The organism is Candidatus Ornithobacterium hominis, from assembly GCF_900538215.1.
Classification (GTDB): domain Bacteria; phylum Bacteroidota; class Bacteroidia; order Flavobacteriales; family Weeksellaceae; genus Ornithobacterium; species Ornithobacterium hominis.
In genome coordinates, this window is sequence record NZ_UNSD01000002.1 from 57672 (window position 1) to 115342 (window position 57671).

54 protein-coding genes and 1 tRNA gene are annotated in these 57671 nt (G+C 35.5%); 24 read left to right on the forward strand and 31 right to left on the reverse strand.

Features of this window, described 5'->3' with window-relative positions:
• Positions 1-130 precede the first annotated feature (130 nt).
• Entirely contained in the window at positions 131-2173 is a 2043-nt protein-coding gene (locus D5J18_RS00515) for a transporter-like protein (RefSeq protein ID WP_119057070.1), read from the forward strand.
• Here D5J18_RS00515 and D5J18_RS00520 read toward each other — a convergent pair.
• Both D5J18_RS00520 and D5J18_RS00525 read right to left on the reverse strand, forming a co-directional pair.
• A complete protein-coding gene (locus tag D5J18_RS00520) occupies positions 2159-3358 on the reverse strand; it encodes a BaiN/RdsA family NAD(P)/FAD-dependent oxidoreductase (RefSeq protein ID WP_119057071.1) in 1200 nt (399 codons plus the stop codon). The genes D5J18_RS00515 and D5J18_RS00520 overlap by 15 nt on opposite strands.
• A gap of 9 nt (positions 3359-3367) precedes the next feature.
• On the reverse strand, positions 3368-3823 hold the full coding sequence (locus D5J18_RS00525; RefSeq protein ID WP_119057072.1) for a DUF6646 family protein: 456 nt from the start codon (positions 3821-3823) through the stop codon (positions 3368-3370).
• Between the two features lie 458 nt (positions 3824-4281).
• Between D5J18_RS00525 and D5J18_RS00530 the strand changes: the two genes are divergently transcribed.
• Positions 4282-4956 carry a hypothetical protein gene (locus D5J18_RS00530; protein ID WP_119057073.1) on the forward strand — a complete coding sequence of 225 codons (675 nt, stop codon included), beginning with the start codon at positions 4282-4284 and terminating at the stop codon, positions 4954-4956.
• A complete protein-coding gene (gene alr, locus D5J18_RS00535; RefSeq protein ID WP_119057074.1) occupies positions 4956-6068 on the forward strand; it encodes an alanine racemase in 1113 nt (370 codons plus the stop codon). Before D5J18_RS00530 ends, alr begins: the two co-directional genes overlap by 1 nt.
• A gap of 74 nt (positions 6069-6142) precedes the next feature.
• On the opposite strand, the gene D5J18_RS00540 is transcribed toward alr, so the two are convergent.
• A complete protein-coding gene (locus D5J18_RS00540) occupies positions 6143-7330 on the reverse strand; it encodes a sensor histidine kinase (protein ID WP_119057075.1) in 1188 nt (395 codons plus the stop codon).
• 174 nt (positions 7331-7504) lie between these two features.
• Between D5J18_RS00540 and D5J18_RS00545 the strand changes: the two genes are divergently transcribed.
• Both D5J18_RS00545 and D5J18_RS00550 read left to right on the forward strand, forming a co-directional pair.
• Positions 7505-8890, forward strand: a complete 1386-nt coding sequence (locus D5J18_RS00545) for a dipeptidase (RefSeq protein ID WP_119057076.1) — start codon at positions 7505-7507, stop codon at positions 8888-8890.
• 21 nt (positions 8891-8911) lie between these two features.
• Entirely contained in the window at positions 8912-10372 is a 1461-nt protein-coding gene (locus tag D5J18_RS00550) for an aminoacyl-histidine dipeptidase (RefSeq protein ID WP_119057077.1), read from the forward strand.
• Positions 10373-10434: 62 nt separating this feature from the next.
• Here the strand turns inward: D5J18_RS00550 and D5J18_RS00555 are convergent, their stop codons facing one another.
• The 5 genes from D5J18_RS00555 to pth all read right to left on the reverse strand — a co-directional run bounded on the left by D5J18_RS00555 (position 10435) and on the right by pth (position 14470).
• Positions 10435-11295, reverse strand: a complete 861-nt coding sequence (locus D5J18_RS00555) for a putative universal stress family protein (RefSeq protein WP_119057078.1) — start codon at positions 11293-11295, stop codon at positions 10435-10437.
• Between the two features lie 338 nt (positions 11296-11633).
• Complete coding sequence (gene recA / locus D5J18_RS00560; protein WP_119057079.1) at positions 11634-12659, reverse strand: recombinase RecA; 1026 nt, start codon at positions 12657-12659, stop codon at positions 11634-11636.
• 7 nt (positions 12660-12666) lie between these two features.
• Positions 12667-13125, reverse strand: coding sequence for a thioredoxin-dependent thiol peroxidase (bcp, locus tag D5J18_RS00565; RefSeq protein ID WP_260377138.1), 459 nt, complete (start codon positions 13123-13125; stop codon positions 12667-12669).
• 29 nt (positions 13126-13154) lie between these two features.
• Positions 13155-13907 (reverse strand): lysophospholipid acyltransferase family protein, encoded by a 753-nt coding sequence (locus tag D5J18_RS00570; protein WP_119057080.1) that lies wholly within the window; start codon positions 13905-13907, stop codon positions 13155-13157.
• On the reverse strand, positions 13904-14470 hold the full coding sequence (gene pth / locus D5J18_RS00575; RefSeq protein ID WP_119057081.1) for an aminoacyl-tRNA hydrolase: 567 nt from the start codon (positions 14468-14470) through the stop codon (positions 13904-13906). Before pth ends, D5J18_RS00570 begins: the two co-directional genes overlap by 4 nt.
• A 55-nt stretch (positions 14471-14525) precedes the next feature.
• Here pth and D5J18_RS00580 point away from each other — a divergent pair, with 55 nt between their 5' ends.
• Complete coding sequence (locus tag D5J18_RS00580) at positions 14526-15062, forward strand: TlpA family protein disulfide reductase (protein WP_119057082.1); 537 nt, start codon at positions 14526-14528, stop codon at positions 15060-15062.
• 6 nt (positions 15063-15068) lie between these two features.
• On the opposite strand, the gene hemE is transcribed toward D5J18_RS00580, so the two are convergent.
• The 7 genes from hemE to D5J18_RS00615 all read right to left on the reverse strand — a co-directional run bounded on the left by hemE (position 15069) and on the right by D5J18_RS00615 (position 23350).
• The gene (gene hemE, locus D5J18_RS00585) at positions 15069-16103 is read right to left on the reverse strand and encodes a uroporphyrinogen decarboxylase (RefSeq protein ID WP_119057083.1); all 1035 of its coding nucleotides are present in this window, start codon (positions 16101-16103) and stop codon (positions 15069-15071) included.
• Positions 16087-16758, reverse strand: coding sequence for a uroporphyrinogen-III synthase (locus D5J18_RS00590; protein WP_165844933.1), 672 nt, complete (start codon positions 16756-16758; stop codon positions 16087-16089). The genes hemE and D5J18_RS00590 overlap by 17 nt, the downstream gene beginning before the upstream one ends.
• A gap of 4 nt (positions 16759-16762) precedes the next feature.
• The gene (gene hemC / locus D5J18_RS00595; RefSeq protein WP_119057085.1) at positions 16763-17704 is read right to left on the reverse strand and encodes a hydroxymethylbilane synthase; all 942 of its coding nucleotides are present in this window, start codon (positions 17702-17704) and stop codon (positions 16763-16765) included.
• The gene (gene hemA, locus D5J18_RS00600) at positions 17701-18954 is read right to left on the reverse strand and encodes a glutamyl-tRNA reductase (protein ID WP_119057086.1); all 1254 of its coding nucleotides are present in this window, start codon (positions 18952-18954) and stop codon (positions 17701-17703) included. Before hemA ends, hemC begins: the two co-directional genes overlap by 4 nt.
• 55 nt (positions 18955-19009) lie before the next feature.
• Positions 19010-20536, reverse strand: a complete 1527-nt coding sequence (locus D5J18_RS00605; protein ID WP_119057087.1) for a sulfatase-like hydrolase/transferase — start codon at positions 20534-20536, stop codon at positions 19010-19012.
• 354 nt (positions 20537-20890) lie between these two features.
• Positions 20891-22537 carry a DUF4270 family protein gene (locus D5J18_RS00610; RefSeq protein ID WP_119057088.1) on the reverse strand — a complete coding sequence of 549 codons (1647 nt, stop codon included), beginning with the start codon at positions 22535-22537 and terminating at the stop codon, positions 20891-20893.
• A gap of 15 nt (positions 22538-22552) precedes the next feature.
• Positions 22553-23350, reverse strand: coding sequence for a glycogen/starch synthase (locus D5J18_RS00615; protein WP_119057089.1), 798 nt, complete (start codon positions 23348-23350; stop codon positions 22553-22555).
• 133 nt (positions 23351-23483) lie between these two features.
• Here D5J18_RS00615 and panC point away from each other — a divergent pair, with 133 nt between their 5' ends.
• From panC to D5J18_RS00670, 11 genes are all read left to right on the forward strand, one after another.
• Positions 23484-24326: a pantoate--beta-alanine ligase gene (gene panC / locus D5J18_RS00620; RefSeq protein ID WP_119057090.1), complete on the forward strand. Its 843-nt coding sequence runs from the start codon at positions 23484-23486 to the stop codon at positions 24324-24326.
• Positions 24327-24340: 14 nt separating this feature from the next.
• The gene (gene panD, locus D5J18_RS00625; protein ID WP_119057091.1) at positions 24341-24688 is read left to right on the forward strand and encodes an aspartate 1-decarboxylase; all 348 of its coding nucleotides are present in this window, start codon (positions 24341-24343) and stop codon (positions 24686-24688) included.
• Positions 24689-24694: 6 nt separating this feature from the next.
• A complete protein-coding gene (locus D5J18_RS00630; protein ID WP_119057092.1) occupies positions 24695-25672 on the forward strand; it encodes a lysylphosphatidylglycerol synthase transmembrane domain-containing protein in 978 nt (325 codons plus the stop codon).
• Positions 25673-25740: 68 nt separating this feature from the next.
• The gene (gltX, locus tag D5J18_RS00635; RefSeq protein ID WP_119057093.1) at positions 25741-27249 is read left to right on the forward strand and encodes a glutamate--tRNA ligase; all 1509 of its coding nucleotides are present in this window, start codon (positions 25741-25743) and stop codon (positions 27247-27249) included.
• Between the two features lie 65 nt (positions 27250-27314).
• Positions 27315-27707 (forward strand): DUF6973 domain-containing protein, encoded by a 393-nt coding sequence (locus D5J18_RS00640; RefSeq protein ID WP_119057094.1) that lies wholly within the window; start codon positions 27315-27317, stop codon positions 27705-27707.
• The gene (locus tag D5J18_RS00645; protein ID WP_185124676.1) at positions 27685-28608 is read left to right on the forward strand and encodes a 1-aminocyclopropane-1-carboxylate deaminase/D-cysteine desulfhydrase; all 924 of its coding nucleotides are present in this window, start codon (positions 27685-27687) and stop codon (positions 28606-28608) included. The genes D5J18_RS00640 and D5J18_RS00645 overlap by 23 nt, the downstream gene beginning before the upstream one ends.
• A complete protein-coding gene (locus D5J18_RS00650; RefSeq protein ID WP_119057095.1) occupies positions 28605-29651 on the forward strand; it encodes a glucosaminidase domain-containing protein in 1047 nt (348 codons plus the stop codon). The genes D5J18_RS00645 and D5J18_RS00650 overlap by 4 nt, the downstream gene beginning before the upstream one ends.
• Positions 29651-30931, forward strand: coding sequence for a glutamate-1-semialdehyde 2,1-aminomutase (gene hemL / locus D5J18_RS00655; protein WP_119057096.1), 1281 nt, complete (start codon positions 29651-29653; stop codon positions 30929-30931). The genes D5J18_RS00650 and hemL overlap by 1 nt, the downstream gene beginning before the upstream one ends.
• A 51-nt stretch (positions 30932-30982) precedes the next feature.
• Positions 30983-31056: transfer RNA gene (locus D5J18_RS00660), tRNA-Ala, on the forward strand.
• Positions 31057-31634: 578 nt separating this feature from the next.
• Entirely contained in the window at positions 31635-31844 is a 210-nt protein-coding gene (locus tag D5J18_RS00665; RefSeq protein WP_119057589.1) for a transcriptional regulator, read from the forward strand.
• Positions 31832-32107, forward strand: a complete 276-nt coding sequence (locus D5J18_RS00670; RefSeq protein WP_119057097.1) for a virulence protein — start codon at positions 31832-31834, stop codon at positions 32105-32107. Before D5J18_RS00665 ends, D5J18_RS00670 begins: the two co-directional genes overlap by 13 nt.
• Positions 32108-33299: 1192 nt before the next feature.
• Here D5J18_RS00670 and D5J18_RS00680 read toward each other — a convergent pair.
• Complete coding sequence (locus D5J18_RS00680; RefSeq protein ID WP_119057099.1) at positions 33300-33575, reverse strand: hypothetical protein; 276 nt, start codon at positions 33573-33575, stop codon at positions 33300-33302.
• A 458-nt stretch (positions 33576-34033) separates the two neighbouring features.
• Between D5J18_RS00680 and D5J18_RS00685 the strand changes: the two genes are divergently transcribed.
• Positions 34034-35164, forward strand: a complete 1131-nt coding sequence (locus D5J18_RS00685; protein ID WP_119057100.1) for a porin — start codon at positions 34034-34036, stop codon at positions 35162-35164.
• Between the two features lie 28 nt (positions 35165-35192).
• On the opposite strand, the gene murI is transcribed toward D5J18_RS00685, so the two are convergent.
• The 7 genes from murI to porX all read right to left on the reverse strand — a co-directional run bounded on the left by murI (position 35193) and on the right by porX (position 44107).
• The gene (gene murI / locus D5J18_RS00690) at positions 35193-35990 is read right to left on the reverse strand and encodes a glutamate racemase (protein ID WP_119057101.1); all 798 of its coding nucleotides are present in this window, start codon (positions 35988-35990) and stop codon (positions 35193-35195) included.
• Positions 35991-35999: 9 nt separating this feature from the next.
• Positions 36000-37121: a radical SAM family heme chaperone HemW gene (gene hemW, locus D5J18_RS00695; protein WP_311394696.1), complete on the reverse strand. Its 1122-nt coding sequence runs from the start codon at positions 37119-37121 to the stop codon at positions 36000-36002.
• 90 nt (positions 37122-37211) lie between these two features.
• Positions 37212-37859: an endonuclease III domain-containing protein gene (locus D5J18_RS00700; RefSeq protein ID WP_119057102.1), complete on the reverse strand. Its 648-nt coding sequence runs from the start codon at positions 37857-37859 to the stop codon at positions 37212-37214.
• A gap of 240 nt (positions 37860-38099) precedes the next feature.
• Positions 38100-40265 (reverse strand): PepSY domain-containing protein, encoded by a 2166-nt coding sequence (locus D5J18_RS00705; RefSeq protein ID WP_119057103.1) that lies wholly within the window; start codon positions 40263-40265, stop codon positions 38100-38102.
• Positions 40266-40268: 3 nt separating this feature from the next.
• On the reverse strand, positions 40269-40763 hold the full coding sequence (locus tag D5J18_RS00710) for a DUF2271 domain-containing protein (protein ID WP_119057104.1): 495 nt from the start codon (positions 40761-40763) through the stop codon (positions 40269-40271).
• A 3-nt stretch (positions 40764-40766) separates the two neighbouring features.
• Positions 40767-42245 (reverse strand): ankyrin repeat domain-containing protein, encoded by a 1479-nt coding sequence (locus D5J18_RS00715; protein WP_119057105.1) that lies wholly within the window; start codon positions 42243-42245, stop codon positions 40767-40769.
• Between the two features lie 320 nt (positions 42246-42565).
• The gene (porX, locus tag D5J18_RS00720; protein WP_119057106.1) at positions 42566-44107 is read right to left on the reverse strand and encodes a T9SS response regulator signal transducer PorX; all 1542 of its coding nucleotides are present in this window, start codon (positions 44105-44107) and stop codon (positions 42566-42568) included.
• A gap of 76 nt (positions 44108-44183) precedes the next feature.
• Between porX and D5J18_RS00725 the strand changes: the two genes are divergently transcribed.
• From D5J18_RS00725 to D5J18_RS00750, 6 genes are all read left to right on the forward strand, one after another.
• Positions 44184-45416 carry an HD domain-containing protein gene (locus D5J18_RS00725; RefSeq protein WP_260377295.1) on the forward strand — a complete coding sequence of 411 codons (1233 nt, stop codon included), beginning with the start codon at positions 44184-44186 and terminating at the stop codon, positions 45414-45416.
• A gap of 58 nt (positions 45417-45474) precedes the next feature.
• Positions 45475-46515 (forward strand): UDP-3-O-(3-hydroxymyristoyl)glucosamine N-acyltransferase, encoded by a 1041-nt coding sequence (lpxD, locus tag D5J18_RS00730; RefSeq protein ID WP_119057108.1) that lies wholly within the window; start codon positions 45475-45477, stop codon positions 46513-46515.
• A complete protein-coding gene (locus D5J18_RS00735) occupies positions 46505-47905 on the forward strand; it encodes a bifunctional UDP-3-O-[3-hydroxymyristoyl] N-acetylglucosamine deacetylase/3-hydroxyacyl-ACP dehydratase (RefSeq protein ID WP_119057109.1) in 1401 nt (466 codons plus the stop codon). Before lpxD ends, D5J18_RS00735 begins: the two co-directional genes overlap by 11 nt.
• Before the next feature lie 8 nt (positions 47906-47913).
• Entirely contained in the window at positions 47914-48702 is a 789-nt protein-coding gene (gene lpxA, locus D5J18_RS00740) for an acyl-ACP--UDP-N-acetylglucosamine O-acyltransferase (RefSeq protein ID WP_119057110.1), read from the forward strand.
• A gap of 11 nt (positions 48703-48713) precedes the next feature.
• A complete protein-coding gene (gene efp, locus D5J18_RS00745; RefSeq protein ID WP_119057111.1) occupies positions 48714-49280 on the forward strand; it encodes an elongation factor P in 567 nt (188 codons plus the stop codon).
• Between the two features lie 119 nt (positions 49281-49399).
• Positions 49400-50440 (forward strand): dipeptide epimerase, encoded by a 1041-nt coding sequence (locus tag D5J18_RS00750; RefSeq protein WP_245952898.1) that lies wholly within the window; start codon positions 49400-49402, stop codon positions 50438-50440.
• Positions 50441-50579: 139 nt separating this feature from the next.
• On the opposite strand, the gene D5J18_RS00755 is transcribed toward D5J18_RS00750, so the two are convergent.
• The 8 genes from D5J18_RS00755 to D5J18_RS00790 all read right to left on the reverse strand — a co-directional run bounded on the left by D5J18_RS00755 (position 50580) and on the right by D5J18_RS00790 (position 57561).
• Positions 50580-50837: a DUF6952 family protein gene (locus D5J18_RS00755; RefSeq protein WP_119057112.1), complete on the reverse strand. Its 258-nt coding sequence runs from the start codon at positions 50835-50837 to the stop codon at positions 50580-50582.
• On the reverse strand, positions 50818-51129 hold the full coding sequence (locus D5J18_RS00760) for a thioredoxin family protein (protein ID WP_119057113.1): 312 nt from the start codon (positions 51127-51129) through the stop codon (positions 50818-50820). Before D5J18_RS00760 ends, D5J18_RS00755 begins: the two co-directional genes overlap by 20 nt.
• Positions 51130-51185: 56 nt before the next feature.
• A complete protein-coding gene (locus D5J18_RS00765; protein ID WP_119057114.1) occupies positions 51186-51824 on the reverse strand; it encodes a peroxiredoxin in 639 nt (212 codons plus the stop codon).
• A gap of 113 nt (positions 51825-51937) precedes the next feature.
• Positions 51938-53827, reverse strand: coding sequence for a SulP family inorganic anion transporter (locus tag D5J18_RS00770; protein WP_119057115.1), 1890 nt, complete (start codon positions 53825-53827; stop codon positions 51938-51940).
• Positions 53828-53913: 86 nt separating this feature from the next.
• Positions 53914-54633, reverse strand: coding sequence for a sulfite exporter TauE/SafE family protein (locus D5J18_RS00775; RefSeq protein WP_119057116.1), 720 nt, complete (start codon positions 54631-54633; stop codon positions 53914-53916).
• Positions 54618-55067: a FixH family protein gene (locus tag D5J18_RS00780; protein ID WP_245952899.1), complete on the reverse strand. Its 450-nt coding sequence runs from the start codon at positions 55065-55067 to the stop codon at positions 54618-54620. Before D5J18_RS00780 ends, D5J18_RS00775 begins: the two co-directional genes overlap by 16 nt.
• Before the next feature lie 6 nt (positions 55068-55073).
• On the reverse strand, positions 55074-56516 hold the full coding sequence (ccoG, locus tag D5J18_RS00785; protein WP_119057117.1) for a cytochrome c oxidase accessory protein CcoG: 1443 nt from the start codon (positions 56514-56516) through the stop codon (positions 55074-55076).
• Positions 56517-56613: 97 nt separating this feature from the next.
• The gene (locus tag D5J18_RS00790; protein WP_119057118.1) at positions 56614-57561 is read right to left on the reverse strand and encodes a cbb3-type cytochrome c oxidase N-terminal domain-containing protein; all 948 of its coding nucleotides are present in this window, start codon (positions 57559-57561) and stop codon (positions 56614-56616) included.
• Between the last annotated feature and the right edge of the window lie 110 nt (positions 57562-57671).

Genomic DNA, 57671 nt, shown 5'->3' on the forward strand with positions numbered 1-57671 from the left:
CTGTTGCTGAACGGAAATCATTTTTTTTTAAGGCTTTTAATTTTTTAGAGTTTATTTGAATTTTATATTTAAAATTTTAAAACTTTTCTTCTACATAAATTAGTATCTTCGCAGCCGTTAGAAAAATCAAATGGCATCAAGAGAAAGTCAAAATTTAGAGTTAAAAAAAATCTTTCAAGCCTATTTTAATAAAGGTAAACTTTGGGAACATGATGAAAATCCCGTTCAAATTCTAGTCAATATCGTTGACTGCCTCAGAACTCCAGGTACTACGACTGCTTTTGACTTGACGGGACTTATTGCATTGCTGGAAGAAAATGAAGTTCTCAGGAATAATTTCATTGAATTCACTAATTCCCTATTTGCTCAAAATGATTTTGTTGATTTAATCACTGATACTGGAATGTTGCGTGACGAAAGTTTTTTCAAGGAATTTACATTACGCTTCTATAACTTGATTTTACCTTACCAAGGTAAAATTAATTCAACAAAATACATTCTCAGTCAAGTTTTTAATCATTCTGATGATTATCAATCAATTCTTTTGATTCCTTACGGTGACTTGTATCAACTTTTTAATTTATTGGAAGTCCCTAGCATCGATACTCAATTTTCTGAAAAAAGCTCTCTTTCTCAATTAATTTATGCTTTAAAAATTTTGACTCTACGCTTGTGTGGGAAAGCGATAGAGAGCGAAACGCTGCGAATGGTTCCTACCTACAATAATATTAATAGTCCTTTTTTAGCTTTTCACAATGAGCTGGAATCTATCAAAAAACATATTACCAAAAACCAGCAATTGGCTGATAGCAAAAGCCTTGATTACAAACAATTACACGTCCTTCTAAAGCAATGTGAAGAATATATTGATTTAGCTTACAAAAACAGTAATAATCTTGGCATTTCACTTTCTTTGAACAAAAATTTGGCTCGCATGCGGATGCAACTCATGCGAATCGAAGAACTCATTCCCCTTATTCATGGAGATACTCCGCAAGATGGGAGAAAAAATACAATTGATTTGTATCTCAAATTAATTCAATACAATGCTCAAAGAAAAAATTTAAAAAGCTTCATTAGTGAAACGACACAGCTTTTTGCGTACGAAATCACTTCTCAGACAGCAGAAACTGGGAAAAAGTACATCTCTGAACATTGGTATGATTATGGAAAAATGTTCTATAAGGCTGCCGGTGGTGGTGTGATTGTAGGCATTCTGTGTATTATCAAAGTTCTACTATCAAAACTAGATGTTAGCGACTTTGGCCAAGCAGTTCTGTACAGTTTAAATTACAGCCTTGGTTTTATCGCTATTTACCTGACGGGCATGTCTTTAGCCACGAAACAACCTGCTATGACGGCATCTACCGTAGCCTCTTTCCTGGAAGCTGACATGAGAAAAGAACCTCATATCAAAAATAAATATAACCAATTTGCTGCCTTTTTTGCTCGTTTGATTCGCACACAATTTGTCGCTTTTTTAGGCAATATTTTGCTAGCGTTCCTCGTCGCTTTAGTAGGAATATTTCTACTAGAAAAATATATGAATATTGAAATCGGGAAAGAAAAAGCAAATCTTCTCATTCACGATTTAAACCCGATTGAGTCTTTAGCTTTGCTTCATGCCGCTATTGCTGGGGTATATTTATTCATTTCTGGGCTCATCTCTGGGAATCGCTCCAATAGCGACAAGTATTATAATTTACCTCAGCGAATCAAAAACGGTATTTGGACTAAAAAAAGATTTGGACTCAAAAGAGCGGAAAAGATAAGTCGATTTTACGAACATTACTACCCTGGCTTGGTTTCCAACTTTTGGTTTGGTGTTTTTATGGGGACAACGGCATCAGTAGGTAAGTTTTTAGGTTTGAATCTAGACATTCGCCACATCACCTTCTCTTCTGGAAATTTTGCACTTGGCGCTTTCGGGAAAGATTTCATTTTGAGCTATTATCAAATTTTTTGGAGCCTTGCTGGGATTATTTTAATTGGGTTCATCAACTTTGCTGTAAGCTTCAACTTTTCTCTGTTTATCGCCTTTAAGGCAAAGAAAATTCCTGGCGGAGAATTAAGAAATATTATCTCTTCTATTATAAATTATTTCTTAAAAAAACCACTTGATTTTATTTTCCCTCCGATAAGGAAACAAGAAGATAACTCAGAGCCTATTTAGGTAAGTAGCCAAAACAGCTGCCTCGCTCCAGCAAGCTTGGAAATTGAAGCCGCCTGTTACCGCATCAATGTTTAAAACCTCTCCCAGCATAAATAAATTGGGAATCAATTTGCTCTGCATATTTTTGAAATCAATTTCCTTCAAATCCACACCACCCGCCGTCACAAACTCATCTTTGTTGGTAATTTTACCATCAATATCAAATTTTTTAAGGCTTAAAAAATCTGCTATAAGTTGCATTTCAGCATTACTCAAATCAGCATATTTTCTTTCTTGAGGAATTTCTAAAGCCTTTAAAAATTCTTTTCGAAATTTTTTAGTTAATTCAAATGGAAAATGATGTGTAAGCAATTGCTGCGGATGCTTTTTTTTAAAATTTTTTAAGCCTTGTAAAATTTCATCAGGGGATTTCCCTAAAAAATTAATTTGAATCTGAAATTGGTATTTTTTTTCTGCTAAAAATCGGGCCGCCCAAGCTGATAAGACTAAAATTGCTGGCCCACTAAATCCGCGATGCGTGAAGAGTAAATCACCCGCATTTCTGAACGAAGAATCTAAAATTTGAACCTCTGCATTTCTGAAGACCGTACCTGGTAATTCCTTCAAAAAGGCATCTCTACAGTTGAATGAAAATAATGACGGGACTGGCGCTACCACTGTGTGTCCCAAGGTTTTGAGCAATTCCCACATTTGTCGGCTGCTACCACTGGCTATCACCACTGCATCAAAAATTTCAGTGGCTTGAGTTGTTTCTAGCTTAAATCTTTGATTTTCAAATTTAATTGCCTTTACCGTTTCTTGCAGATGAACTTGTGTTTTTCTTTTTATATTTTCTTTAATTAACGTTTCTACAACATCTAGTGAATTATCTGAAATCGGAAAAACACGCCCATCTTCTTCTATCTTCAAAGGGACTTTTCGCGCTTCAAACCACTGCATGGTATCGCCACACATGAATTGATAAAATATACTTCTCAGTTCTCGGCTACCGCGAGGGTAAAACTCAGTCAAAATACTAGGGTCAAAACATGCGTGAGTTACGTTACAACGCCCTCCGCCAGAGGCTCTTACTTTCTGCAGAGGTACTGTTGCTTTTTCGTAAATATGAACCAAAAAAGAAGGTGCCAAGTTGGCTCCCAAAAAGAAGCCGCTGGCACCTCCCCCTATGATTGCAATTTTTTGCAAAATTTTTTCTTAGAAATTGAAAGTCAAACCTAAACTTCCGCGGTTTCCAACTTCTACATAAGCTCCCATGTTGTTGGTGAAGAAATAGCGAAAACCTAGGTGACCGCCAAAGCCAAAATCATTGCCCAATAGGCCCAAATCAATACCTGGGTATAAATCCATTTCTGACGGCATATCCAATAATGAACCTAAGTGTGCATTCGCTCTACCAAAGACGTAGAAGTTTGCATTTTTAGATTTAATCTTTCCATTATCGCCATGGAAGTAAAATTCAGCTCCTGCTCCTAATGAAAAATATTGGTGAATCCCATAATCAAACGTGCCTTGCAAACCAATCCCATTACCAAAGGCAGAAAAACCTACTTGTAATTTCTTGTCTCCATTCCCTTCAAATGCCTGTGCATTCATCTGTGATAAACCAAATAACATCAATAGCGCTACTGCTAAAACTTTTAAATTTTTCATATTTATTATTAATTATTATTTCTTCTTAATCTTTTGTTTGAAATGATTTTCTTTAAACAAAAGGCAAAGGTATTATTTTTTTTAATAAATTTATTCATTTTTAGATTACATTTTTTACGCTATGTCTAAAAATTAAACGCATAATTTTATCGTGATTAAAAAAAGAAAAGTTAATTAAACGGGTAGACAATACATAACTTGTGAACGCTATTTTTATAAAAAAAACTAAGCATTCATTTCTGCCCACAATTCAATAATATTAATTAATGTTAACGGTAATATTATTTGTTATATCTTCTTTTCTTCTAAAATAGTTCTTAAAACTAAATTTTCCGTCTCTCTTTTCTCAGTGAATTACTCAAAAGTATTCTGACTTGGTGTTAAAATTTAATGAGAATAATTTTCTTGTAATTGCAGAAGTTTAGTACTTTCGTCTTAGAAAAACAATCAAAACAAAAATGTCGAAATTTATTTTATTTTTTCTAAGCCTTATATTATTTTTTTCGTGTGAGAAGAAAGATAAAAAAATCAATGAAACTTCAATTGATTCCACTTCTTTAGAAATTCCACCTCCGCCGAATACTTATAGTGAATTTCCCAGTCCACAAGAGCGGTTAGAAAAATGGGTTGACTACTATAAATCTAAAGAAGCTGACTTTAAGCTAGAAAATTTCCAAAAAGTTGATACTTTTAAAGTATTCAATCAACCTGCGACTGCAATTCCTTCTTTTTCATCAAAATTTGACCAAAGATATCAAGCTTTTTTAACTTATAATGCTGATTCTAGCAAATATGTAGATATAGACAGCTACTTGCTTCGTTTTTCTGATAATGGAAAAGTCGATTACAATACCGACCAAGAAATTGTATTAGTCGATTTAAATCAAAAAAAAGCTCATCGAATTCTGTTTTACGGGCCAAGTTTTTGGGTAGAAGATGCTTTTTTCAAAAATGATTCTACTTTGATGTTGCTAGAAAATAATAACGACCGAGTACCTGGTTATCAGGAAATTAATCTCAATACTATGATTTCCACCGCTTACACTTACAAAGATACTTTGAGTTTTGATTCTAAATATTATTCTGACCGAGTCCATCAAATTTTAAACAAAAATCAAAAGATTATCCCATAATGTCTAAGCGCCTGAAACATCATGCGGTTTTGGAAATCAATTCTAAAGCCTTGAAAAATAATTTTATTTATTTAAAGTCGCTAGTCTCCCCCAGCACCAAAATCATGGCAATGGTGAAAGCCAACGCTTACGGGCTTGGCGCAGTGAAAGTCGCTCAGATTTTAAACGAGCTTGGTGTGGATTATCTCGGTGTTGCATATCCCGTTGAAGTCATAAAATTAAGGAAAAAAGGCATCCAAACACCCATCATGGTGATGAATGCCGACCAAGATTGCTATGCTCAGCTTATCAAATACAAGGCAGAACCTACAATCTTCAGCCTTGAAAAGCTAGAAAAACTTGGAGAGAAGATAAATATTTCCCCTTCCCTCTCAGCGTATTCCATTCATCTAGAAATCAATACGGGGATGAATCGCGTTGGCTTTTCACCAAACGATACTTCTGAAATTTTAAAGCTTTTAAAAAAATTCCCTCAGCTGAAGGTGCAAAGTATTTTCTCTCATTTTGCTGAGAGCGATAACTTGAGCGACAAAGCGTTTACTCAACATCAAATTAATGTTTTCAAAGAAACCACTGAGCTTTTAGTCAAAAGATTGAGTTACCGCCCACTATTGCATATTGCCAACTCCTCGGGCACCACCAACTTCCCAGAAGCTCATCTCGATATGGTGCGCATCGGTATCGGATTATACGGCTACTCCAATGAGCCTCTGCATCAGAAAGAACTTGAAGTTGTAGCTTCGCTCAAAACCTATATCTCACAAATTCATCATGTGGAAAAAGGTGAATCCGTCAGCTATGGTCGAAGTTTTATTGCAAAACGCAAAAGCCGAATTGCCACACTATCTATTGGCTATGCCGACGGAGTTCCACGAAATCTGAGCAATGGGAACTTCAGTGTCAAAATCAACGGTAAACTAGCGCCCATCGTCGGGCTTATTTGCATGGATATGCTCATGGTTGACGTCTCAGAGATTGATTGCCAAGTGGGTGAGGTCGCGACTCTCTTTGGCAAAAAACCCACTTTCCAAGAAATGGCTACTAGCGCAAACACCATTCCATATGAAATTCTGACGTCTATTTCTCCAAGGGTAAAAAGAATTTTCTTCTGATTTTTTTAGCCTTTGTTTAAATTTTACAAAATTAAAAGCAAATCATTTAAAAGATGAAAATACCTGTTTGAAAATTAATTTTTTACTTTGGGAAGTAAAACCTGGAATGTCGTTCCATTTTTGTCACTTTCCAAAACAAAAATTTGCCCTCTGTGGTAATCTTCCACTATTCTTTTAGCTAAAGATAAGCCCAAACCCCAACCTCTCTTTTTGGTTGTGAAACCAGGTTTGAATACATTTTTTCTATTCTGCTGTGGAATTCCTGGGCCATTATCTTGAATTAAAATTCTGACTTTATCTTCCTGCTCTTTCAAGATTAATTTAAGTTCACCTTCATTTTTCATGGCATCTACCGCATTTTTCACCAGATTCTCTATGACCCAGCCCAAAAGTTCTGCATTTATATCAGCATATATAACCGAAGATGAATGGGAAAAAGTAAACGCTACTTTGCTAGAAATCCTTTGCTTCAGGTATCTAAATATTTCCTCGCAGACTTTCACTAAATCTTGCTTTTTCAGCTCAGGTGCTGAACCAATTTTAGAAAAGCGTTCTGAGATTAAATTCAATCGGTGGACGTCTTTTTGCATTTCAATGAGGATGGATTTTTCCTTTAAACTTTCTAATTTGAGCAATTCAATCCAGCCTAGCAAAGATGATAGTGGCGTGCCAATCTGGTGGGCAGTCTCCTTTGCCATTCCTGCCCAGAGAAAGTTTCTCTTCTGAGCCTCTACCGTGCTAAAGTACCAAATGCTAAAAAGCATGAATACCAATAGAATGGAAATCAGCAAATAAGGATATGACTGAAGTTTAGATAGTAAAAATGATTTTTCGTAATAAATTTTTTGAGTACCAAAAGGCAAATTAACATCCAGTGGCTGATGATATTCTGCCATGCTTTTAATTTTTTGGGCTAAATATTTTGGGTTATTTCTCAAATTTTCTTCCTCTTGATCTAAATTTTTCTGAAAAGAAAACTCTCCCTTTTCATCAATCAAAATCAACGGAATCGACGTATTGTCTTGGGTAATCTTCAGCGCAAAAGCACGTGATTGGTCTGAAATCACCTTTTCTGAACTCAGCAATTCCAGTGCATTTTTGATGTTTTCTACCTTTTTTTTCTCATCTGCCCTTAGCGTATTGACCACATAATGAGATGCATATAATATGAATGCAAAGAATAAAAATATCATAGAAAAACCTAGCCAACTCTTCAAAGAATTGTTTCGGAAAAATTGTTTTTTTACAAACTTTTTTGGCATGCAGAGGTAAATTTAAGAAATAAAAGAAATTCAAATCATAAAATTTAAATAGGCTTTTAAATTTGAATTAAAATTCAGACTTTTCAAACAAAATTTTTTTAAGCCTTTAAAAATTCTTAATTTATGCTCAAAAGATTTTAAATTTATTGCCTTTAAAGGTTTAATTTCAAATTTATGGATAAAGTAAATACGTATATCAAAGAGCATCAACAGCGTTTTCTAGACGAATTATTTGAATTATTAAAGATTTCGAGCATCAGCGCAGACTCTCGCTATAAAGATGATATGCTGAAAACAGCAGATTTGACCAAAAAATTCTTAATACAAGCGGGGCTAGAAAATGTTGAAATTTGCTCTACAGAAGGGCATCCGATTGTGTATGGCGATAAAATCATTGACAAAAATTTACCTACTGTTTTAGTCTATGGCCACTACGACGTTCAACCTCCAGACCCGCTCGAACTTTGGGATTCAGAGCCTTTTAAGCCCGTCATTAAAGAGACGGAGATTCACCCCAATGGAGCTATCTTTGCTCGTGGAGCTTCTGATGACAAAGGGCAGTTTTTCATGCACGTGAAAGCCATCGAAGCTATGATAGAAAATGACTCCTTACCCTGTAATGTGAAATTCATGATCGAAGGTGAAGAAGAAATCGGCTCAGAGCATTTAGGTTCTTTCATCAAAGAAAATAAAGAGAAATTAGAAAATGATATTATTCTAATCTCTGATACTACATTAGCCGGGAAGGATATCCCGTCTATTTGTGTAGGCTTGAGAGGGCTGAGTTACGTAGAGATAGAAGTGGAAGGTGCTAACCGAGATATGCATAGCGGCATCTATGGTGGTGCTGTCCCCAACCCCATCAATGTCTTAAGCGATATGATTTCTGGCTTGATAGATGATAACGGGCATATCAATATCCCAGGATTTTATGATGATGTAGAAGAATTGACAGAGCAAGAAAGGCGAGAAATGGCTAAAATTCCATTTGATTTAGAAAAGTATAAAAAAGCAATTGGCATCAAAGATATTCAAGGTGAAAAAGGTTTTTCTACCAACGAACGAACTTCTATTCGCCCGACGCTAGATGTGAACGGCATTTGGGGCGGGTACACTGGCGAGGGAGCTAAAACGGTGATCCCCTCTAAGGCTTTTGCAAAAATCTCAATGCGTTTGGTTCCTCATCAAAATTCAGAAAAAATCTCAAAATTATTTAAATCTTATTTTGAGAAAATAGCGCCTAATTCTGTGCGTGTAAATTGCCAAATCCTTCACGGCGGCCAACCTTATGTTTTGCCTGTTACAAGCCCAGGGTATTTGGCAGCAAAAGAAGCCATGACAACGACTTTTAGCAAAGAGGCTTTGCCTTACAGGTCGGGTGGGAGCATTCCAATTGTGGCATTGTTTGAAGAAGTTTTAGAAAGCAAATCTGTCCTCATGGGGTTTGGCTTGAATTCTGATGTTATTCATTCACCCAATGAGAATTTTGGGGTTGATAACTTCTTCAAAGGAATTGAAACCATCCCTTATTTTTATAAATATTATTCAGAGAAATTTTAATTTTTTAAAAGCTTAAAAAATATGAATCAAGAAATTAGAAATCTTAAACCAAGAGCTTTGTGGAATTTTTTTGCTGACTTGAATGCAGTTCCTCGAGCTTCTAAAAAGGAAGAAAAAATCCGTCGTTTTATGGTGGATTTCGGGAAATCATTAAACCTAGAAACCTTGGAAGATGAAATAGGCAACGTCATCATCAAAAAACCAGCTTCTAAGGGAATGGAAAATCGCAAGACAGTGATTCTGCAATCGCATTTGGATATGGTTCATCAGAAAAATGATGACACCGATTTTGACTTTGATACGCAAGGAATTGAAATGGAAGTTGATGGCGATTGGGTCATGGCAAAGGGCACAACTTTGGGTGCAGACAATGGCTTGGGAGTTGCAAGCATCATGGCTATTTTGGCTTCTCAAGATATTGAGCATCCGCCAATCGAAGCGCTTTTCACCATAGATGAAGAAACGGGAATGACTGGTGCGCAGCAACTGGACGGGAGTCTACTCAATGGTAAAATTCTTCTTAATCTTGACACTGAAGATGATGATGAAATCGGGATTGGCTGTGCTGGCGGCGTAGATGTGACGGCTCACCGAACTTATGATTTAGAGAACATTGACGATGATGATTTCTACGGAATGAAAATTAGCGTGAAAGGATTGAAAGGTGGCCACAGTGGAATGGAAATTCATAAAGGCTTAGGAAATTCTAATAAAATTCTTGCTCGCTTGTTGACTTCAGTGGAATCTAAATTTAGAATTGCTGAGTTTGAAGGTGGGGGGTTACGAAATGCTATCCCGCGGGAAGCTTGGGCAAAAATTGTTGTGAAAAATGAAGATGTGGCAGAAATAGAGAGAGCTATAGAAGCTAAAGCTTGGGATATCAAAAAGGAGTTTAATGAAGTTGACCCTAAACTTCAAATCCTCATCGATGCAAAAGTAACTGCCCCAGATAAATCTTTGAGTGAAAAAGATACTGAAGATTTTTTAAGCCTTATTAAAAATTTACACAACGGTGTCTATAAAATGAGCGAAAACATGCCCGGCCTAGTAGAAGCATCTAATAATGTTGCTAAAATTGAACTGAAAGAGGGCAAGGCTGAAATTGAAAATTTGACGCGCAGCAGCATAGAATCAACAAAGGATGAAGTTTCTCAACTTCTAGAGGAAGCTTTTTCTAAGGCTGGTTTTACTACAGAATTGTCAGGCTCTTACCCAGGTTGGCAGCCAAATCCTAATTCTGAAATTTTAAAGCTTTTAGAAAATCTTTACCTTGAGATGTTCAGTCATAAGCCCAATGTTGTTGCCTGCCACGCAGGTTTAGAATGTGGGATTTTGGGTGAGAGAATTCCTGGTTTAGATATGATTTCATTTGGCCCGACGATACTTGGGGCTCATTCACCTGATGAGAAGGTAAGCATTTCTTCAACTCAAAAATTTTGGAAATATTTGCTCAATATTTTAGAAAAAATACCAAATAAGTAGATTTTTTAAAAAAAAAGAAGCCATTTCAATCTGTTTTAAAATGGCTTTTTTTTTAAGCTTTTTTATTCATTATCATACTTTTCGCTCAAAACCAGTAGCGGAGAAGTAAATGATTTTGAAAAATTATCAGCAAAACTATCACCTAAAAAGCTTTTTAAGAAATTGTCTTCTCGTTCTATCAAAACAACCATATCTGGATTGTTTTCTTTCGTAAATTCCAAATAACCATCAATAACTCTAGGGGATTGAATTTCTACGTAGCTGTACTCTCCTCTGAAAGAGGATAGTTTGGAGTCAAAAGTATCATGAAACAGCTGTTCGTTCATTCCTTCAGCTCCAGTATTGATGTGTATAAATTTAATTTCAGCTCCAAAAAATTCTGCAAATTTTAAAAATAATTCGAAATCTTTATCATTATCAAATGGCTTTAAATCTACTCCAAATAAAATTGTTTTTATATCCTTCGGCGTTTGGCCTTTGGGCAAAAACAAAACTGGCTCTTTTAAGCTATTAACGATATTAGAGGGATTTAATTCACTGTTTCTGAATACCTTATCAAAGAAGTTATCAGCTTTATAAGACAAAATAACAAAATCAATCTCATCTTTTTTATCATAAAGATGCAAAACATTGAGCAATGAACCTTTTTGTGAACACTTTTCAATCTGATAATCAGATGCATTACCAAACCTCTCTTTGATCAAGTTAGCTTCTTTCTTCAAATCCTCTTCGCTTATTTCACTTAGTCTTTCATCCATATTGTGTATTATACTCTGCCCAACCCGCGGTGTATCATACGCATTCAGAAGAGTTAATTTTGTAACACCTCCTTTTGGTAAGTGCTGAAAGAAAATATCTAAAAAAGAAAAAACAGTTTCACGGTTTTCTTGAGAAAAATCGGTAGGAATGACAAGATTAAACATAAGTCAAATTTTTTCTCTAAAACTAAGAAATTATTTGCAACAAAAAAACTACAAAAGTCAGTGTTTTTTTTGAAAACTTGTTGCAGAGTTGCATCTCACATGTCTAATTGAGCTTAACTATTTTTGAGTTTATCTTATAATGTTCAGATAAATACATTTTTCATTAAAAACTTTGAAATTTTGATTCTACTCAGGTAAAAAATCAATATAGCCGCCATTATTTTAATTGACTTCTTTGGTGATAAAATCATAGTATTTTGCTCTATAAAAAAGAAAATCCGTGAGATTTTTCACGGATTTATTTAATTTTCAACATTTTTTTTAAGGCTTAGATTTTTTTATTTCTGAGCAGTATCTTTTTCTTTTAGCTCTTCTTTGATTTTATTTTCGATTTCTTCAGCTAACTCTGGGTTGTCACCAATAATGGCTTTTACCGCATCTCGCCCTTGCCCTAGTCGAGAATCATTGTAAGAATACCATGAACCACTTTTTTGTATAATACCCAAATCCACTCCAATATCAAGAATTTCTCCATTTTTAGAAATTCCTGTACCATACATAATGTCAAATTCTGCCTTACGGAACGGTGGAGCCACTTTATTTTTTACTACTTTCACACGTGTTTGGTTTCCAGTAATTTCATTATCGCTATCTTTGATTTGCGTTGAACGACGAATATCTAAACGAACTGATGCATAGAATTTCAATGCATTACCACCCGTCGTCGTTTCGGGACTTCCAAACATTACGCCTATTTTTTCTCTCAATTGGTTGATGAAAATAGCCGTACATTTTGTTTTGTTGATAGAACCAGTTAACTTACGTAGCGCTTGTGACATTAGACGCGCTTGCAACCCCACTTTAGAGTCCCCCATTTCACCTTCGATTTCAGCTTTTGGCGTCAATGCCGCCACCGAGTCTATCACAATGATGTCAATTGCTCCCGAACGGATTAAATTATCAGCAATTTCCAAGGCTTGTTCTCCATTATCGGGTTGAGAAATAATTAAATTCTCCACATCAATCCCTAGATTTTGTGCATAATAGCGGTCAAAAGCATGTTCTGCATCGATGAAAGCCGCTATACCACCTGCTTTCTGAGCTTCTGCAATTGCGTGAAGCGTCAAAGTTGTCTTCCCTGAAGATTCCGGCCCATAAATTTCGATAATTCTTCCACGTGGGTAGCCACCAACGCCCAAAGCAATATCTAGCCCCAGTGAGCCCGAAGGAATCACCGCTATGTTTTCATCTATCGCATCATCACCCATGCGCATTACTGTTCCTTTGCCATAGGTTTTATCCATTTTATCCAGCACCAGCTGGAGCGCTTTTTTCTTTTCTGAATTGGTATCTTTTTCTGCCATTTCTTAATTATTGATTTAAAATTTGCTGTGCGTGTTCCTTAGTTTTCACGTTTTTAATAACTTCTTCTATGATGCCATTTTCATCCACTAGAAAGGTTGTACGGTGAATCCCTTCATATTCTTTCCCCATGAATTTTTTTGGCCCCCAAACACCAAAAGCTTGAATGATTTCTTTATTTTCATCTGCAATTAGCGGATACTGAAATTCATATTTATCACTAAAGTTTTTCTGTCGTTTCACTGAATCTGCACTCACTCCAATTATTTGATAACCAAACCTTTCTAATTCTTGTCGGTAGTCATTCAGGTTACAGGCTTCTTTGGTGCAACCTGGCGTGCTAGCTTTTGGGTAAAAGAAAATCACTAGTTTTTTACCTCGGAACTGCTCTAGCCTAATTTCCTTTCCGTTTTGGTCTATTCCTGCAGCATCAGGAATTTGATCGCCTTTTTCTAACATTTTCTGCATAAAGGTAAAGATAAAAATTTTTAAAGGCTTTAAAAATTTTTATTTTCCTCACAGATTTTCAGCTGCTGATATATCTGTTGATAAACATATTCTTTGTACTTTGGGATTTCTCTTTTCTCAAACTTCCCAGCTGGAATAATTTCACTCAAGAACACTTCTACTCGCCCCGGGCCACCTGTGAAGTAGCCATAAGGTAAGCGTTCCTTCATTCCACAAAAGCTAAATACCACCATGGGAATCTTCAAAATAGCACTCAATGCAAATGGCCCGTCTTTGAAATCGTCTAAAAAAACTTGAGAATTTGGCACTCCTCCTTCGGGGAAAATGCACACGGATTTTCCTTGCTTGATTTTTTCTAAAACTTTCCTAAAGACCAAAGCTCGACTTGCTGCATTCTGCCTGTCTACTGGAATATTCACTCTTTTATAAACTGGGCCAAAAATAGGGAGTTTAGAGAGTTCTGCTTTGCCTACAAAAACCAATGGTTGCTTTACAATGATGAGCATTAGCATAATGTCCATCAAAGAAGTATGATTAGCTACAATGATATAAGCTTGATTATGATCTAATTTTTCATGCGAATGAAGTCGATAGCTCAAACCTGAACCGTAAAAAATCAACTGTGCCCAAAGACGTAAAGCTTGAGCTAGGTATTTGGTGTCCTTCTCCCGAAAACTTAGAGGGAAAATAACAAAAGGAGCAAAAAATAAAGTGAAAAGAATGGTAATCAGTACAAACCAAACTCGCCAAAGAAAACTCAACGCACCGCTTATGATTTTCATTTCCCGTTAAATTGATTCATCGTATTTGCAAGCCCTGCAAAAATAAAGCTAAAACAGGTTTCAGCAGCGGTTTCCACACGCTCGTTTAATTTTAAATTTTCGTCATCACTCCATTCACCCAAAACATAGTCTATCTGTTGTCCTCGGCTAAATTCATCGCCAATTCCAAAGCGTAACTTCGGATATTTTGTTGTGTTCAGGACTTGCTGAATATGCTTTAAACCATTGTGTCCGCCATCGCTGCCCTTCCCTCGCAGTCGTAAAGTTCCGAAGGGCAAGTTCAAATCATCCGTTACTACCAATAAATTCTCTAGGCTGATGTTTTCTCTTTTCAACCAAAATTGAACAGCGTTTCCGCTCAAGTTCATAAAGGTATTTGGCTTGAGTAAAACAACGGGTCTTGCTTTGTATTTAAACTGCAAAATTTCGCCAAAATTCCCATTTTCAAAAGACGCACAGGCTTTTTCAGCCATTCGGTTCAAAATCAAAAAGCCAATATTATGACGTGTTTTTTCGTATTTCTGGCCTGGATTACCCAAGCCCACAATGAGGTATTTTTGCATAAGACAAATATAATTTTTGTATATCAATTTCTAAAGCCTTATTTTTATTTCATATATGAAAAATAAATTTTATACAAACTTGCTGGTTTTACTCTTAGCTCCTTTCTTATTTAGCGGATGCGGAAAAAAATCAGCTCAAGAGCCTGAAAATTTCAATCCTGAAACTTTAAATCAAGTTGTTTATGATACTCAAGAAAACGAATACTCGATAGGAGAGATCGTCAAAAATCAAGCTTCTTTCACCGTTTTAGAAGTTTGGGCAAGTTGGTGTGGAGATTGTGTGAAGTCTTTGCCCAAAGTAGAATATTTTCAAAAAAAATACCCTTATGTTAATTTTATTTTCCTCTCGGTAGATGACTCAGCAGAAGACTGGCAAAACGGTATTCAGAAGCACTTTGCTAACCATCACATCAATGGTGAACATTATTTCTTTAACACTGGCTGGGCGAAAGATTCCTCCAACGCCTTTATCAATTGGGCAAAATTGGATTGGATTCCACGCTATATCTTGCTAGACCAAAACGGGAAAGTACTGGTTTACAACGCACAAAATATTGACGATGAAATTTTTGAAAATTTTCTAAAGCCTTAGAAAAAATCAAGATTTACTCTTGTAATTGACTACAGCTTCTATAAAGGCTTGGGCATTTTCTAATGGGACATTAGGCAGAATACCATGCCCTAGATTTGCAACATATTTATAAACCCCAAAGTCATCAATCATTTCGGTCACCATTTGCTCAATGATTTCTGGTGAAGAGAACAATCGGCTTGGGTCAAAATTCCCTTGTAAAGTTTTCTTAAATCCAGTGAGTTCTCGAGCTAATTGTGGCGTTATTGTCCAGTCAACGCCTAGAGCTGAAGCATTGCTTTGTGACATTTTTTCTAAAGCAAACCAACAACCTTTGCCAAAAATAACGACTGGTGCCTCAGTGTATAATTCGTTAACAATTTGCTCGATGTATTGGTAAGAAAATTCTTGATAATCTTTGGGCGAAAGCATCCCTCCCCAGCTATCAAAAACCTGAACTGCATTACAACCCTGTGCTACTTTTTCTTTTAAATAATAAATTGTGGCGGTGGTAATTTTTTGCAATAACTGGTGTGCCGCTTCGGGTTGAGAGAAGGCAAAAGCCTTTGCTTTATCAAAATTTTTAGAACCCTGACCTTGAACGGCATAGCAAAAAATAGTCCAAGGGGAACCAGCAAAACCAATCAACGGAATCTCATCATTCAATCCCTTTTTTGTCAAATTAATTGCATCAAAAACGTATTGTAATTCATCATTCACATCGCCATCTCTGAGTTTTGCTACATCTTTTGCTGATTTCACAGGATTTTCTAACCATGGTCCTACGCCAGGTTTCATTTCAAAATTTAACCCCAAAGCTTGTGGCACAACTAGAATATCTGAAAACAGAATGGCTGCATCTATCGGGAATCGATGAAACGGCTGAAGCGTGATTTCACTCGCTAACTCTGGCGTTTGGCAACGTGTAAAAAAATCATATTTCTTTTTAAGCTCTATAAATTCAGGTAAATAACGTCCCGCTTGGCGCATCATCCATACAGGCGGACGCGAGACTTCTTCTCCCCTCAAAGCTTTTAAAAACAAATCATTTTTGATTACCATAATATTCTTCTATTTTTTTAAACAAACTGTCTGCATCAGGTTCTTTTGGAATCTCAACTTGTGTTATTCCTTTTTTTTCTAATGTCTGGGCGGTAGTTTTACCAATGGCAAAGATAACCGATTTTTTGGGAATTTTATTTTCTTTCAGAAAAGATTTCACCCCTGATGGACTAAAAAAAGCGTATGCATCATAATCTTGGTTCAATTTAATTGATTGACTAAAAGTATAATACGTTATAATTTCTTTGAGCTGAATGTGACTTTCTTGCAGAGCTTCAGCAATCGTTGGTTGGCGAATTTCACTACAAAAATAAATTATAGTCGATTTTGTAGTTATATTCTTTAGTAGCCACTGCGATAGGCTTTCCGCATCAGGCTGAGTCGTCACTAAACTATGTCCCGCATTAGACAACAATTGCGCAGAAGTTTTCCCGACGCAGTAAAAAGTGCCTGAGAGCGATAAAGGTAAAATATGCTTGGCTGCTATTTTGCTTGTTACAATAAATTTTTGTTCTCGTTTGAGTTTTTTCTGAATTTCTTCTAACGGAATGACTTGCGTTTGAATAAAATCTTGACTAAAAATTTCTAAAGGCTTAGAAAATTTTTGCTTTAAAATCTGAGGCTTATAAAATTTAGTTAATAAAATCTTCGGCACGCGTTTAGATATATCTTTTTATTTGCTCTACGATATCGCCAGCACCTTTTGCCAATGCCTTTTCTGCCATTTCCGTTCCTGCCTGAGTAGCTTCTGAAAATTCAAACTTCTCTTCTACCTCCACTTTTTGTTCGCCGCCCAAACTTAAAATTGCTCCTTGAAAATGCATTTCCTTACCCTTAACTTTCGCTAAGGCGCCAATGGGTGCCGTGCATCCTCCTTCTAATCTTCGGAGAAAAGCTCTTTCTGCGAGTGCTGCTTGATGCGTTGACTGATGTGTAAGCGCTGATAAATCCAAATCTTCCCGAGCTACAATCCCCACAATTCCTTGTGATGGCGCTGAAATCATATCTTCTAGAACTTGGTATTTCAAAGCCTTTTTTTCAAGGCTTTGTAAAATTTCGCTACGTTCTAATCCTGCATAGGCAAAAATGGCTCCGTCCCAATTATTGTCTAATAACTTCTGTATTCTTAGTTGCACATTCCCGCGTAAATCTGTTAATTCATCTTGTGGGAATTGATGCAACCAAAAAGCTTTTCGGCGAAGACTTCCCGTTGCTATTATTCTTTTTTCTTTTTGAGCCCAATCTTCTGATTTATAGACTAAAATATCTTGATAGCTCCCACGAGGTAAGCAAGCCGCTAGGTGTAATCCATCAGCTAACTGTGTCGGCACATCTTTCAAGCTATGTACAGCAACGTCAACTTCTTGGTTGATTAAAGCAATGTCTAAAGTTTTGGTGAAAACGCCAGTTATACCAAGCTCATAGATTGGCTGAGATAAGCGTAAATCTCCTTCTGAAGAAATTGGTATAATTTCAGTTTCGTACCCAAATTCCTTCAGCTTTTCTTCAGCTTTTTGTGCCTGCCAAAGTGCTAGTGGGCTTTTCCGAGTTCCGATACGTATTTTTTTGCTTTTAGGACTTTCACTCTTAGCCTGACTCATTTTCTTTCTTGCTTTAATTCTAAATGAAAAATTTCATTGAATAAATTGATGGTTTTCTCGGCTTCTTCTTCAGGACTATCCATAACATAGCTGGCAAATTGATTGGTCATTTTTTGAATTAAACTAGTACTTAACGATTTTTCTGAAATCTCTATCTCTTTTTTCTCTAATTTTCGTTTTTCAAATTCAGCCAAAAACTCCATTCGCTCTCTGAATGCTTCTATCGCGGGTACGAATTTTCTACTCTCCAGCCATTCTTCAAACTCCCACATATTCAGCCGAATAATCGTTTCTACTTTAGGAATTTGGCTTTGCCTGTCTTCTAAAGTTTGATTTATAGTTTGTGATAATTCATCTACATTCACTAATGTGACATTTGGCAATTCCTTCACATCGGCATCTACATTTGCTGGAATCGACAAATCGACAAGCAGCAGGGGTTTGGTTGTGCTAATCATTTCTTTGAATATCACAGGTTTTGATGAACCAGTAGAAACTATAAAGATATCTGAATCATTCAAAATTTTATCTAAAAACTTATAATTCACTTGATTGACTTGCAACTTATCGCTTAATTTCACGGCTTTTTCGTTAGTTCGGTTGATGAGCGTTATTTGGTCATTATGGGTTTGTTTCACGAGATTTTCACAAGTATTTCGCCCAATTTTTCCCGTCCCGAAAAGTGTGATTTTTTTATTCTTAAAATTTTGAAATTGGTGAATAATGTATTGCACTGCAGCATAAGAAACCGAGGTTGCTCCATCACTAAGGCTGGTTTCATTTTTGATTTGTTTGCTTATACGAACTGCCGTGTCGATAAAACGTTCTAAATGAGCATTTGCAGAGCCCGCTTTTTTAAATTTTTTAAAGGCTATTTTAATTTGTCCTAAAATTTCAAAATCACCTAAAATTTGACTTTCCAAACCTGATGAAACTCTGAAAAGATGTTCTAATGCATCTTTCCCGTTTTTTTGAAAAGTAATTTGTCTAAAGGTTTCTACATCACCCTCAACCTGCTTACAATAAACCTCATACATTTTATCTGGTTCTTCTGCAAAAAAGTAAATCTCGGTACGGTTGCAGGTAGAAATCACAAACAGATGCTGAATGCCTATTAGGTTCGACTCAATGACTAATGAACTGATCAAATGGTCAAAAAAAGCAAACTTCCCTCTGGTTTTCACGTCTGCTTTTTCATAACTTACTCCAATTACATAAAACTGATTCAGCGATTTGGCTTCTTTCAACATAAAGGCAAAGATACTGATTTTTATATTTTTTTAAGCCTTAAAAATTTTACACTAATTATTTCACTCCTTTTTCTTCCGTTAGAATTTGCTTGAATTTAGCTACCAAAGCAGGGTTTTCTAGAGCAATATTGTTTTTCTCTTGCGGGTCAAGTTTCAAATCATATAGTTGTTCGTCTTTAGAGAGCCCAGTCTCAATGCCTGTTTCCCACGCAACTTTAGCTGGTCGCTCTGTGGCTTCTATGTATTTGTAGCGTCCATCGGTAAGGCTCATATTCAGGCGCAAAGCCTCTTGCACTACGTAATCTCTCCCCGTTGAGTTGTTCCCCAGCCAAGCTTCCCATTGATTTTGCGTATCTGGAGACTGATTTTCATCGAAATTTTGATGCGTGAAAGCTGCTAAATTAGCTAATAAATCCACTTGACTGATGAGATTGTATGAAACCTTTGGTTGAATATGGTTTTGCCAATAGATAAACATCGGCACACGTGTCCCAGCTTCGTAAGAGCTATATTTGCCTCCTCTTAAGCCTTGCCATGGGTTGTGTTCGCCAAGCAATTCTTTTGCTTGGTCTTGGTAGCCGTCATCCAACACAGGACCGTTATCGCTAGAAAAGATGATGATGGTATTGCTGAGTAAATTTTCATCTTTGAGAAATTGAGTCAACCTCCCAACACTTTCATCCAAAGATAAAATCGCATCACCGCGCAATCCGTAGCCCGATTTCCCTTGGAATCTCTCGTGTGGCATGCGTGGAACGTGAATATCATTGGTATTCAACATTAAGAAAAAGGATTCTTCTTTATTTTTTTGAATAAATTGAATGCTTTTCTCTACAAATTGGTCGGCTAAATCTTCATCTCTAAATAAAGCTGACTTGCCACCGTATTGATACCCGATGCGACTAATCCCGTTGACAATTGTCATATCATGACCATGTGAGGGTTTTAATCTTAGCATTTCCGGATTTTCTCTTCCTGTTGGCCAATCACCAATTTTCCGTTTGTAGCTGACTTGTATAGGGTCATTAGGATCTAAATTTACTATTTGCCGTCCTTCCATCAGGACAATGGGTACACGGTCTGAAGTAGAAGGCATAATGAAATTATAATCAAAGCCTATGTCCATCGGCGAATTACTGATGTTTGCATTCCATTCCGGGCCATCTCCTCCCCCCAAACCTAAATGCCATTTCCCGACGATCGCCGTGCGGTAACCTGCTTTTTTCATTACCGATGCCACGGTTTGCCTTCCTGCTGGAATCAGGGCTTTGGCGTCACCAGCTACAACTCCTCTTCCTTTTTTTCGCCAAGCGTATTCACCTGTCAATAGTGAGAATCGAGAGGGTGTACTTGTGGCCGCTGTCGCATAAGCACGCAAATGCTTCACTCCATTATTGGCTAGAAAATCTAAATGTGGCGTTGGAATCTTACCTCCGAAGCTGCTTAAATCTCCATAACCAACATCATCGGTATAGATGATAAGGAAATTTGGCTTTTGTACTGATTCTTGTTTTTTACCTTTTTGAATATAACAAGATTGTAGAAAACCAACTCCAACCAAAAGATAATTCCACTTTTTCACCGCTTTGTTTTTTATTGATTAAGCCTTAAAGATATAAAATTTAACTCCTAGTGCATTACCAAACGTGATTTGTTTTTTCACTCGCTTAAGTTTCTTTAGGACTCAAATTTATTGGACTATTTAAATTATGCTAAGTCTTGTGATTTTGACTAAAATTAGCTAAAATCCCTGCTTTTAAGTTTTCGAATATTATAAACATACGATTTTCAGATAGGTTAACTTCCATTTCACTGAAACAATCGGATTAATCAATTATAAATCAAACGCTTAATGACTAATTGTTTTATAATCAATATTTTCTCAATCTAGTATTTCTTGTAGCTTATTTAAATTTTCCAAGCTAGCTTTAATGCATTACGATTTTTTTTTAGTATATCTGATGATTAACTTTAAACTTTTGTCGCTAGAATTTTCTCCATGAGCGATTAATCTATACGGATTTTGAACTTGATCGGTTGCCCAATAGTAGGGTGGCTGATATTGAATACTTTGACCTGGATTGTAGTAATTTCCTATATTAATGGCTAAATCTGGATTAGTTGCATTTTCTTCCACAATATTTTTTATCAATCTTGTGATTTTCAATTGATAGTAGCCTTTTTTATTGTTATATTTTCTACTAATATCCGCAAAAATAAATGGTGTTTGCCCCGCACGATTATTTCCTACATAATCATCTATCAAACTTTTCTTAGTATAATTATATAGATACAAATATGGTGGCAAAGCTAGATTCTTTTGCATGCCATGATTGGGGTAGACGCGTAGGTAAGCTTCGATAATCGCCCACTTATTTTTTTCTGCCGTCGTTTTGAAATCCGAGAGTTGCTTATCATCTATATGCAATTTTGCAAAAGAGCCTCCCATACCTTCTAAATATAGATTAGAAGACTGCTGAGTGGTATAATCAATACTGCCTCTCTCATTTTGAATCTCACTTTGTAGAACATTGTAAGCCCCCCCTAAACTTAACTGATAAGTAGCATTCAACCTTGGTTGTAGTACTTTTACATCACAATTTTCTTCTCGGTCATCTATTCCATTATGATTTGCATCTTTGAAATCTTCATTTACCCTGTTGTAATAAATATTCAACTGCATTTTAGATGGATTTATTCCTAATAAAAAGCCTTGGTCATTTCCTACCGAAATTTTTAAACCCTTTAAAATTTTATTCACAAAATAAGCTTGATTACTTAATTGAGATGGTTTTTTTAAAATCTCATTTTGCACAAGTCTATTCAGTCCTGTTAACTTTACTTTGATGCTAGGTACGCTATCTTGTAATATGGTGTTTTTTCTAGCGCTATCAACTTTAGCTCTTAGGTTTAAATTGTAAACATATTCTGTAAAAGCGTATTTATCAATTTCTTTTTCGCCAAGCAAATCTCCTGTCTTAAAACTTCTCTTGCTGTAAAAAGCTGTATCGATCGACAACATCGGCTCAGAAACTTGATGAACTTGTAGTGTCATTTTTGCTTCTTTGTTCCCATAAATTGAATCTAATTCAAATTTTCTGAATTCACGGTAAGTGAGTATTGTATCTGTCACCTTTTGGCACTCATCACCAACTTTTTTTACATAAGTAGTCTTTAAAAGCTCTTTTTTTACACTTAGTGTGTCTTTCACAAAACCTAAGACAGGGATAGATAAAACAATAGAATCCAATTGTGGGTCTTGGCCAAATTTAGGATTTAAAGCAGATAATCTAGGCTGAACGAAAAAAGCACTTTTTGTTTTCCCAAAAACAGGCTCATCATAAACGCCTACCACCGCCCCAGATAATAAATTGACTCCCCCACTGCTATTGAGTGCTTTTCTATCTGAGCGAATGGAATCTTCAAATAGATTAAAAACTTCTACATTTATCTCTTGCTCTTCAAAAACGGTATTACCATTTCCTAATACTCCAGCTCCCACTAATTTATCTTCTTGCTCACAACTAGATAAAGAATATAATCCGAAAATGAACAAAAAAACTCTACTCCAAGCTTTTCCCATAAAATATTTGATTTTTTAGTCTTTCACTTCACAAAGCGAAGGATACAGTTCACAAAGGCTTTCCGCCACTGCATATTCTTTGAAAGATTTATCTGTTTTTTTAATATAATCCATAATTTCATCTGGCAAGACTTCATCGCCTTGCACTACCACATCAGCGTGGTCTATTCCCACTTTCAATAAATTATTAAAAGTCGGCTTTTTTAAATGCTCAAATTCTTTTTCATCAATTTTATCAAAAGCAATTTTACTCATCATATCATCGCTCAGAATCCCTTCAAAGGGCTTATCAAACAGCGAATAAACGATTTTAATTTCATTAAAGAAGGGGTCGTCAGCGTAGTAAGTTTTCAAGTAAAGCGGCATCAGTGCAGACATCCACCCCTGTGCATGGATGACATCAGGTTTCCAGTTCAATTTTTTTATTGTTTCTAGAATTCCTTTCGTGAAAAAAATTGCACGCTCATCATTATCCTCATAGAACTCACCAGTTTTTTTATCCTCATAAATACCTTTTCTTTTAAAATACTCCTCATTATCAATAAAGTAAACCTGCATGCGGTCATTGGGCAACGATGCTACTTTGATGATTAAAGGTTGGTCTATATCATTAACAATCATGTTCATTCCAGAAAGCCGAATCACCTCATGCAACTGATGCCGGCGTTCGTTTATCGTACCAAACCTCGGCATAAAAATCCGCACATCATTTCCCTGCCCGTTCGTAATTCTAGGTAACTCTAGCGCTGCGTTTGAAAGTGTATTTTCTGGCGTGTAAGGAATTAACTCTGATGAAACATAAAGAATGCGCATAAATCTAATTTTGAATAAAACTTTTCTATCGTAGTTTTTCTTATAAAATATTAGCAAAAGTACAAAAAATCATTGAAAATACATTTCATAGCTGTAGCTTTGCGATTAGTTGGCAGAAATTTAACATTTAAATATGGAAATATTTTTTGATTTTTTAAGCCTTAAAAAATATTTAGAAGAAATTCATTATCAAGGCAAAAGCGTAGGATTCACCCCCACCATGGGCGCCCTGCACCAAGGGCATCTATCGCTACTGCAAAAGTCTGTAGCTCAAAACAAAATCAGCATATGCTCTATTTTTGTGAACCCCACGCAGTTTAACAATATCGAAGATTTAAAAACTTACCCTAGAAATCATGAAAAAGATGCTGATTTGTTACAAAAAAATCACTGCGATATTCTATTTCTACCCTCTGTAGAAGAAGTTTACCCCGACGGTGAAAAGTCTGAACACTTTGATTTCAATGGGCTAGAGCATGAGATGGAAGGAAGATTCCGCCCAGGGCATTTTGATGGCGTTGGCACTATTTTGCACAAACTCTTCAGCGCCATTCAGCCACACAGAGCTTATTTTGGCGAGAAAGACTTTCAGCAACTGAGAATCGTGCAAACTTTGGCTCAGAAATTTTTCAAAGCTTTAGAAATTGTTCCCGTAGATATTTACAGAGAAGAAAACGGCTTGGCGATGAGTTCACGTAACACCAAACTCAGTGCAGAGCAACGGAGAGAGGCCAGCATCATCTACAAAACTCTGGCTCGTGTGCAGCAAATCATTACCAAAGAAAATTTTCAAAAAATCGATGAGATAGTTAATACCGCTTTTGAGGCCTCTTCTCTAAAATTGGAATATTTTATCATCGCTAACGAAGAAAATTTAAAACCCTTAGAAAATTTTGACAAAAGCCAACCCATGCGTGCATTCATCGCTGCCTATGCTGGCGGTGTCCGATTAATTGACAATATGAAGTTAAATTAATTTATCTTTGCGCTATGCAAATACAGGTTTTCAAATCCAAAATACATCGTGCAACCGTTACTGGCGCAGAACTCAACTATATGGGGAGCATCACCATAGACCCGATTTTGATAGAAGCCGCTGGGATGCTCGTAGGTGAACGCGTACAGATTGTCAACATCGACAATGGTGAGAGACTTGAAACTTACATCATCGAAGGCAGAAGAGGTTCTGGTGAAGTTGTTTTGAACGGCCCTGCTGCTAGAAAAGTTCAGCGAGGTGATAAGGTCATCATCATCGGCTACGCCTTTTGCACACCAGAGGAAGCTGCTGAGATAAAACCTCAGATTATCTTCCCCGATGACAATAATCAACTGAATTAATTCTCTATGGGCATATTGCTCAAAAACACTTTAGCGCTGTGCATCTCCTTTTTGCTAGCAGTTATATTAATTTGGTTTGCCTTTCGTGGAATTGATTTGGAGCGAATCAAATTATCCTTCGCCAACGCCAATCTTTGGTGGATTTTCATCTCAGTAGCTCTCGGCATTGGAGCGTATTGGCTTCGGAGCGAACGCTGGAAAATCCTGTTAGAACCCATCAATCCCAATATCAGTAGCAAAGACTCTTTTATAGCTATTTGCATGAATTATCTTTGGAATCTCATCATTCCTCGCTCGGGCGAATTGGCTCGTTGCACATCGCTCTATTCAATCACCAAAACGCCTGTTGACCAATCCTTTGGCACCGTAATTACTGAACGAGCCATTGACATTTTATGCTTTGGTGTCATTTTTCTATTTACCTTATTTTTCAATTTTGATTTGGTTATAAATTTATTTAAACAAATCTCTTTTCAGGAAAGATTGAATAGTATTCCCAGTTGGAGCATTCTTGTTGGAATTTTTTTTATCATTTTCATTTTTCTTTTTCTCAAAAAAATCAAAAAACTTTCTTTTTATTCTAAATTCGAAAAAATACTTCAAGGAATTTTCCTCGGCTTAAAAAGTATTCAGAAAATACGCCAAAAGAAATTATTTCTGCTCTACACTTTTTTGATTTGGTTGGCTTATTTTCTAATGACTTATCTTATCGTTTTTGCACTCCCTGCCACACAAGAAATCAGTTTAGCTCAAGGCTTTTACATCCTCTTTGTTGGTTCCATTGGCATGATGATTCCTGCCAGTGGAGGTATTGGAGCTTATCATGCCGCGATGCGATTAGGGTTTATCACACTAGGATTTTCAGCCGAAACAGGTTTAGCTTTTGGATTTTTAGTCCATACGCCACACACGTTAATCTCTTTATTTTTAGGGCTTTTAGCTTTTATTTTAAATTTAAAAAACCAAAAATTTTTAAAGGCTTAGAAAATTATTATTGCATTCCGCTTTAAATAAACTATTCTGATGCTTATTTTTGTCCCAAATTCATATCAATGAGTCAAGTTAGAGTTCGTTTTGCCCCTAGCCCCACTGGCCCATTACACATGGGCGGCGTACGCACAGCATTATTCAATTATTTATTTGCCAAAAAATACAATGGCAAGTTTCTGCTTCGCATTGAAGATACCGACCAAAAACGCTATGTGGAAGGTGCCGAAGATTACATCATCAAAGCCCTGAATTGGTGTGGGCTAACTCCCGATGAAGGACCAGAAACTGGCGGAAATTTCGGCCCATACCGTCAATCGGAAAGAAATGATATTTACCAAAATCACATTCAAACGTTGCTCAACGAAGGCAAAGCTTATTACGCTTTTGATACCGCCGAGGAGTTAGAAAATCTGAGATTAGCTGCAGAAAAAAGAGGTAATGCTTTTCTCTACAATTCAGCAAATAGAAATGAATTAAAAAATTCCCTCAGCCTTGAAAAATCTGAAGTCGAAGAACTTCTGAATCAAAAAACACCTTTTGTAATTCGATTTAAAATTCCTGATAATGAAACGATTAGAGCTCACGACATTATCCGTGGAAATATCGTAGTAGAAAGCAACACCTTAGATGATAAAGTTTTGTTCAAATCAGATGGATTACCAACTTATCATTTTGCCAATATTGTTGATGACCATTTAATGCGCATCTCGCACGTCATCCGTGGCGAGGAATGGCTACCTTCTTTACCATTGCACATTTTGCTCTACAGAGCTTTTGGCTGGGAAGCGCCACAATTTGCACATCTTCCATTAATTCTAAAACCTGAAGGAAAAGGGAAATTAAGCAAAAGAGATGGTGAAAAATTAGGATTTCCAGTGTTTCCATTGGCTTGGGAAACTGAAAATGGAATTCATGACGGGTATCGAGAATCTGGATACTTGCCTGGTGCGTTCATCAATATGCTAGCGCTGCTGGGCTGGAACCCTGGCACCGAAGAGGAAATCATGGATTTTCCTAGCTTGATTCGCTTGTTTGATTTATCTAAAGTAAATAAGTCTGGCGCACGATTTAATCCTGAAAAAGCCGTATGGTTCAATCAACAATATCTGCAGCAGTTGACCAGTAAGGAACTTTTAGCTTCGTTCCAAGAAATCATCAAAAGTCGCCAAATTCAGCCAAACGACGCTTTTGACTTGAAAGTGATTGACGCCGTAAAGGAACGTGCAAGTTTCGTCAAAGACCTTTGGGAAAATGCTTCGTTTTTTTACCAAGCGCCACAAGTTTTTGATGAAAAAGGTGTGAAAAAAGTTTGGAAGGAGGATACAGAAGAAATTTTAAAGAATTTTCTAAGCCTTCAAAAAAATATCGAAATTTATTCAGCAGAAAACATTCATGATGAAATTCAAAATTTTGTGAAAACTCAGGAAATAGGATTTGGAAAAATCATGATGCCACTACGCTTATCAATTGTTGGGGCATTGCACGGGCCAGATATTCCACTGATGATGGAACTTCTAGGTAAAGATGAGATCGAAAAACGAGTTCAATTTTTTATAGATTACAGCCACTGAAAACAGAAAATTTGAAACAAAATTTTGATACGCTACGGCGGCTATCGCTATCAATATGCTCTGCGATGTTCTTCACATTACTGAAGCATCCGTGGCTGATTTTACCGAGCGTGAAGGCGACTTTGCGTTGCTCTGTAGCTGCAGAAGCCCATTTTGCAGATAGTCATTACGGTGAAGGCGAAGCGAATGCTTACAAACACGTTTTATGGAATATTTTTTTGGCTGACTTTAGTCGTTTTTGGCTTAAGACTCCCGAAAAAAGAATTTTTTGGGCAAAAAAGATTACCGATTTGCACGAGCAGTGTTTCCCTAATTTACCAGCTTCTCAAAAAATGGATTTGGAAAATAATGAATTAGGCCGAAAAATTTATTTAAAACATTATAAAGATGTCAAAAAATCAAAAGATTGGGAATTTATTGCCCTGAAATATAAAAATGAATTTAGCCGCCTTACATAACATTTCTCCTTGCCCCATTCAAAATGTGAATATGCCGCTTCTGGAAGAGAGAAATATTAAGCTTGACATTTTGAGAGAAGATATGAATCATCCTCTCATTCAAGGGAATAAGCTACGAAAACTGAAATACAATATTCTAGAGGCACATCGGTTGGGGTTTGAAACTATTTTGAGTTTCGGAGGGGCGTTTTCTAATCACATTTCGGCACTAGCAGCCGCAGGCAAGGCTTTTGGATTTAATTCAATTGGCGTCATCCGAGGTGATGAATTGACAAAGCAGCCACTCAATGTGACTCTAAAAGATGCTCAAGAAAGAGGAATGAAACTTGATTTTGTGAGTCGGTCTGCGTATAGGAGCAAAAATCACCCAGAATTTATAAAGACTTTAAAAAATCATTGGGGAAATTTTTTTATTGTGCCAGAGGGTGGCAGTAATGAACTGGGCGTGAAGGGCGTAACAGAAATGGTAGATGAACGCTTTTTAGATTATGATTTCATCACGACGGCAGTAGGTTCTGGTGGAACTTTGGCTGGAATTTTACAAGGCTTAAAAAATCAGAGAAAAGTATTAGGCTTCCCAGCACTTAGAAATGCTGATTACCTAAAAGATGAAATTGGAAAATGGACTAATTTCAGGAATTATGAATTTATTAACACATATCATTTTGGAGGTTTTGGGAAAATCCCTCCTGATTTAGTTACTTTTGCTCAAGTATTTTATGAATGTTCAGAAATTGTTTTAGACCCATTATACACTTCGAAGATGTTTTATGGGCTAATTGATTTGATTGAAAAAAATTATTTTAAACCTGGTACAAGATTGTTGGCAATTCATACTGGGGGCTTGCAAGGCATCTCTGGTGTAGAATCAAGAATGGGTAATTGGGTCAATAGATTATGAGAAAAAAATATTTTTTATACTTCTTATTTGCTATCGCATGGTGCAAGTCTATTTTAGCTCAAGATCGGGATATTGACTATGTACAGCGATATGCTCTCTTGGCAGTAAAAGAAATGGAAATTTATAAAATCCCTGCCAGTATTACGTTGGCACAAGGGATTTTAGAGACTGGTGGCGGGCAATCGAAACTTGCTAATCAAGCAAATAATCACTTCGGGATTAAATGTAAAACTGAATGGACTGGCGAAACTATAACTCATGATGATGATGCTCTAGGAGAGTGCTTTCGCAAATATGCAAGTGTGGAGGAAAGCTACCGAGATCATTCTAAGTTTTTAGCTGAAAGACCTTATTATAAAAATTTATTCAAATTAAATTTAACGGATTACAAAGCTTGGGCTCATGGACTAAAAAAAGCTGGCTATGCAACGAATCCTCGCTATGCTTATATTTTAATCAATAAAATAGAGAAACTTCATTTGCATCAGTTTGATTTAATTTCAAATCAAGATGTTTATGACCAATTGGTGAAATTATATGGCCCAGTCAGCCGTAAAATTGTTGACCCTAGCTACGAAGAAATCCTACCTAAAAACCCAGTGAAAGTAGCTGAAATTCAACCCCAAAAAGAGGAAAAAGAAGCAAACAAGAACTTTACTGTTGAGGAAAGTGCAACTCCGAGTAATCCTGTAGATAGAATTTTAGAACACCCCAACCATCTTGATTACATTGTAGTAGAAGCGGGTGAAACCATCAAAAAGATTGCTGATTTATTCAATATTTCTCAGAAAAATTTAATGCTTTATAATGAGTTAAAGTCTCCAAAGGATTTGAAAGCTGGTCAGTTTCTATTTTTCAATCATAAAAAAAACTGGGGGAAAGAGCAGTACCACACCGTGAAACCAGGCGAGACGATGTATCTCATTGCCCAAAAACACGCAATGAGAGTAAGTAAATTATATTACAAAAACCGGATGGAGAAAGGGCAAGAACCTCAGCCCGGTGACATTTTATATTTAAGAGGACGAAAACCAAAACAATAATGAGATACCAACGTAGCAGCGCACTTTTCAAAGAAGCACAAAATGTTTTACCTGGCGGTGTAAATTCACCAGCAAGAGCCTTCAAAGCCGTGGGCGGGACGCCTCCTTTTATTGATAAAGCTAAAGGAGCCTACATTTATGATGCCGATGGAAATAAGTTTGTAGATTACATCAACTCTTGGGGGCCGATGATTTTAGGGCACGCTCACCCCAAAGTAACCGAGGCTTTAATCAACCAAGTGGAGAAAGGAACTTCTTTTGGCACGCCGACGGAGTTAGAAACGGAAATAGCTCATCAGGTAATCAAGATGGTGCCAAACATTGATAAAGTCCGTTTTGTGAATTCCGGAACAGAGGCTTGCATGAGTGCTATTCGCTTAGCGCGAGGTTTTACTGGGCGAGAAAAAATCATCAAATTTGCTGGTTGCTATCATGGGCATTCTGATGCATTTTTGATTGATGCCGGAAGCGGATTAGCTACATTTGGCAAACCCAGTAGCCCTGGCGTTACACAAGGTACTGCCAAGGATACACTGATGGCAAATTACAATGATTTGGAATCGGTTCAAAGATTATTCCAAGAAAATCCAGAGCAAATTGCCGCCGTCATCATCGAACCTGTTGCGGGAAATATGGGTTGCATTCCTCCGAAAGAAAATTTTCTAAAGGCTTTAAAAAATCTTTGTTCTGAAAATCAAAGTTTACTAATTTTTGATGAGGTAATGACTGGCTTTCGACTAGCTATGGGCGGAGCTCAAGAACTTTTTCAGGTAGATGCTGATATTGTAACTTTTGGTAAAATCATAGGTGGCGGGCTTCCTGTGGGTGCTTTTGCTGCTCGCCGTGAAATTATGGATTATTTAGCTCCAGTCGGGCCAGTCTACCAAGCTGGTACTCTGAGTGGCAACCCATTAGCGATGTGTGCTGGGCTAGTGACTTTGGATCTTCTCTACAAACACCCTGAGTGTTTTAATGATTTAGACAGTACGACTTTAGCCATTGCTGAGGGAATTAATGACATTTTTAGTCAAAAAGGCATTGAGCACCAAATCAATATGGTGGGGTCTATGATTTCTATATTCTTTACCGATGTAAAAGTTGTAGATTTCGAATCAGCAAAGACAGCAAATAACCCTACATTTATTAAGTTTTATCATCATATGCTAGATGAAGGAATTTATCTACCGCCTAGCTCATTTGAAACTTGGTTTGTAGGATTAGCCATTAGTGATAAGGAAATTGATAAAACTTTGAATGCTATAGAAAAATTTGAAATTTAAAGTCTTTTTAAAAATTTATTTATTAAATTTGAAGTCTTAATCTTTTTTGATGGGGGATTAGCTCAGTTGGCTAGAGCGCTTGCATGGCATGCAAGAGGTCACCGGTTCGAATCCGGTATTCTCCACTAAGTATGCTTATAATCAGTTGATTAGAGATTGTGAGGACTAAATGAGGGACTAAAGTAAAATAATGATTCATTTTCATTTTGTTTTTAGGAATGCCTCAACCTATAAAATTATAGTATAGATTTGGAAATTTCCCGTGATATATGTTTTTTGTATATTTATATTTATATTAAATTAAATAAAGAAATAGATATAAACAGAAAAAATAAAAGAAAGAGAGAGAGCGCTTTTTTTTTAATTTTAAAAAATTTACAGAAAAAAACAATTAGAAGTGATTTAACGGATTTTTTTTCAAATGGAGTATTCTACCAAGTTTGAAAAAAATAGCTTAAAACGGCTAAAAACACCTTTAAAAGGCTAAAAAGAAATTATTCAAACATAAAGTTATGGGTGAACCAACTAAAATTGGAAAAATATTTTTTTTCTTTCAGTATTATATACGATACGAAGAAAAACGCTGGAAAGCCTGATTTTATCAGGGTAGTGATTGTAATAATTACAAAAAAATTGTATTTGATGACCCAAATAATCTAGAGAATAAGCATTGAAAAAAATGCTAACTTTGAAAAAAAAAGATATGATTACTAAATTTAAAATAGGAGAAAGAGTGTTAATTTCTCCACAAATAACAGGTTATTCTGATTGGGTAGAAGCTACTGTTTTCGAAATAGAAGAAAATCCATTTGTTGGAATAGTTATTAATGTTAAAACAGATGATGGTATTATTTTCTTTGAAAAAGAAGATATGTTTAAGCCTTTTAATGAAAAAGAATTATGTATGCAATAGCTTTTGATTTGATTATTTCTGACTTGAAAAAATATTATGGAGAGCCTTATCATAATGCCTATTCAGAAATTAAAAAGATTTTATTACAAAACAAATTCTATTGGATACAAGGAAGCACTTATGCTACTAATGGAGATTTATCTGTATTATTTTCTGCAATTCAAGAGTTAAAAAATATTGATTGGTTCCGTAAATCTGTAAGAGATATTAGAACTTTTAAAATTGAAGATTATTCAGACTTTACTCCAAAGTTTAAAGAGTAATAGTTCTATTGAATCTATAAGTTTTTTTTAGCCATAGCACCTAAACAAGTAAAAAAATTACAGAAAAAAAAACAATTAGAGGCGATTTAACGAACTTTTTTTCAGATGAAGTATTCATATCAAATTTGAAGAAAATAGCTTAAAACGACTAAAAAGGAGTTATTCAAACATGAAATTATGAGTGAACCAACTAAAATTTGAAAAATATTTTTTTTCTTTCAATTACTGCGGTAATGTTCCAAATTCTAAAAAAAACCTACTTCATTTTGTTTTTAGGAATGCCTTAACCTGTGAAAAATAATACGAGGTTAATGCTGTCTTTGGTTTTGGTCTAAAGGTTTCGTAACTTGCTGAAATTCTGATTTTTCAGACCTCTAAAACAAATTTTTTCTTTATTTCTGTAATTCGCTGATTTTCTGTTAAATAAAAGTTTTTCTGAGCTCGTATAGTTGTGTTGCAAGATGTGTATTTGTGCGCACAAAATTTTAAAAAATTTTTGCTTCAAATACCATCTTGCCCTTACGGGGTAAAAATCTTCGGAACTCCGATTTTTTTTAGTGAAGACCGCCTGAAACAATAACCAAAGAGAAACCTAATGTAAATGAGAGAGAGAGTACGCGCGCTCGAGCTTTTTTTTTTAGAAAAAATTTTCCGACGCACAAAAAACGGCTCAAATTAATTTTCCTTTTTTATGTTTCGTTTTAAGCGTATAAATTCAATTTCAAAAAAGAAAAATATATTATGCGGTAGATACAAGGCGTAGAGATGAATTTGAGCAAAAAAGACCGAAAATCAATAGCAAACACAGAAAGCAATTTTAAGCGATTTAAGGCACTTTTTTTGGCAGGTGGTTTGGGGTTCTACTTTCTGCTTTGACTTTATTAGGAAGTGGATATTTAGCCAAGAAATGGTATGATACAAGTGTACAAACAAAGCAGGAAGTAAGAGAAGAAATATTGCAACAAGTGAAAGATGAGGGAAGTTTAATTGTGTCAAAGGCTGAATATATAGCATTACGACACGAATAAAGAGTTGCTAAAAGGTTAGTATGAGGCTAATCCAGAGGATAGAAAATCATACAACACACACCGAAAAGCAATAATGAATTTAGAGCAGAATAATGAAAAAATATTCTTTGAAAATCCTGCATCTTCTGAATTTGGAAAGGGAGGTAGTAAAGTTTTTTTAGTTTTTATTTAAGTCTAATATCTTTATAAATACTATCCTTATCAGAATGGATATTATTTTCATTTATTTTTTGAAAATTCATTAATCTTAGCATATAATAATCAACTGAATCTTTATTATTATAAAAATCACCAAGTTCTTTTTTAAGATAAGCATTTGCCCCATCCACATCTCTTAAGAAAACATTAATTATTTTCTCTGACACACCTTCTTCTCTTGCTTTAGAACTATTGAATACATAAACGGTATCTTTTAATTCTAAATATTGAAAACCTATCAATGCCTCTTTTCTGTGAGTTTTGGATAATCTTTTCCTTCATTATATTTTTTTGAACAAGAAAAAATTAACAATAGACTTATAATAAAATATATTAAACCTTTCATTTAGTTTTTTTAATTAAAATTCAAAACTACATCGCCCACCTTTCGGATCACCTGTTCTATATCCTATTTTTAAATAATATTTTATTTTTTCATTTTGATTGAATGTATAAATAACACCAGTAGTTTAAAAAGTTCAAGTATTTCATAACGAATAAGTTTTAGTGTATGAGTTAAAAATAGGCAACTAATTTTTTTAAAAAAAATTGTATTGATTTTCTTGTGTCAAATGTAGCAAAAGAGTGGAATTTATAAAGGCTTAAAAAAAATTCTAGCTCAGTTTGTTGATTCAAATCATGCACAAACATTATTAATTTCATCTTTTTGATTTTAACTTTGTGTTCACAAAATCATTGTATGAAATATTTTTTCTCCTTCCAGAAAGCTTTATTTTTAATTTCATTCCCTACTCTTCTCCAAGCTCAAATCAAAGAAAATCCTTCTAATTCAGAAAATTCTTTGCTCCAATCTAGAAAACATAAAATCGGCTTTTTCTTTGTAGGAAATTACAATTATGGACTATCTAAAAACACTGATGCAAGTGGCAAATACAAGCCTGGTGCTGAAAGCAACAATGACTTTTCGCTTCGCTATGCACGATTGAACGGTACTTTCCATTTGAATCCAAAATGGCAAGCAAATTTTTTGTTTAATTTAGCTGATTTTAAACATAATAATTTGAAAAATAGGGTTTTAGAAATTGCTTCGGTAACTTACAAGCATAGCCCTTACCTCAATCTTCGGTTTGGGCAATTTAGGCCTTATTTCGGTGTAGAAAACATTTATATTGCACAGAATCAAAAGTCTGATTACCGTACCAATTCTTACCTGCTGATGGGCGCTAGCCACTGGCAAAGCTTCCAAATCGGAGCTTCACTCTATGGAAAAGTTAACTTAGGGGAAATTCCTTTGAAATATTATTTCAATGCCTACAACGGAAATGGGAAAAATAAACCCGCTGATGACGATGCCTACAAAAATTTCTCAACACGCTTAGAATATGAAGTTTTAAAAGGATTTACACTGGGAGCTAACTACGCTACGACTAAATACAAAGGTAAGCCAACGCGAGTCTTCACGTTTGATCTACAAACTGAATATCAACTTGCTAGGCAACTCAAATTCATCACCGAAAGCCAGTACGCTAAAGGACACAACATGAAAGAAATTAAGAATCAGGGTGTTGACAAATCAGCGGTAGATAATTATCAGTTTCAAAATTGGTATGTGACTTCACTTTTTCACTACGATACGCAACAAGAATTTCTCAAGGCTTTAGAATTTTCTTATCGCTACGAGGACGTGAATGCCATTCAAAAATTGAACAATCACCAAATCACACACACACCTTTTCTTTCTTTTTTGTTTGAAGAAAATAATAGTTTAAAGGCCAGCATTGGAGCTAAATTTAATCGCTATAAGAGTAAAAATATGAATTTTACTCCCAACGAAGATTCATTTATCTTTCAGCTTCAGTTTAATTATTGAAAAATTTTTAAAGCCTTTGAAAATGTATTCATAATTTTTTTTCTTCTAATTGAATATTTTCACTAAAATTTTTCTTGCTGAATTTAATAAAATTTAAAGTTAAATCAGAAACAAAAAACGCATCTTGTAATCCATTTTCTGACTCCATTTGATGATCAACCAAAAAACGTTTTAACTCATTAGCAACAATCAGTGGAGAATTGATTATCCTTACTTTCCCTTCATAAAAAGCATTTATCTCTTTTTGAATCAAAGAAAAATGCGTACAACCCAAAATTAAACTATCTATATTTTGCAACTTTTTATGCGATAAATAATGATGTATCGCCTGATGGGCTATTTCTTTTTTTGACAGACCTTCTTCTACAATTGGCACTAGAAGCGGCGTCGCTAGCTCATAAACTTGAATATGCTTATTAAACCCTCTAATTTTTCGGGTATACATTTTTGCATTTATCGTTGCCTGCGTAGCAATCACACCCACCTGCTGATCAAAACCAAAGGCTACTTTCTCTGCTACTGGAGTTATAACGTCAATGACTTTTATCTTCCTCTCCCGAGCTAAATTTTTAATTTCTTTCAATGCATTCGCCGAGGCTGAATTACAGGCTACAACAATAATTTTACAATCTTGTTCTAGTAAAAATCGTGTAGCCTTTTGACTATATTCTTTGATTGCTTGCGCAGATTTTTGCCCATAAGGCAAATGCTTCGTATCTCCAAAATAGATTATATTCTCTTGCGGGCAAAAGTTTTTAATTTCTTTAGCGATGCTTAACCCACCTACGCCTGAATCAAAAATACCAATGGGGCGAGAATCTATCATGCTACAAATTTAAACAATAAACATTTCTGCGGCGATTCCATCAGCAAAAAACCTGTATTTTGGCGAAAGATAAATGGTATTTTCTTGTTGAATTAAATGTTTATCAGCAATCAATGGAGCTAAATTTTCTTTCCAAATCATGAAAATTTCTTCAGAAAATTCAGATTTAATTTTCTCTAAATCAATTCCATAAGAAGTCCTGAGCCCTATCATTGTAAGTTCGTTCAATCTATCAGATTCTGATAAAATTTCAGTTTCACGTGAGATATTATTTTTTTCTAAAGATTTAATATAGAGTGAATTATTGGCAACGTTCCAACTTCTTGTTTGCAAATCAAAAGAATGTGCAGATGGCCCAATGCCTACATAAGGTTTCCCGAGCCAATAGGCAGAATTGTGCTTGGAATGAAAATGAGGTTTACCGAAATTAGAAATTTCATAATGGTCAAACCCGTTTTTAGTCAAAATTTCTACCAATGTATTGAATTGATTTTCTTGCTTTTCATCATCAATTTGATTCCATTTTTTGGTTTTGATTTGGTGTTGCAGGAGTGTTTTTGGTTCAACCGTAAGGGCATAAGAAGAGATATGAGGAATTTGTAAATCAATAGTTTTCAGCAGGTTATATTTCCACATTTTATCAGTCGTTGTAGGCGAACCATAGATTAAATCAATTGTAATATTCTCAAAACCAGAATCTTGTATTCTTTTAATGCTACTTTCAGCTTCTTGTGATGAGTGAGCTCTGTTCATCAATTTCAAATCTTCATCAAAAAAAGATTGAACGCCAATGGAAAATCTATTGATAGGTAATTGCCTGATTGATTTCACTTTAGCAGCATTTAAATCATCTGGATTAGCTTCTAAAGTAATTTCTGCATCTTGCTGAATATCAAAATGTTGTTCTATCTTGTTGAATATTTTTCCCAATTCAATATCAGATAAAATGGAGGGTGTTCCTCCACCGAAATAAATGGTTTCTAAGGGTGAATTAATTTCACTTTTTCTGAGTTCTAATTCTTTTAAAAGAGCTGAAATCAAAGCATCTTTTGAATGCAATTGCGTAGAAAAATGGAAATTGCAATAGCTACATTTCTGTTTACAAAAAGGGATATGGATATAAAGGTGCATCAGATTTTCTTGTGAAAAGAGCAAAGTTAGGTTTATCTAGGGAAATAAAATGATTCAATAAAAAGGAGCATTATGATTGTAAATAAACTTTCATCCTTTCACTTCATCTATAAAACTTTTTCTACCGATTTTTTGAGTAATGATGTCTTTTTCTAATCGGTAACCTCTCGCTGGCGAATATTCTCGCCCATACCAAATGATTTGTAAATGCAATTTATTCCATAAATGCTTTGGAAACAACCTCTTAGCGTCTATTTCGGTTTGCACCACATTTTTCCCGTTACTTAAATTCCAACGCCACATCAGTCTGTGAATATGTGTATCTACTGGGAATGCTGGGACACCAAAAGCTTGAGCCATCACTACAGAAGCCGTTTTGTGCCCAACTCCTGCCAAAGTTTCCAATTTTTGTATATCATTCGGAACGATTCCATCAAAATCATGAATCAATTGTTCTGCCATGATTTTCAAATTCTTAGCTTTAGAATTAGTTAGCCCGATTCCCTGAATTAAATTTTTAATTTCCTCAACTTCCAAATTTTCCATTTTCTTAGGCGAATCTGCCACAGCAAAAAGGCGAGGAGTGATTTCGTTCACCTTTTTATCAGTAGTTTGAGCAGAAAGAGCCACGGCGACCAAAAGTGTATAAGGATCTTGATGCTCCAGCGCAATGGGCGGGTTTGGGTAAATTTCTTCCAATGTATCTATCACAAACTGAACTTTTTCTGCTTTTGTCATTCCTAGGTGAATTTATTTTTTTAATATTGATGCAAATTTAAGTTTTGTAAAACAAAAAATTGCAATTCAGGGCGGGCTAGGGAGTTTTCATCACGAAGCTGTGAATCAACTATTTCAAAAAAAACGCTTCCCATTATTGAACTGATGGTAGACGATTTAATAATTTTTGGGCAATATGAGCAGAAAAATTATACTGATTTTTTTAAGGCTTAAAAAATAATTATTAAAATCAGAATCAACTTAATAACAGTCATGCTTAATTTGTTTTTTTTCAACGAAATGATAGGCAGATAAACCTTGTTTTTTCAGATTTTGATCTAAAATTTTCATCACAGAATAATACATTTTCAAACTTCCACAAACCATAATTTCACCTCCGTTGATTAAATTCAAAACGATTTTATCAGCTTGTTGATTTACAATATCTTGCACATATCTTTTTACTTCTTTTTCCCTTGAAAAACAAAGTGTTACATTTTCATCTTCGGTAATTAAAAGATATTTTCCGTACAAAGAAAAATGTTTTATATTTCTAAATCCAGCCAATAAACTCACTTTATTCGCAGGATTTTGTTGCATCATGCCCAAAAAAGGTGTAATGCCTGTTCCGTTAGCAATCAAAAGCATTGATTTTTGATGTTTTGGGAAATGAAAAGCTTCATTCTTTTTGATATAAGCCTGCAAAGTTTCGCCTACTTTTAGTTGGTATAAATATCTGCTACACAGACCTTTCTCATGCAATTTTATACTAATTAAAATGCGATGATTGATTTTCGCGATGCTATAATAGCGTTCTCTCGCATTGGGCGAAGCAAAAACCGCCAATAAATCACCAGATTCAAAAGATAGAGTATCAATAGGATTCAAAATTAGGTTGAAAACCGTAGAAAATCCATCATTTATAACCTCTTTTTGTTCAATTTTGAAGGGTTTTCGTTCAATTTCTTTCATTTTGAAATAGGCCTGAAAAGGCATTTCTAAATGATTTTTTCCTGACCATAAATTCCACCAAGATTGAAATTCTATTTTAGATTGATTATGAATATAAACACTTGGAATTAAGCAATTTGCTTTAGATTTATTCAGCAAAGCATCACAATCCTTAGCAAATTGACAAAATTGTGCATATTCTCTTGCTCCGAATCCCACAATGCTATATTCAAAAGTTTGATTCTGTATATATTGTTGAAATTTTTCGGTGAATTTATGGGCATTATTGGGAGCTTCACCATCGCCATAAGTTGACGTCATGATTATCAATTGTTTCAGCTTAGGAAAATTCTGCAATTCATTCATCGTGGCAATGAAAACTTTTTGCTTCTTCTCTACTAGCGCCTTGAAAAAATTCATCGCAAACCGCTGTGTAGCACCATTTTCGCTGCCATATAAAATCACGATTTCGGCATCCTCTGCAAGCCATTGGTTTTTAGATTTCATCAGTCTTTTAGAGGCCATTTTCAAGCCTGAATAAATAAAATATAAAATGCTTAATGAACCCAAAATCAGAAAAATAGGAATCCACCAACTCCCTTCGCCTGTATGCAAAAGGTAACTGAAATCTTTTAGCTTTTTGTAATTAGAAAAATAAACCTCTTGCTGAATTTCCCCACTAAAAGCATTGACTTCCAAAACTTTATCAGATAAATGAAGTGTATAAAACTCATCTGGGTCTGCACTAAACGGAAATTCAATTTTTTGAAAATTTTTTAAGGCTTGATTAAAATACGCAAAATTTTTTAAATCTTTTTCGGTAGAATTATCAGGTGAAAAAGTAATGATTTCTGTTTTGTTTTCATTAAAAAATTCAGCTCTAAAAAGAAATAAAATACTTCCCGTTAATGCAATAAAAAACAACGGAATTAGCATATATCTGCCCAAGAAAATGTGGGAAAATGTAGCAAAATTGGTCGGTTTTATTGGTTTGAAAAAATTTGCCCAGCCTTGTTGTCTCCTGGCGGTTACAAAAATACCAGAAACACTGATGAAAACTAGAAAAATAGAAGTGATACCAACCAGCCATCTCCCAGTATTTTTGAGCATAAACGAACGATGAAATTGCCTCACCCACTGAAAAAATGCATTAGACTTAGGCACTTCGGCTATGATTTCCAGTGAATTAGGGTTAATGTAAACTCTCCCACCCATTTTCTCTTCTGCTCCTAGAGCTTCAATGCTTAAACGCTGGTAGGCATCGACTTGAATTTCTAAAATTTCGTCAAATTTTTCATTCAAGCGAGGAAGCAATTCAGCTAAAGTTTGCTGATCATCAATTTGAGCTTCAGCAAATTGTGTTTTTTCTACAAAAGGTTCAAAAGACAAAATAACCCCTGTAGCTGCCAACAAAAACAGAAACACAGCGCTCACCAAGGCTAACCATAAATGCGCCAGTCGCCAATACCAATTCATTGCTTATGATTTGGCAAGGCGTACATAGCGGATGTAGCCAGAGCCATTATGTTTCCCGTTTAAATTTTTTGCATTGAGCGGAACAATCAGCACATCATTTTTCTTGTATGATTGCTCTTCTACAGCTGTTTCAAAACGGAGCTGATAGTTTTTGTCTAAGTATTTTTGTGGAATTTTGAGCTGAAAAGTAGCTCTTTCTCCGCCACTCAATGTTTCGCCAGAAATAGCATCTACATTCACAATTCTTTTATTCTTTTTGTAGTAAGGATACCATGCTTCGAGCCCTTTATACCATTCATCGTCATCGCCAAAAAGCTTCAAAGTCTCTACATAATTATTTTTACTATCTAACACAGAAACAGCTACATAAGCACCTTCACCATTGTAATTCGTCATTTGAATCATGCATTTATAAGTTTCTGTACTGAATGTGGTAAAATTCAAAAAGCTTACAAATCCGATAAGTAAAGTGATTATAATATATTTTTTTCTCATCATTGTTTAATTTAAAAAAGTTAAATCCTGCCCTTGTAATTTTTCATTTTCAGAAGCCAAATCCAGTACGCTTTCATCAAAATCTGTACGTACATTTTTATCAGCTCCGAAAGCGATTAAATCTTTCATAAACTGAACATCATCTACCTGCATAGCAGCCAATTGGAGTGGAGAGAGACCTTTTTCATTTTTTTGATTAATGTCTTGGCTGATTTCCTGTGCTTTGTGCAGTAAAAATAAACTATTTTTTTCTACCGCGATATGGAACAGGCTTAGCTGAGCAGGTGAAGCTGAAATTCCTGCATTTTTGAATACATTAAAAGCTTTTTCAAAGAATTTTTGATTTTGGGGATTATAAGATTGAAACAGGGGATAAAGATAACTTTCGCCTTTTTGGTTCAAATGTTTTAAATCTATGTTTTTCTGTATCAAAGCATCAAAAATATCAGCATTCCCGCCAGCAATTGCTTTAGTCATCAATGTTTCTCCGTAGGCATTAGTTTCGTTAATATTTTGAAAATCATTTAATAAGAATTTTGCTACCGAATTATTATTTCCTTGCACTGCATAGAAAATAGCTGGATTTCCGTTCTTATCTTTTTGGTTGGCATCCACGCCTTGATTGATGAAAAATTCATAAATACTGATATGATTATTTCTTGAAGCCAGCTTGTGCAAGGGTGTTTCATTGTTTTTATTGCTCACACGGGTAGGAACGCCTATACTTTTCAAAAATTCAAAAACTTCAATGTTATTAAAGCTTCTTTTCTGCCCCTGAGCCGCAAAAAACATTGCATTTTCTTTTTGAAGATTTTCATGTAACGGATTGATTTTGTGCTGAATTAAGTCTTTCAACATCGGTATGTTTCCAGAAGTTGCAGTGTATAGAAAGATATTGTTCCCGTCTTTATCTGTATCTGTGAGTTGAATATCTTTTTCTTTTAATAGAAAATTCAAATCCGCAACTTGCTTCACTGCTGGAGCCAAAAGCAGAAGAGCGTGGGCACCTTTGGTATTTTGAATAGAAAGAGGTACACCATGTTGCTTGAAAGTGGTATAAACAGCAGGGTTTGTAACGCCTCTCACCGCTGTATAAGTCACCAAATTATTGCCTTTATCTTCTACCGCCATCACGTCAGAGCCTTTTTCAATCAAATATTCAATTAATGGAATATTACCTTTACTCCCTGCCCAAAGCAAGTAAATTCTGCCATCATGCGTTTTTTTATCTACACTATTGCCGTCTTGTTGCAATAGAAAATCAATAATGGAAACATCTGCATTGTTTAAAATGGCATAAGTTGTTGCATCAAATCCGCGATTGTTTTGCGCTGAAGGATTATTCCCATTGGTAACGGCTTGTTTGACTTGATTTAAATCAGGTTGAGCTGACCAAAAATCATCGCTCAGCAGTAGATTGTTTTGCGCTTGAACATGGTTCATCATTAGAATCATGAACAAAAAAATATAAGAAAAGTATTTCATTTTAATTTATTTAGAATGATTAAAACAAAAGTATTTATAATTTCTGTTTAGACGAAATCTAAATTAAAATTTGATATTATATTAACGTTTTAAACCACCCGTTGTACATTATAAAAGAGTTTATAAAAACACTAAATTTAACCTAACAAATTGATTTCCAAAAAAAATAATAAAATGACAGATAGACTTGAGCCAAATTGCAAAATAGTTTTGATTGAATATCAAAAAAATACCAAAAAAGGATTGAAATCTTATTTTATCAACTTTGTGATTAGTTTTTAAAATAAATTATACCAAAATTTTCTAAGCCTTAAAAAAAATTATTTACCTTGCATTTCTACAAGCGGAATTATTATTTCTTCCATCGATATTCCCCCGTGCTGATAGGTGTTTTTGTAATAATTGACGTAATAATTGTAGTTTTTGGGATAAGCTAAAAAAGTGTTTTCTTTTGCAAAAATATATTTGGATGACACATTGACTTTGGGTAAAAAATAGTCCTCGGGCTGCGCTATAGCGAAGACATCATTTTCATCAAACTGCAAGTGGCGTCCGAGCTTGTAACGGAGGTTGGTGCTGGTTTCTCGGTCGCCCACGACTTTAATGGGATTCTTCACAAAAATAGTCCCGTGATCTGTCGTCAATATGATTTTCATTCCCTCGGCAGCGGCTAACTTCAGCGTTTTTATTAAATAACTGTTTTCGAAGAAGTTGCGTGTCATGGAGCGATAAGTTTTATCATCACGAATCATTTCGCTCACGATTTTGTTATCAGTTTTAGCATGGGAAAGGATATCGATAAAGTTATAAACAATCACCGTTAGGTCATTTTTTTTGAATTGAGAAAATTCATCAAAAACTTTTTTAGAAAAAGAGGTATTTAAAATTTTATAATATTTAAATTTCAATTGATTTTGGTTTAAACGCTTCAGCTGTGCTTGCAACAGTTGCTCTTCAAACTCATTTTTATTACCTTCTTCATTATCATTTTTCCAATATTGGGGGAATTTTTTTTCAATCTCGAGCGGCATCATTCCGCTGAAAAAGGCGTTTCTGGCGTATTGCGTGGAAGAGGGTAAAATGCTGTAGTATAATTCTTCTTTTTTGATATTACAAAACTCCATGAAAAGCGGCTGAATTGCCTTCCATTGGTCGAGTCGTAGGTTATCAACCATCAGCAAAAGCACCTTCTCTTGTGGTTTTATTTGTGGTGAAATTCTTTTTTGAAAAACGCTGTGAGATAAAATCGGAGCATCTTTTTCATGTAGCCAGTTATGATAATTTTTTTCTACAAATTTAGCAAACTGTTGATTCGCCTCTGCTTTTTGATTACTCAAAATTTCGAGCATATGAGGGTCTTCAATGTTTTCTAGCTGCATTTCCCATTGCACTAAGTTTTGGTAAAGAGCTACCCAATCTTTGTCATCGCATGCATTCATCAAGTTTATAGAAATATTTCTAAACTCTTGCTGATAATTGGCAATGGATTTTTCGGTAATGAGCTGTGTGCTGCTCAGAATTTTTTTAAGGCTTAATAAAATTTGATTAGGATTGACTGGTTTTATCAGATAATCAGATATTTGAGAGCCAATAGCTTCTTCCATCAAACTTTCTTCTTCGTTTTTGGTGACCATAACCACGGGGAGGTAAGGGTGGATTTCTTTGATGAGTTTTAGAGCGTCTAAACCACCGATGCCTGGCATGTTTTCATCAATCAAAACGGCGGAAAAACTTTTAGTCTTCAGTAAGTCTAAGGCATCTGTAGCATTATTCATAGGAATGGCTTGGTAACCTTTTTTCTCTAAAAATAGAATGTGAGCTTTGAGTAATTCAATTTCATCATCAATCCAAAGAATTTTCATAAATGTTTTTAATTTTTACTTTTGTTACCAAATTTATAACCAAATTTAAATTAATTTAAACCTAATATCAAGTCCATTGAACAAGTTCAAGATTTTTAATGACCCGTTGTATGGTTTTATAACGATTCCCGATGGAATTATTTTTGATTTAATCGAGCACAAATATTTTCAAAGACTCAGAAGGATTTCACAAACGGGTTTAACTCAATATGTCTACCCAGGCTGTACGCATTCTCGTTTTTTGCACGCATTGGGTTGCCTGAATCTGATGCAAAAGGCAGTTCAGGCTTTGCGGCTTAAAAATGTAGAAATTTCTCCCGAGGAAGAGCAAGCGGTTTACATTGCGATTTTGCTGCACGACATTGGCCATGGGCCCTTCTCGCATACGCTAGAGCGTACGATTGTGAAGGACGTTTCTCACGAGCAGATTTCTCTTCAATTAATGCATTATTTGAATGCCGAAACGGGTGGACGCCTGAACCTAGCGATTGAAATTTTTACAGGAAAATACCCCCGCTATTTTTTAAATGAATTAATTGCCAGCCAGTTAGATATAGATCGGCTTGATTATCTGAAAAGGGATAGCTTCTTTAGCGGTGTTGCAGAAGGAAACATCAATTCAGATCGAATCATTTCTATGCTAAATGTGCATGAGAATCGATTAGTCATCGACGAAAAAGGAATTTATTCGGTAGAGAAATTTTTGATTTCTCGCATGTTTATGTACTGGCAAGTCTATATGCACAAAACTTCTTTGGCTGCAGAAATTTACCTGACTCAGGCATTTCGTAGAGCGCAAGAGTTAGCTCAAAATGGTGAGAAACTACCAGCGACACCTGCCTTAGAATATTTCTTGAGCAGGCAAAAGAAAGATGATTTTGATTTTAATGACATTAATGCTTTTGTGGATTTGGATGATAATGATATTCTATTTGCTCTCAAGCAGTGGCAAAATCAAGAAGATGAGATTTTATCAATTTTAGCCAAATCAATTATCCAAAGAAAATTACCGAAAGCAGAAATTTATAATCAAGAAATTCCAAAAGAGGAAATTGAAAAACGGGTGCAACTGTGCGAAAAGCTCTTAGGAGCTGGCTCTTCTTCCTATTTTGTACATGATACTGAGATGAGCGTAACGCCATATAATAAAGAAAGTCATCCGATTTTATTGCTGAACAAGAAGAAGCAGTGTATGGATATTGCAGAGTCTCCCAAGCAAATTTTGACTCAACCACTGTACCTGAAGACAGTAAAACATCATTTTTGCTCTTGGAATCAAGAAAAATTATTAAGGCTTAAAAAAAAATAAATATTTTGTTGAAATTTAAATAGCTCTTAGAAAGCATTTATTTTTCTACTTTTGTAGTATGGAATTTACAGCGCAACAAATTGCTGATTTGATAAACGGACAAATTGTAGGTGAACCCGAGCAGCCAGTGAGTGGTTTTGGGAAAATTCAAGAAGCAAAACCACAGGAGTTGACTTTTCTTGGAAATGATAAATATTTACACTTCCTTAAAGAAACTAATTCTCAGGTAATTATCATTTCTAAGAAATTTAAAAAAGAAGTGACTACGGGGAAAACTTTCATCATTGTAGAAGATGCATACCAAGCCATCACACAACTTCTGCAAATGTATGAGTCTCTACAACCCAAAAAAAATGGCATTATGCAACCTACATCCATAGCTGAAAATGCTCAAATCAAAGAGAAAGGATTTTATTTGGGAGAGTTTAGCGTGATAAGTTCTGGAGTTAAAATAGGAGAAAATGTAAAAATTTATCCACAAGTTTATATTGGCGAAAATGTGGAGATTGGGGATAATACCATCATTTATCCTGGAGTAAAAATTTACGAAAACATAAAAATTGGTAGAAATGTGATTATTCAGTCCAATAGTGTAATTGGCTGCGAAGGATTTGGCTACCAACCAGATGAAAATGGCGTTTTTAAAAAAGTTCCACAGCTGGGAAACGTCATCATAGAGAACGATGTGGAAATCGGAGCTTGTTCTACAATAGACCGAGCGACAATGGGTTCTACCCTCATAAAAGAAGGAACAAAGTTAGATAATCAAATTCAAATAGCTCATAATGTTGAGATTGGACGTCACAACGTGATTGCGGCACAGAGTGGCGTAGCGGGTTCTACCAAAATAGGCCACCACAATATGATTGGTGGGCAAGTAGGTGTCACTGGGCATTTGAAAATTGGAAATAAAATTCAGGTTCAGGCACAGAGCGGAGTAAACCATGATGTGAAAGATGGAGAGAAATTGTATGGCTCACCAGCTTTTTCTGCCATGGATTTCAGGAAATCTTATGTGCATTTCAAAAATTTCAGTAAAATTGTTCAAAGGGTCAATAAATTAGAAAAATTAATTAAAAAAGAAAATCATGACGGATAAGCAAAAAACCTTAGCTTCTGAAATTACTTTAAACGGTGTTGGCTTGCACACTGGGGAAGAAGTAATAATGACTTTAAAACCAGCGAAAGAAGACACAGGATTTGTTTTTGTGAGAACCGATTTAGAGGGTAGCCCAAGAATTGAAGCTGATGCCAATTTTGTGACTTTTACCGATAGAGGAACGATTTTAGAAAAAAAGGGAGTAAAAATCAACACAACGGAGCACATTCTTGCTGCTCTTACTGGGATGGATATTGATAACGCTATTATTGAACTAAATAGTGCTGAACCTCCTATCATGGATGGCTCTGCAAAATATTTTGTAGAAGCCATAGAAAAAGCAGGAATCGTAGAGCAAGAAGCTGAACGGGAATATTTTGAAATAAAAGAAATTGTTACTTTCTCTGACCCTGAAACTGGTTCTGAAATTACAGCAATACCCTCAGATACCTACCAAGTGACTTCTATGGTAGATTTCGGAACTAAAGTTTTAGGTACGCAAAATGCTACACTGAAAAATTTAGCCGATTTTAAAAAAGAAATTGCCAATGCAAGAACGTTTAGTTTTTTGCATGAATTGGAACAACTTCTAAACGCTGGGCTCATTAAAGGAGGTGATATAAACAATGCTATCGTCTACGTAGATAAAGAAATAACACCCGAAACGGAAGAAAAACTCAAAATAGCTTTTAACCAAGAAAGCGTCTCCATTCGCCCGAATGGAATTCTAGATAATTTAACCTTACATTACCCTAACGAAGCTGCTCGCCATAAACTTCTAGACGTAATTGGCGATTTGGCGTTGGTTGGCATGAAGCTAAAAGCAAAAATCATTGCCAATAAACCTGGCCACTTGATTAATACGCAATTTGCAAAAAAACTGAGTAAACAGATTAAAATAGCACAGCGAAAAAATGTCCCTGCTATTGACACCAGTGCGGAGCCTGTCTACGACATCAATAAAATTATGGAACTACTACCACATCGCCCACCATTTTTGTTAGTAGATAAAATCATGAGTATTGATGAAAAAACGGTAATTGGCATCAAAAATGTTACCATGAACGAACCTTTTTTTGTCGGTCATTTCCCAGAAGAGCCAGTAATGCCTGGTGTTTTGCAAGTAGAAGCCATGGCACAGGCAGGTGGAATTCTGTTTCTGAGTAGTGTCCCAGACCCAGAGAATTACTCCACTTATTTCGTCAAAATTGATAACGTGAAATTCAAGAAAAAAGTAGTGCCTGGGGATACAATGATTTTTAAAGTTGAATTAATTGAGCCTGTTCGCCGTGGAATCGTTCACATGCAAGGCTATGCTTATGTGGGCGATAGCATCGTAGCAGAAGCAGAACTCATGGCACAATTAATTAAAAATAAAAAAGAAGTTTAGAAAAAATTATGAATCAGCCTTTAGCTTACATCCACCCCGATGCCAAACTTGCAGAAAATGTAGTGGTAGAACCCTTTACAACGATTTCTAAAAATGTCTCAATTGGCGAAGGAACTTGGATTGGCCCGAACGTCAGTATTTTAGATGGAGCAAGAATCGGTAAAAATTGTAAAATTTTCCCTGGAGCTGTTGTTTCTGCAATCCCACAAGATTTGAAATACCGAGGTGAAAAATCTATAGTAATAATCGGTGATAACACAACAATTCGTGAATGTGTGACCATCAACAAAGGAACTGCTGATCGTATGAAAACGATGATTGGCAACAATTGTTTAATCATGGCTTACTCGCACATCGCACATGATTGCATCGTAGGGAATAATTGTATTTTTTCTAATAATACAACCTTGGCTGGCCATGTGAGCGTAGGAGATTTTGCCATCATGGCAGGAATGACAGCGGTACATCAGTTTTGCACGATTGGGAGTCACGCCTTTGTTACCGGCGGGTCATTGGTAAGAAAAGACGTCCCACCTTTTGTCAAAGCGGCTCGTGAACCACTCTCTTATATGGGAATCAATTCGGTAGGTTTGAGGCGAAGAGGATTTAGCTCAGAACAAATCAGGGAAATTCAAAGCATTTACAGAATTTTATATCAAAAAAACTACAATACTGCTCAAGCTTTAGAAATTATAGAAGCAGAAATGGAAGCAACACCAGAGCGAGACGAAATTCTAACCTTCATCAGAGAGTCGCAGAGAGGTATAATGAGAGGATATAATACAAATAATTTTTAAAAAAAACGGATATGGCAACAACATCAGACATTAAAAAAGGAATGTGTATAGAATTCAATAATGATACGTATAAAATCATCGAATTCCTACATGTAAAGCCAGGGAAAGGACCTGCTTTTGTGAGAACAAAATTAAAAAGCGTTACCAACGGAAAAGTTTTAGAAAATACATTTTCTGCTGGACACAAAATTGATGATGTACGTGTAGAAACAAGAACGTACCAATATCTATATGAAGACGACCATGGTTATCATTTTATGAATAATGATGATTATTCTCAAGTTTATATCAACAAAGGGATGATAGAAAACCCTGGATTTATGAAAAACGGTGAAGAAGTGACCATCGTTTTCAGAGCAGATGATGAAACGCCACTTTCTGCAGAGCTCCCAGCGCACGTAATATTGGAGGTTGCCCACACAGAGCCTGGTGTAAAGGGAGATACAGCAACTAACGCTACCAAACCAGCAACTTTAGAAACTGGTGCAGAGGTGAAGGTTCCACTTTTCATCAATGAAGGAGACAAAATTAGAATCAGTACAGAAGATGGTTCCTATCAGGAAAGAATAAAATCTTAATTCTATCAAGAGAAATCGCTCTATTTTTTTTAAGGCTTAAAAAAATTAGTGAAGAATTAATCATATTTTTTCATGAAACGGGCAATAACTTTATGCATTAGTATAATTAATTTAATTTTATGGCTCAAAGTATTCAATTTTCGTTTATTCCGTACATCGTTGAACTTAGACATACGTTTTCTATTTCTAATTTTTCAAGAAAACAAACGCCAGCAATGCTGGTGAAATTAGAATGGGAGGGCTACACGGGCTATGGTGAAGCATCTATGCCACCCTACCTAGGCGAGTCGATAGAAACGGCTACAAAATTTTATAAGGCTTTAAAAATTTCTCAATTTTCTAATCCTTTTTTGTTAGATGAGATTCTAACCTATGTTGACGAGACTGCACCAGGAAATACTGCGGCAAAAGCGGCTGTAGACATTGCTCTACATGATTTGAAGGGTAAAATTCTCAATCAGCCATTACATCAACTTTTGGGCTACGATATTTGGCAAACACCGCCAACAAGTTATACAATTGGTATTGATGAGCCGCAAGTCGTGCAAGAGAAAACACGAGAGCACCAGAGAGATTTTAAACTTCTGAAAATCAAAGTGGGGAAATCTAATTACCAGTCAATGATAGAAAATGTACGCCAAGTTTTTTCAGGAGATTTATGCGTAGATGCCAATCAAGATTGGGAAGAAAAAGAATCGGCGCTAGAAATGATTCACTGGATGAATGAAAATGGAGTTATCTTTGTGGAGCAACCTATGCATAAAAAATTCATTGATGAAACTGCTTGGCTGACCGAAAATAGTCCGCTACCCATTATTGCGGACGAATCCGTTCAGCGGCTGCAAGATCTTTATAAACTCAAAGGTGTTTTTTCTGGAGTTAACATCAAATTGATGAAAAGCACGGGCATCAGAGAAGCGCAAAAGATGCTCTATGTTGCAGAAGCGCTCGGTTTGAAAAAAATGATGGGTGTAATGACAGAAACTTCTTGTGGCGTTTCAGCAGCAGCACAGCTTTCAGCTTTGGCAGATTGGGTTGATTTAGATGGGCATTTCCTTATTTCAAACGACCCATTCACTGGGCTGAAATTGGAGGATGGGAAAGTAATCTCCGCTGGTGTTGGACTAGGTCTAGAGAAAAAAGATTTTTTAAGCCTTTAGAAAATTTCGATGAAATTTGAGTCTTTTCTAAAAATAGAGAAAATAAAAAATTCCATTTCAGTGATTTGAATATGTTTTTTTAAAGGCTTAGAAAAATTTAGGCAGCTTTTCTTACAAAAAACTGCCTTTTTATTCATTTTTATTTATCAATTGAGCCTGTGACGCGTTTCATAAAGTTATTTAAGGCTTCTTTTTTAGATTCACCTTTTTTCACCATATTATCTACTTCCACTGCGCCATACAGGTTTGATAAAATTTCACCTAAGACGTCTAATTCTTCATCTTTTAGATTATCGCTTTCTATTAGGTTTTCTAGCGTTTCGATGGTTTCATTGACGTAATCTTGATCATTTTCATCGATGAAATTGGTCAAATGTTTAATTAGCGGTAACCTCATCTATCAATGCTTTTAGCTGTTCGGCCTTGTTGGTTTGGATTTGATTTACAACTTTACCGCTTCTGAATGCTGCAAAAGTTGGCAAATTATCTACGGTAGCTAATTTCCTAGACTCTGGGAATTTCTCTGCGTCTACATAGTAAAAGGTTGCACCTTCAGTTTCTTGTGCAAATTTCTTAAATTTTGGTTTCATGATTTTGCAATTTCCGCACCACCCAGCTCCGTATTGAACGAATACCAACTCGTTTTCATTTATAATTTCCTGTAAATTATCTTGTTCTAACTCTTTCATTTTTATTTAATTTTGAGAAAAAGGCTCATCAGAAGTGCCTTTTCTGTTTTTAAAATTTAGTGAGATTTTAAATAATCCGCGGTGCCTTTTCTATCAGCGCTCATCGCATCTTTTCCTTCTTCCCAGTTGGCTGGGCAGACTTCACCGTGCTGCTGAACGTGTGTGTATGCATCTATCATTCTCAAATATTCTTTTACGTTCCGTCCTAAAGGCATATCATTGATGCTCTCGTGGAATACGCGCCCTTGCTCATCAATCAAATAGGTTGCGCGATAAGTTACGTTATCTCCATCTACGATGTAAGAATCTGTTTCCTCGTGGTACTCACCTTCGGTCAAATCAAGAATATTAAGTAGCGAAGCTAAATTTCTATTGCTATCTGCTAAGATAGGATAGGTCACGCCTTGAATTCCACCTTCATCTTTTGGGGTATTTAGCCAAGCGAAATGAACTTCTGCGGTATCGCAAGATGCTCCAATCACTAGTGTATTTCTTTTCTCAAATTCTGGTAAGGCTTCTTGAAATGCATGAAGTTCTGTCGGGCAAACGAATGTGAAGTCTTTTGGATACCAAAATAGTAGTACTTTTTTGTTATTTTTTATTGCTTTTTCTAACACATTAAGTCTGAATGTGTCGCCCATTTCATCCATTGCGTTAACAGAAAGATTTGGGAATTTTTTACCTACGTTAGACATATTTTTTTATTTTTTTGTTTGTTTAACTTTTATACCGCAAAGATAGTGCTAAAGATTTTGCCGTATAATTATTTCTAATGATTAAACTTATAATTGATAAATAAATTTTATAGTTAATGTGTGTCTTCAATGTTTTTTTCTATCCAGTAGAGGCAAGATTTAAAATCATCAAATAAGTAATCTTCTGAAATTAAATTTGGTATAATGCCGATGCTTTGCATCAAATATTCTGGCTGTTTATTTACCCCGACCAAAAGCGTGATTATATTTTTTTGATTCATTTCCAACAAAATATCTTCAAATGTGTAGACACCGCTTTGGTCTAAGTAAGGGACATTATCCATAAGAATTACTAGGCATTGTGTGGTTTCTGGTAGGTCTTCAGACAAAGCCTTTATATCACCCGTGTTCCCAAAAAATACAGGACCGTTTAGATGCTTGATGAAAACTTCTTCTTTAAGTTTTTCTGGGAAATGAAGCTCATCTGCCCATTGGTCTTCCAAAGCTAAATTTTTGAGTGCAGTAATGCTAGAGCTTTGAGCTGTAAAATCACCCATTTTTTTCATAAACATGAGAGAAGCTATGACTAAACCGATTCCCACAGCATTCACTAAATTCCAAAATGTAGAAAGTAGCAATACTACAATCATAATTAGTACTTCCATACTGAATTTTATAGAGCCTATTTTTACATCTTTTGGAATGTTCGGGATTGCTTTCAGTCCTTTGTAATCCATTACTCCTACCCCGACAGTTATTAAAATTCCAGCTAAAACAGCGGCAGGAATCTTAGATGCGACTGGCCCTAAGGCGACTGAAACGACTAGCAACAAAACCCCAGCAAACATCCCAGAGAGTCTTGTTTTCCCTCCTGCATTGATGTTCACCACTGTTCGTATTGTTGCGCCAGCTCCTGGCAAACCTCCAAAAAATGCAGCGACACCATTTCCAATTCCTTGCCCGACTAACTCTTGATTTGGCTGATGTTTGGTTTTTGTCATATTATCTGCCACTACACTTGTGAGCAAAGAATCAATAGAGCCTAGCAAGGCTAAAGTTAATGCTGTAAAAATATAAGGTGTTACTATTCCTAAATCAAATTCGGTAATGATTCCAAAATTGGGCATGGGGAACCCACTAGGAATTTCTTCAATCGGTCTATAGTCTAATTTAAAAATCAATGCAACAAGCGTCATCACGATCAGAGCTACTAAATTAGAGGGAATCACCGTGGTAATTTTTTTAAACCCGTAGATGATAATTACTGTTCCTAAAGCTAGTGCTAATTCTAATAAATTGATTTTTTGAATAGCTCTAGGCAACATTTTAACTGCCCCCACAACGCCAGAAGCTTCATTCCCTGCCAAGGTTTTAGCCTCTGCCACAATCTCAATTTCTGAAATTTGATCGGCTCGCTCCACTGTTTTTTTGAAATCTTCTAAAACTAGAATATCTTCACCCGCCTCTTCTTCTAAAATACCTTTTAGCAAAACTGCTTCAGCTTTTGAGCGAAATTCGTTTACAAAGTCTTGGTCTTCTTTGGGGTAATATCCCATCATTGGCAGCAATTGTGTGATAATGATAATTACGCCTATCGCTGTCATAAATCCTGAGACAACAGGGTATGGGATGTATTTAATATATTTTCCAAGCCCTAGAAATCCCATTAAAATTTGAATCAACCCCGCTAATAAAAAAACCGTTAAGATTCCAGGCATGGCTTTTTCTACATCTCCTTCATTTGCTCCAATGATTCCTGCTATAATCACCATAGAGACTGCCGTCATTGGTGCCGTTGGGCCAGAAATTTGTGTTTTTGTTCCACCAAATAAAGCAGCAAAAAAAGCTAGAAATATCGCCCCATAAAGTCCTGCCGATGGGCCTAAACCTGAACTAACCCCAAATGCTAAAGCCAATGGCAAGGCCACGATACCTCCAGTGATTCCACCAAAAAGGTCTCCTTTGAAATGTTTAAAATTAAAGTTAAATAAATTCTTGAACATAAAAGTTTCGTTTTTTTTGATTTGTTTGTTTGATTAATTCTCCCTAGCTGATATTTAATTTAATTTTTTTTAAGCCTTTAAAAATTTTAATGGCAATGATGTGTAGATTCTACCTTTGTATTCAAAACTTCCTGCGGAGGAGATAAGTAGGGAATCCCTAGCGACATTCCTCTCAAAATAAAAATAATGCCGACCAAAACGGTAAGGTATGGTAAAAGTTTTACAATTTTCAAACGAAAGTTTTGATGAATGGTTGAACCTGCCAGTGCGGCTAAAAACATCAACGGCATCGTGCCTAACCCAAATAGAAACATAAAAAGACCTGAACCTAATGGTGAACCTGCTGCAATGGCTGCGACCAAGGCTATATAGACTGCTCCGCAAGGTAAAAGCCCGTTTAGCAAACCTGTTACTAAAAAAGAGAGATAAGATTTCCGTTTTAGGAATTGAGCTAATTTTGATTTAAGTTGGATCAAAATTTTACCTAACCAAAATTTAGGGGAAATATGTTTTTCTAAATTTTTGGGCAAAAAGACCATTAAAATCATCAGAATTCCAGCAAAAATACTGATATAACTCTGAATTCCTGCCGCTGTGAATCCTGTCCCTATGACGCCTATGCATAGGCCTAAAACTAAATAAGTTATTGCCCTACCTGTTTGATAAGTTAAATTTTTACTTAAACTTTTCACTGCGTTCTCTTGGTTTAACCCCAAAGAAAAAGCAATGGGCCCACACATCCCTACACAATGTAAACTAGAAGCTAAACCTAGCGATATGGCTGCAATAATTAACGTGGTATCCATTCTATAACTTTTTTGATGAGATAAAATTCATCATTCATTTCCCAGCGAAGAGACATGTCGTATTCTCCTTTTTCTAACTTCACCGCTGGTATCAAAATTTCTTTAGCTTTTTCATTAATGGGAAAATGAATATCATTTTCTTTCTTAACTCCCCTCATTAACAAAACATTTCCATTCTGAATCTCATAACTATCTGGAAATGAAATTAAAATCCCATTGACTTGAATTTTTATCTCTGGTTTATAAATCAAAGTACTTGCTCGGTTGGCTGCATCAATAGTTTCTTCTTGGTATTTCAGAGAATGCTCATAGTAATTATCTGTTACGAGATCGCCTGTATCGCCTGCCAAATAGATTAAAGTCAATATGAAAATCATAAAAGACCCTAAGCCAATCACTACTAAATATGGCCAATTAAGTTTAATTTTTTTCATAATTTTCTATTGGAATGGTGCTGCAAAACTAGTTTTATGGCTATCGATTAGTTTATCATTTTCATCTACCAATTCAATTTCAATTCGCTCTTTGTATGATCTCAACTGCTCTCTCGGTATCTTTATTACCAGGTTGCCTTGTATTTCACCGCCAGGTTGCATGATGATAACAGAAGTTCCGTTTTCTAGTATAATTTCGCCTTCTGGGTGAGAGGCAAGCTTCAAATGCAATTGCTTGGTTTCTTTGGTTTTATTTTGTAATTGATATGTAAATTGATTTATGATTAAATGATTTTCAGTTTTATAATCTGTACCTGGCATTCGTAAAAATTTAGAGTTCACATCAGATCTCATAAAGAGGAAGGAAGCCAATACACCTATTAAAATGAGCAATACAACGCTATAACCTACCATTCTTGCGGTAAATTTGAATGGTTTTTTCTCTGCAATCTCTTCTTCTGATGCATAACGAATTAGCCCAGTTGGTAAGTTTGTTTTAGTCATTACCTCATCACAAGCATCAATGCAAGCAGTACAATTCACACATTCTAGCTGAGTCCCGTTTCGGATATCAATTCCCGTAGGGCAAACAGCAACACACTGTCCGCAGTCTATACAATCACCAATGCCTTCTTCTTCTCTGTCTTGCCCTCGCTTGAAGCGTTGCCTCCCTTTTTCTCGCTCTCCCCGAACGTAATCATACGCTACAATAATGGTTTTTTTATCAATCAAGACTCCTTGCAATCTCCCGTAAGGGCAAACCAAAACACAGGCTTGCTCACGAAACCAAGTGAAGATAAAATAGAATATTCCCGTGAAAATCAACAAGCCTAAAAGCGTACTGAAATGCTCAACAGGACCTTCTACGATTAAATCTTTTAATTTATCCACTCCTATCACCCACGCAAAGAGTATATTAGAAATAATGAATGAAATAATGGCGTATATCGTCCACTTCAGAAGCCTTTTCCTAATTTTTTCTTCGTTCCATGCTTGGTTTTTTAATTTAATTTGCTTGTTTCTATCCCCATCTATTACATACTCTATTTTTCTAAAAACCATTTCGAGAAAAATAGTTTGCGGGCAAATCCATCCACAGAAAATTCTTCCATATACTACCGTGAATAAAATGATAAAGACCATCGTAGTTATCATTCCTATCGCTAGGATTTTGAAATCTGAGGTAAAGAACGGATAACTGAATAGATAAAATTCTCCTTTTATAACATCAAATTTGAATAAAGGATTTCCATTTATTTTGATAAACGGTACAACTAACAGGATTAAAATTAAAAACCAACTGACGTAACTTCTATAATTATAGTACTTGCCTTTTGGTTTTTTGGCAAAAACCCATTTTCTTTTCCCAGATTTCTCTGCTGTTCCTATACTATTACGAAAACTCTCAAGCTCATCTTCGAGTTTTGTTTTATTTTGATTTGTTGACATGTAACAAATTTATTAATATGCTTTCTTTAAACCTAATTAAAAAAACAAAAACGCAGGTCAAAAAACTGCGTTTCTATTTTTTTTAAGGCTTAAAAAATTATTTTCTTTTCCATTTAGAAATTTCATCTCCTTGAGGTTCCAAGCCTCCGTCCGCTTGTGTTACCTCTTGCTGAATTTGATTTAAACTATAAACGTAACTTGAAACATCCTGAACATCTAGCCCCGTTAATTGCTTCGTTTGCCCAAATGCTTGCATTGCTGGGTTGTTCGGGCTACCGTCATAAATAACTTTATAAATATTTTTGAACAAATCATCTTCTGTATGGTTTATCCAGTAATCATCTGTCAAGTTAGGCCCGACAGAGCCTCCCCCAGATTTTGTATGGCAAGTAGCACAAATGTTTTCATAAATAACTTTACCTCTCTCTATTGCTGCCTCATCTTGGTAAAAATTCTCGGCTTCAGCTATCGTGATGTCATTATTTTTAATCCACTCATCTGCCTGTTCTTGCAGCATGGCTGTCTCCGCATTAAACTCCTCAATAGGATGAGCAAAGTCTGTCGTAAAGTAAGCTACAATATAAATAACCATGTATATGCAACCTAAATAAAATAAAGCGAGCCACCACTGCGGTAAACTGTTGTCTAGTTCTTTAATCCCATCAAAACCGTGATCTAATAAAATAGCCTGTTCTTCTTCTTCCGTTTGCTTTTCCCTACCACTTCTAAACCAAGTTTTGAAGAAGCCTGCTTTTTTTTCTTCTACGTAAATAGCTTGCTCTTCAGGGCTTAATTGTTGGAATCTTTTTTTCTCAATGACTTTATTCATGTAATCAACTACCAAAAGCATCAAGAAAGAAAGAATAAGTATGACCCAAACAACCCAGTTACTCAAAACATTTATAATCTGATAATAAGCATTATAAAAAATACCTAATAGACCATGCTCTGGAATGAAATTAACAGGAGTCACCGTCATAAATGCAGCTAGTATTACCAACATAACTACAGGAATAAATACGCTACCAGGGATTCTATGTTTCATTTTTTTGATAATTTATATTTTAAATTTATCCTCCTCACTATCATCTTCTAATGGTAACTCAGAGTTTTTTTTATAATAATTTTTTGGTTTATTTATTACTGAATAGATTA

Coding starts and splice junctions, on each gene's coding strand:
- D5J18_RS00755 (WP_119057112.1), bottom strand. CDS start 50,837: ATGAGGTTACCGCTAATTAAACATTTGACCAATTTCATCGATGAAAAT.
- pth (WP_119057081.1), bottom strand. CDS start 14,470: ATGCAAAAATACCTCATTGTGGGCTTGGGTAATCCAGGCCAGAAATAC.
- porX (WP_119057106.1), bottom strand. CDS start 44,107: ATGAAAATTCTTTGGATTGATGATGAAATTGAATTACTCAAAGCTCAC.
- hemW (WP_311394696.1), bottom strand. CDS start 37,121: ATGCACCTTTATATCCATATCCCTTTTTGTAAACAGAAATGTAGCTAT.
- D5J18_RS00640 (WP_119057094.1), top strand. CDS start 27,315: ATGTTCTTCACATTACTGAAGCATCCGTGGCTGATTTTACCGAGCGTG.
- D5J18_RS00750 (WP_245952898.1), top strand. CDS start 49,400: ATGGCTCAAAGTATTCAATTTTCGTTTATTCCGTACATCGTTGAACTT.
- D5J18_RS00665 (WP_119057589.1), top strand. CDS start 31,635: ATGATTACTAAATTTAAAATAGGAGAAAGAGTGTTAATTTCTCCACAA.
- hemA (WP_119057086.1), bottom strand. CDS start 18,954: ATGTTGAAAGAAGCCAAATCGCTGAATCAGTTTTATGTAATTGGAGTA.
- D5J18_RS00615 (WP_119057089.1), bottom strand. CDS start 23,350: ATGCGCATTCTTTATGTTTCATCAGAGTTAATTCCTTACACGCCAGAA.
- D5J18_RS00580 (WP_119057082.1), top strand. CDS start 14,526: ATGAAAAATAAATTTTATACAAACTTGCTGGTTTTACTCTTAGCTCCT.
- efp (WP_119057111.1), top strand. CDS start 48,714: ATGGCAACAACATCAGACATTAAAAAAGGAATGTGTATAGAATTCAAT.
- hemL (WP_119057096.1), top strand. CDS start 29,651: ATGAGATACCAACGTAGCAGCGCACTTTTCAAAGAAGCACAAAATGTT.
- D5J18_RS00760 (WP_119057113.1), bottom strand. CDS start 51,129: ATGAAAGAGTTAGAACAAGATAATTTACAGGAAATTATAAATGAAAAC.
- D5J18_RS00735 (WP_119057109.1), top strand. CDS start 46,505: ATGACGGATAAGCAAAAAACCTTAGCTTCTGAAATTACTTTAAACGGT.
- D5J18_RS00715 (WP_119057105.1), bottom strand. CDS start 42,245: ATGAAATACTTTTCTTATATTTTTTTGTTCATGATTCTAATGATGAAC.
- D5J18_RS00700 (WP_119057102.1), bottom strand. CDS start 37,859: ATGACAAAAGCAGAAAAAGTTCAGTTTGTGATAGATACATTGGAAGAA.
- D5J18_RS00515 (WP_119057070.1), top strand. CDS start 131: ATGGCATCAAGAGAAAGTCAAAATTTAGAGTTAAAAAAAATCTTTCAA.
- hemE (WP_119057083.1), bottom strand. CDS start 16,103: ATGGTAATCAAAAATGATTTGTTTTTAAAAGCTTTGAGGGGAGAAGAA.
- panC (WP_119057090.1), top strand. CDS start 23,484: ATGGAAATATTTTTTGATTTTTTAAGCCTTAAAAAATATTTAGAAGAA.
- D5J18_RS00775 (WP_119057116.1), bottom strand. CDS start 54,633: ATGGATACCACGTTAATTATTGCAGCCATATCGCTAGGTTTAGCTTCT.
- bcp (WP_260377138.1), bottom strand. CDS start 13,125: ATGCAGAAAATGTTAGAAAAAGGCGATCAAATTCCTGATGCTGCAGGA.
- D5J18_RS00630 (WP_119057092.1), top strand. CDS start 24,695: ATGGGCATATTGCTCAAAAACACTTTAGCGCTGTGCATCTCCTTTTTG.
- D5J18_RS00645 (WP_185124676.1), top strand. CDS start 27,685: ATGAATTTAGCCGCCTTACATAACATTTCTCCTTGCCCCATTCAAAAT.
- gltX (WP_119057093.1), top strand. CDS start 25,741: ATGAGTCAAGTTAGAGTTCGTTTTGCCCCTAGCCCCACTGGCCCATTA.
- D5J18_RS00570 (WP_119057080.1), bottom strand. CDS start 13,907: ATGAAAATCATAAGCGGTGCGTTGAGTTTTCTTTGGCGAGTTTGGTTT.
- D5J18_RS00780 (WP_245952899.1), bottom strand. CDS start 55,067: ATGAAAAAAATTAAACTTAATTGGCCATATTTAGTAGTGATTGGCTTA.
- D5J18_RS00610 (WP_119057088.1), bottom strand. CDS start 22,537: ATGGGAAAAGCTTGGAGTAGAGTTTTTTTGTTCATTTTCGGATTATAT.
- recA (WP_119057079.1), bottom strand. CDS start 12,659: ATGGCAGAAAAAGATACCAATTCAGAAAAGAAAAAAGCGCTCCAGCTG.
- D5J18_RS00670 (WP_119057097.1), top strand. CDS start 31,832: ATGTATGCAATAGCTTTTGATTTGATTATTTCTGACTTGAAAAAATAT.
- ccoG (WP_119057117.1), bottom strand. CDS start 56,516: ATGTCAACAAATCAAAATAAAACAAAACTCGAAGATGAGCTTGAGAGT.
- D5J18_RS00790 (WP_119057118.1), bottom strand. CDS start 57,561: ATGAAACATAGAATCCCTGGTAGCGTATTTATTCCTGTAGTTATGTTG.
- D5J18_RS00710 (WP_119057104.1), bottom strand. CDS start 40,763: ATGATGAGAAAAAAATATATTATAATCACTTTACTTATCGGATTTGTA.
- hemC (WP_119057085.1), bottom strand. CDS start 17,704: ATGAGTCAGGCTAAGAGTGAAAGTCCTAAAAGCAAAAAAATACGTATC.
- alr (WP_119057074.1), top strand. CDS start 4,956: ATGTCTAAGCGCCTGAAACATCATGCGGTTTTGGAAATCAATTCTAAA.
- D5J18_RS00770 (WP_119057115.1), bottom strand. CDS start 53,827: ATGTTCAAGAATTTATTTAACTTTAATTTTAAACATTTCAAAGGAGAC.
- D5J18_RS00545 (WP_119057076.1), top strand. CDS start 7,505: ATGGATAAAGTAAATACGTATATCAAAGAGCATCAACAGCGTTTTCTA.
- D5J18_RS00765 (WP_119057114.1), bottom strand. CDS start 51,824: ATGTCTAACGTAGGTAAAAAATTCCCAAATCTTTCTGTTAACGCAATG.
- lpxD (WP_119057108.1), top strand. CDS start 45,475: ATGGAATTTACAGCGCAACAAATTGCTGATTTGATAAACGGACAAATT.
- panD (WP_119057091.1), top strand. CDS start 24,341: ATGCAAATACAGGTTTTCAAATCCAAAATACATCGTGCAACCGTTACT.
- D5J18_RS00540 (WP_119057075.1), bottom strand. CDS start 7,330: ATGCCAAAAAAGTTTGTAAAAAAACAATTTTTCCGAAACAATTCTTTG.
- D5J18_RS00555 (WP_119057078.1), bottom strand. CDS start 11,295: ATGTTTAATCTTGTCATTCCTACCGATTTTTCTCAAGAAAACCGTGAA.
- D5J18_RS00705 (WP_119057103.1), bottom strand. CDS start 40,265: ATGAATTGGTATTGGCGACTGGCGCATTTATGGTTAGCCTTGGTGAGC.
- lpxA (WP_119057110.1), top strand. CDS start 47,914: ATGAATCAGCCTTTAGCTTACATCCACCCCGATGCCAAACTTGCAGAA.
- D5J18_RS00525 (WP_119057072.1), bottom strand. CDS start 3,823: ATGAAAAATTTAAAAGTTTTAGCAGTAGCGCTATTGATGTTATTTGGT.
- murI (WP_119057101.1), bottom strand. CDS start 35,990: ATGATAGATTCTCGCCCCATTGGTATTTTTGATTCAGGCGTAGGTGGG.
- D5J18_RS00685 (WP_119057100.1), top strand. CDS start 34,034: ATGAAATATTTTTTCTCCTTCCAGAAAGCTTTATTTTTAATTTCATTC.
- D5J18_RS00530 (WP_119057073.1), top strand. CDS start 4,282: ATGTCGAAATTTATTTTATTTTTTCTAAGCCTTATATTATTTTTTTCG.
- D5J18_RS00550 (WP_119057077.1), top strand. CDS start 8,912: ATGAATCAAGAAATTAGAAATCTTAAACCAAGAGCTTTGTGGAATTTT.
- D5J18_RS00650 (WP_119057095.1), top strand. CDS start 28,605: ATGAGAAAAAAATATTTTTTATACTTCTTATTTGCTATCGCATGGTGC.